We start from the raw sequence: 57,671 nt of genomic DNA on the forward strand, positions 1-57,671 counted from the left end.
GCTCCTGGGTTTGATCGGCGAGTATCGCGTCGCCGACAGGGTTTCCGGTTCCTGTTTCGGTGATCGGCGGTTCGGAGACCTCGGAGTTAGGGTCACCGGACATGAGCTGGCCGAGGTCTGAATCTGCCGGGTCCGCAGGTTCGGTGGTGTAGTCCCGCCCGCCGATGTTCGAAGTGATCGGCTCCTGGGTTTGATCGGCGAGTATCGCGTCGCCGACAGGGTTTCCGGTTCCTGTTTCGGTGATCGGCGGTTCGGAGGCCTCGGAGTTAGGGTCACCGAGCATGAGCTGCTCGAGGCCTGAATCTGCCGGCTCCGGGGGGGTTGGCGGCGAGGACGTTTTGTGCGTCCCTGCGTGCTTGTTCGCCCTCCGGGGTCATCGGGCCGATGAAGTTCGCCTGCGCTTCGAGCGCAGCACGTTCTTCCGGTGTCAGCTCCGGGTCGGCGAGGATCGGGTAGAGCAGGTTCTCGATACCGGCGGTGTCGACGACCTGAACGAGTTGCCCGTCCCGGATCTCGTAATGCGTCGGAACAGGAGTGCCGTTGGCGTCGTACGCCCACGGGGCATCGATTGTCGAGACCGGATTCCCGTCGGCGTCGAAGACGGTGACCGTGCCATCGGGGTTGACACTCATGTGACCGCCGGGCGGCACCGTCACCGGAATCACGGATTCGTGCGACGACGTTTCGTCGTGGATCAGGAAGAAGAACCGGCTTCCGCCGGTGATCGGATCGAACACCCGCAACGAGGACTGCCCGCCAGGTGCGTACGCAGTCAACGGCGACGCGACAGTCCCGACCGCCTGGGAGAGTACTGATTCGGGCGTGCGGGGGCTGAAAGGTCCCGGCCGCCCGCGCACTCCGATACCCGCAGCGGTGAACGCCGCGGCCCCGACGAGGACCAGTTCGAGATACCTGTCACGGCCCGAGTCCTCCCCGGTTGTGGAAACATCTGCTGCCGGATCCGGAACCGTTTGGGCCGGTGCGATATTCGAATCCGAATCCGAATCCGCGGGGATCGGTCCTGGACCGCGATCGGTGGTGGTTCCCTCACCCGGGGTGGGTGTGGGTGAGGGAACCGCTGATGCCGATGCATTGGGGAATGCACCGACACCAGTTTCCGAGGCCGGGGACTCGGAAGTAATGGGCGGAACCTCGATCGTCGGCACAGGGACGATGGGGGTGCCGTTGTAGGTGGGAAAGTTCGTCGGAGCATTGGCCCCGACATTTGGGCCACCGCCTGGAGCCTGCGCACCGGGGAGCCCGACAGTGGTCGTCGGCGCAGCTGTCGACGTCGTGGACGGCGCACTCAGGCACGGGTTGATGATCTCTGGCGGGATGGGCGCACCAGGTGGCAGCGACGCAATGAGATTCAGGTAGATCTGATGATCACGTGCCCGCACCGCCGCGCAGTCTTCTTCCGGCGTCGCGTTCGCCGGAGCGGCGGAGAGTGCGATTCCCGCACCGATCACTCCGGCCGCTCCGGTCAACAGCGCCCCGGCGGCAAGCACTCCCGCGAGAGTCCGGCGAAGTCGTCTACCGGACTTCACCGGTGCGCACCACGATTGTCACTCTTCTTCGTTCGGAGTAGCGCGATGAGTTTGTCTGCGCCCCACCAGAACAACCGTCCGGAGATCGACATCCACAAGAAGAATGCCAGGTAAACCAGGATCGTCCCGTAGTCGTTCGCCCAGCCGGCGAGCTTCCCGATCACCGCGAATGCCGCGATCAGCAACCCCAGTCCGACTGCGGTGGCGATCACAGCCTTGGAAAGTGGACTGAGTTCGCTGTCCGGATCCCAGTCATCAACGTCTGCAACGTCTTTGCTGTCGACGGCAGCGGGTTCCGTTTGCACACTGCGACGTTCGGCGTTGTTGACGGTCATGGCTGGAACTCCAAACAGGAAGGGAGAGCGGGGACAACGAGTCGCCGGTACTGGGCGCGGTATCAGTTCCAGTACTGGTAGGCCAGGGTGACGTACCCGGCGTTGGCCGGGTTGTTCGGATCAGCCAGGTAGACATCGACGTAGCCACCAGCATGTGCAGCGGCTTCGCCGATCACTACGCGGTCGGGGGCGCTGAGCTTGCCATCGGGGCCGACGGTGAGCGCCGAGCCCGGTGCGAGCTCAATCCACCGCTGCGAGCCTGGAACGATGTCGGAGATGGCGTCCGGGATCGGGCTCGCCGCCAACGCCGCGGTTTCCGCATTCGAGAGCGACAGACCGATCCGACCCTGCTCAGGTTCGACGATCGGAGTTGCAGCAGATGCCACGCCGGCGCCGAGAACACCGATCAGGGCGATACCTGCGCTGAGGGTTCCGGCAGTGGCCAAGGTACGAATCTTCATGATTTCTCCTTTGTGAGCGTGATGAGTAACCACCCCGGGACGGGACGGATCAGGAATTACTCGCCAGCAGCGCCGGCGAAGTCTGCGAGGGTCAGAGCCAGGCGGGATCGGAGTACACGAACAACGTGTTGTCGGACGTCGCCGTCGACACCGACAGTTGTGCGTACGAGCGGATCGTCACCGGCCCCATGCACGCATCAACCTTCACGTGCACGTTCTCTGCCGTGATCGACGCCTTCGACGACTCGAGATCCTTCTTCCCCAACGGAATCGTCGTGATCGTGCCCGGCGCAATCGTCGACTGAATACTCGGATTCACCGACGCATTCACACCCACGTTCGCCGACGGGACACCCGAAATACTCACACCGACAGACGGGCCGAGCGAAAAACCAAGCCCCAAGCCAAGTCCGGAGGAAACATCGATCTGGCAGCCGATCTGCAATCCCTGCTCGACATAACCGGTCTTCACTGCCGAATCGCCCTGACCACCGATCGTGCCGGTCACCTTCGCCGACACGAACCCCTCACGGGTGAACGCCGTCGTCGCCAGATTCGGCACCGGGTTCGCCGACAGTTTCGTGGCGGCAAGATCCAACGACCAACCGTCATCGGTGACAGTGCTCGCGAATTTGTCCGCCAACGCCGTCGGCGTTGCCGATGCACTCCCTGCGAAGACCACACCAGACGACAGCGCGGCAACCGCACACGTCGCGAGCCCCACTGCGACCCTCGATCGACGATGGGATAGGCCGTTTTGCGATTCGAGCGACATGAACTGCTCCTCCACGTGACACAGCAACCAGAGCGGTAGCCGACAACTAACTGAATTGGTTACCGGACGGTACCAATCGTCCTGTTTGCCCGCCAGCGCGCCGACTCCGCCATCTTGGATTTAGGGTGAACTTTCGGTAACAGATATATATCGACAGGCTTATCATCAGCAAAAAGGACCTAGGTCCCACTATGAGCAAGGTCACGGTTTGAAGGTAAGAAGAACCCTCAGAAACGGTGTGGCAAACCGAACTGAACCCACGTTTCGTGGGCCTCAGGGCATTTGAAGGCCGAAAGTGCGGACATCCAGCCAGTGCACGTACTTGAATGTGCAACCAACAGGCACTACTTGGCAATCGATCGCAATCAAGACACCTGAGCGGGGCCTAGGAGCGCAACTCTGCATGGTTCACGCGGAGATGTTCACTTCGTGGTCGGCGCGAACTCGCAAGACCCACTTGCGTCGCACCGTTAGCTTGTCAATCACTGATACGTGCAGACGACGCGCAGAAGTAGTACGCATGTACGAGAAAGGGCTCTGACCAAGACCGCAGTCCTTGATCAGAGCCCTACCAACTCGGAGTCGAAAGTTATGCCGGTTCTCTCATGATGCCGAGATGCCGTGCAGTCCCGGACACCCCAGGAACCTCTTGCACAGGCGACCAGGTGTTCAGCCCGTCCGTGCTGTCGGAGTAGAGATACTTTCCTTCGGTATAGGCGTCGAGATAGATCCGCCAGTCGCCGCTCGGCAACTGAACCACGGCCGGACCTTCGACAAGCGAACCCCAATTCCCGGGCGGGACAAACGAATAAGGTCCCGTCACCGAAGGAGCGACCGCATGCTCGACGACCTTCCTCGTCTCGTTCTTGGTGAACGCATGATAGGTCGATCCGACTTTGACCACGGTGGTGTCGATGTGGTCCGCACCGATCCCGGCGAGCGGAACAGGCGGGCTCCACAACCGGAGCGACGGTTCCAACGCCGTCATCAGATACGGCACAAATCCTCCACCGGTCGACATCGACAGGATGACGTTGACGCGATCGCCGTCCACAAACCATTCAGGCGCCCAGGCCTTGGTGACGAATGGTGACAGCGACGGTCCGTCGCTGAAACCAGCCGAACCCGAGAAGCCCGGGGGGCTCGCAGAACCGGTGCCGTCTCCCGTGCCAGGCATCAAGGCGCAGCAAAACGGAACCGGATAGTTCCCCAGCGGCGTCCAGTTGATGCGGTCGCTGCTGCGTGCGAACCCGATATTCGCCCCACCACCCGTCGTGTAGGTGAGGTAGTACAACCCGTCCGTGTTCCGGAAGATGCTCGGATCACGCACGAGCCCAGATGGCGGCCTGTACGCCGACTGCTGGACGAGCTGAAAGCCGGTGCCGTCGGCCGACTCGTAGACATCCATGTCACGGTCGCTGGCATTGCTGAACGCCACCATTGTGTATTTCCAGTCAGGCGGCGGCGCGGCGCTGCTGGCAGGGGCTGCGACCAGCAACCCCGCGACGACGAGGATCACCAGCGATACAACAGAAAGGCCGGTCCGTTTTGTCGGAATCACCGATGAAGTATGTATGACAGCAGGCCCACCATGGGTAACTTCGGTCGGAGGCAGAGCAGGATCGTTACCTAAGGCGATTCGTCTTGTAGTGACGGCGGGACGCCGGCAAGGTCGGCCGTTAGCATCACGCCATGGAACTTGGGGTGCATTTCGCGCTGTCAGACAGCGTGGCAGCGGAACTTCTGGACGCGCGCGGCGACGACGACAAACTCGGCGCTGTGGTCGAGGATATCGAGGAGACGGGCCGATCCGAGTTCTCGTGCGACACGGACAAGGCGTGGGATCCGATCCTGTGCGCCCTCTCCAGCACGGGGTACGAGCGCGTGTCCGAGAACTGGCCGGCCTACGGCGTGATCTTGGGGGACGAAGACCTCAACACCGACACCGACGACCAACTCGTCACCTACCTGGCACCCGATCGGGTCGCCGAAGTTTCCTCGTACCTGGCGGAAATCACCGAATCCGAGTTCGGCGTGCGCTACGACGCGATGCCGCTCGACGACCGCAACCCGGAGTACGGTCCCGACGAGCGCCGGTACGCCTGGGGCTGGTTGCAGGAAGTGGCGGACTTTTTCCAGCGCGCGGCCCGAGAGAATCACCACGTGGTGTTCGCGGTGCGGTTCTGACGCCCACTACCCGAGCAGTGTGACTCCGAAAACAGTAAAGGCTCTGACCTGGACCGAAGTCCGAGGTCAGAGCCTTTGCTTTGGCGGAAGCGGAGGGATTTGAACCCCCGGTGGGTTTAACGCCACGCTCGCTTTCAAGGCGAGTGCATTCGGCCGCTCTGCCACGCTTCCGTGGGCGATCCTATCGGGTGTTCCCGCGGACCGCGAAAACGGCTCCGACGTCAGCGCTCGCCGATGGCTTTGTCGACCTTCTCGAAGACGTCTGCCAGCACGTCCAGTTCCTGGGGAGTCAGCAGATCGACCAGATTGTTCCGCACTCCGGCCACGTGAGTAGGTGCCGCCTCGGCGAGGCGACGCCTACCCTCTTCCGTGATCCGCGCAAGTACGCCGCGACCATCTTCGACGCAAGTGTCGCGCACGACGATGCCCTGAGATTCCATCCGCCGGATCTGGTGCGTGAGGCGGCTACGCGAAGACAACACGCCGTCTGCCAGGTCACTCATCCGCAACGACCCGTCAGCTGACTCCGAGAGCATGACCAGAATGCGGTAATCGGCCAACGACAGGTCGTGTGAATCCTGCAGTTCGCGGTTGAGAACCTCCATGAGGCGCTGATTACCGTCCATGTAGCCGCGCCATGCACGCATCTCGCATGGCGTCAGCCACGGTGTCTCACCGTGCGCCGCCTGCGAGGTCTCCTCGGTTGTCGCTTCAGCTGTCACAGGTTCCAAGTTTAGACCTGTGTCCGCCCGTCACAGTAAGACTCACCCTAAAGTCACGAATTGGACATCAGGATCGAACGGTCAATTTCGGCGACCGATGCCAGCCCCGCCAGCCCCATGGTGAGATCCAGGTCGGCCAGGAGACTGCGCAATGCATGACGCACTCCGTCCGCTCCGGCCAATCCCAACCCGTACACCCACGGCCGCCCGTACAGCACTGCGTCGGCACCCAAGGCCAGAGCCTTGATTACGTCTGCGCCACAACGAATTCCGGAGTCCATCAGAATGTCCACCTCATGCCCCACCGCATCAGCGACAGGACCGAGAGCATCGAGTGCCGAAATCGACCCGTCGACCTGACGCCCACCATGGTTGCTCACGACAATGCCGTTGGCGCCGGCCGCGACGGCCTCACGTGCGTCGTCGGGATGGACAATTCCCTTCACCGCGATCGGAAGTGTCGTCCACTGGCGAAGTTTCGCGATATCCGCGATCCGCACCGCGTGATTGCCGAACAACGACACCCACGTCAGAACCGCGATCTGCAGGGCTTCTGCACTCTCCTCGGGAGGCGTGGCCAGTTTTGCGCGGAACACCGGATCCGACAGATAGTTGGCAATACCCTTCGCCTGCAGGAACGGGAGGTGACCGAGTTCGAGATCCCTTGGACGCCAACCCATACCGGGAGTGTCGGCAGTCAGGACGATTGCCTTCGCGCCCGCCGTCTCCGCCCGACGGACAAACGACTCCGCAAGTTCGTCGTCGGCCGGCCAGTACAGCTGGTACCACCAGTTCTCGCCGGAGGCCGCCGCTACGTCTTCGATGGTTGAGGATGCCGCCGTCGAGAGAATCGATCCGATCCCCAACTCGGCAGTGACCGAACCGACCGCAACCTCGGCGTCGTCGTGGACCAAGCCGAGCACGCCCACCGGAGCCGTCAGGATCGGTGCAGCCAACCGCGTCCCCAACACCTCGACGCTCAGATCGCGCGCGTCGGGCGCCGCAGTCCCCCGCAACATCCGCGGCACGATCGCATGCTTGTCGAACGCCCGCAGATTCGACACCGCGGTCCGTTCGGTCGACGCGCTACCGGCGATGTACCCGAAAGCCTCTGGTGAGAGTTGCTCGCGCGCGGCATCTTCCAAGCCCGCCGCAGTCATCGGCAAAGCCGGCTTCGCGCCGCTCAGTCCCGTCAGATAGATCTCGTTCTGCATGTTCCCGAAGTAAGTCACGTCCGCGACGGTAGCGGCAAAACACCCGTCAGCGGGGAGATTCGCTAGCGTCGTATCCATGTACGCCATAACGATCGATCAGCCCGGCGGTCCCGAGGTCATGAAATGGGCGCAGCAGCCCGATCCTGAACTACCTCGCGGGCACGTACTCGTCGAGGTCGCCGCGACCGCAGTCAACCGCGCCGACCTGCTCCAACGTCAAGGCTTCTACCCGCCGCCGCCCGGCGCGAGTGACATTCTCGGCCTCGAATGCTCGGGTGTGATCACCGAACTCGGCGAAGACGTCACCGGTTGGTCCGTCGGCGACGAAGTCTGCGCATTGCTGGCCGGCGGTGGCTATGCCGAGAAGGTTGCGGTCCCGGCAACACAACTTCTCCCGGTTCCCGCTGGCGTCGATCTCCGTGTCGCAGCGTCTCTGCCGGAAGTTGCGTGCACGGTGTGGTCCAACGTCGTGATGCGCGGCGGCCTACGACGCGGACAGGTCCTCCTCGTCCATGGCGGTGGCGGCGGAATCGGCACCCACGCCATTCAGGTCGGCAAAGCCCTCGGTGCCCGCGTCGCAGTTACCGCGGGTTCGGAGGACAAATTGAACCGCTGCCGCGAATTGGGCGCGGATATTCTCATCAACTATCGCGACAGCGACTTCGTAGCATCACTCGCCGAAGCCACCGACAACCACGGCGCCGACGTGGTTCTGGACAACATGGGAGCGTCGTACCTCGGGCGCAACGTCGACGCACTCGCCATGGACGGCCACGTCGTGATCATCGGAATGCAGGGTGGTCGCAAGGGCGAGGTCGACATCGCCAAGCTGATGGGAAAGCGCGGAAACATCACGTCGACGGGCCTGCGCGGGCGTCCGCTCACCGGCCCAGGCGGTAAAGCGGACATCGTCGCCGACGTCCGTGCGAAGTTGTGGCCGTTGATCGCCGATGGATCGGTTCAACCGATCGTGTCGACCGAACTTCCGATCACCGAGGCGCCATTAGCCCATCAGTTGCTGGATTCGCCGGAAACCGTAGGCAAGGTCATCCTCACCGTGAAGTGAGCCGAGCGGGATCGATCAGCCCAGGGCGCCGAGTTCGGCGACCAGCTGATTGATCTCGTACCGCGTCGTGTACGGCGCAAGGCCGACGGTGACCGCGCCGCCTTCGTCGTTGACGCCGAGTGCGTCGAGCAGCCTGGAACCACCATGCGTACCGCTGACCGTTGCGATGCGCTTGTCGGCCAGGTGCGCGGCGACCTTGTCTGCCGCCATCCCCTCGAGCGTGAAGCTGAGCGTAGGCACCCGCGTGGGTGCGCCGCCGATCACCATCACGTTGGGCAGGGCTGCGAGAGAACGCATGAGGTGATCGAACAGACCGTCCTGATAGTCCTGCAGCGAGCTGATCGAGGTTTCGAGGCGCTCACGCCTGGTTCCCGTTGCCGATTCGTCCAAGCCCGCCAGGAAATCGATCGACGACGTGAGACCGGACAGCAGCGCGAACTGATGACCGCCCACCTCGAGTCGCTCGGCGCCACGCGCGTACGGGTTGAGCGACACGGCCGGAATTCGGTCGAGCAGTCCGGGATCGCGGAAGACGAGTGCGCCCACCTGTGGACCGCCCCACGACGGCGCGCTGACGGCAACGATGTCCGCCCCGAGATCAGCCATGTCCACATGCGCATATGGCGCTGCACCGACGGCGTCGACCACCATCAGTCCGCCGAATTCGTGCAGACGATCAGCTGCGGCACGGACGTTCGGAGCCGAACCGACGACCGGTGATGCGGCCGTCAAGGCCACCAAGCGAGTGGTCGAGGTGATGAGATCGTTGAACTGCCAACTCGGGAGCTCACACGTTTCAATTTCGACCTCGGCCCATCGAACCTGGGCGCCGTAGCGACTGGCCACACGAAGCCAGGGCGCGACGTTGGCCTCTTCGTCGAGGCGCGAGAGCACGAGACCGGTTCCGAGGCCCAACCGCGAACTCAGCGACTCGGCGAGCCAAGCCAACAACACCGCTCGGTCTGATCCGAGAACGACTCCCGCAGGATCTCCGCCGACCAGATCGGCGACCGCGGTGCGCGCACTCTCGAGAATGGCAGCACTACGACGGTTCGAGACGTGGCGACCGGAGGAAGAAGACGCAGAGGCACGGAACGCGGTGGAGACCGTCCGCGAGACGGCGTCCGGGATCTGCATTCCGGCCTGCGGATCGAGGTGGATCCAGCCGTCACCGAGTGAGGGAATCAACCCCCGTACGCGGGCAACGTCGTAAGCCATGCTCGACACTCTAGGTGCAGACGCCCGCTTAGTCGAAGGCAGTCACCCAATTACCCGTCAGTACAGTTATTCGATAGCTAACTTTTTGGGGGTTACGCGGCGTTTGTCGCCCACACACGACAAGATGGAAGCATGACGAACCCCGACAAAGAGCAGGTACTCGTTATCGGACCCGACGGTCGACCCGTCGCGATGCCGGCGGCCGAGGCAGAGGCCTCCACCTCCGGCACCACCGAAGGCGCGGAATCCGAAGCCGAGTCCGTCGCCGAGATGGTCGAGCAGCCGGCCAAGGTCATGCGAATCGGCACGATGATCAAACAACTCTTGGAGGAAGTGCGCGCCGCGCCGCTCGACGACGCCAGCCGCAAGCGCCTCAAGGACATCCACACCTCGTCCATCCGAGAACTGGAACAGGGCCTGGCACCCGAACTCCGTGAAGAACTCGAGCGACTGAGCCTCCCGTTCACCGACGACTCCATTCCCTCCGACGCCGAACTGCGAATCGCGCAGGCCCAACTCGTCGGCTGGCTCGAAGGACTGTTCCACGGAATTCAAACCGCACTGTTCGCCCAGCAGATGGCAGCGCGCGCTCAGCTCGAACAAATGCGTCAGGGCGCACTGCCTCCCGGCATGAGCATCGGGGCTCCGCATTCGCCTGCGCATCCGGACCAACAGAGCCCAGGAACCGGCCAGTATCTGTAAGGAGCAGCGCTGCGTCCCCAGCTGAAGTCTTCACGGTGTTGCGCCCCGGTAGGCTCGGTGCTCGTGCCCGACTCCGCGAACTGAGCGGATTCAATCCCGGCGACGCCGAACCGGGGAGCCCGCCCAACCAGGCGCTCCACCGGATGCAAGGAGCAGAATGACCGAGAACGTCAGCATCGAAACACGCGGAGCGTGTGTCGACTTCCCGATCTTCGACGCGAAATCGCGTTCGCTGAAAAAGGCGTTCCTCGGTCGTGCAGGCGGCGCAATCGGACGAAACGATTCCGACGTCGTTGTCGTCGAAGCTTTGCGGGACGTGACGTTGTCCTTGAAGGAAGGCGACCGAATCGGACTCGTCGGCCACAACGGTGCAGGCAAATCCACTTTGCTCCGACTGTTGTCCGGGATCTACGAGCCGACTCGCGGATCAGCCGCAATTCGTGGACGCGTAGCCCCTGTCTTCGATCTTGGGGTGGGTATGGATCCCGAGATCTCGGGATACGAGAACATCATCATCCGCGGAATGTTCCTCGGAATGACCCGTAAACAGATGCTCGCGAAAATGGATGAGATCGCAGACTTCACCGAGTTGGGCGACTACCTCTCGATGCCGCTTCGCACCTACTCGACCGGAATGCGGGTCCGAGTGGCACTCGGTGTGGTGACCAGCATCGATCCGGAGATCCTGCTCCTCGACGAAGGCATCGGTGCCGTCGACGCAGAATTCATGAAGAAGGCGCGAACCCGTCTCCAAGACCTCGTCAAACGATCTGGAATCTTGGTTTTCGCGAGCCACTCGAACGAATTTCTGGCGCAACTGTGCGACCGCGCGATGTGGATCGATCACGGAACGGTCAGACAGTCCGGTGGAATCGAAGAAATCGTCCGAGCGTACGAGGGCAACGATGCCGGCGACCACGTCGCTCATGTGATTCGCGAAATGGAACGCGAAGACGCCGCGGCGTCGGCGATTGCCGAAACGAGCTCGGACGATGCCTGAGCGGATAATCGGCGTCGTCGTCACCCATCGGCGTCGTGAACTTCTCGCTTCATCCTTGAAAGTACTCACAACCCAGACGCGCCCACTCGACCACCTCGTCGTCGTCGACAACGCGGACGAATCCGATGTCCGCACGCTCGTGGACGACTGCTCGATCCCCACGACGTACATCGGATCGGCACACAATCTCGGCGGCGCCGGGGGTTTCGCCCTCGGAATGTTGCTGGCATTGTCACTCGGTGCAGACCGAATCTGGCTGGCCGACGACGACGGCCGCCCCGAGGGGCCCGAGGTACTCTCGACGCTTCTCGATTGCGCAATTCGTCACAACCTGGCGGAAGTATCTCCCGTCGTGTGCGACATCTCCGAACCCGACAAGCTGGCCTTCCCGCTACGCCGTGGGGTCGAATGGCGTCGACGACGTAGCGAGCTGGGTGAAGGTGATCTTCTCCCAGGAATCGCGTCCCTCTTCAACGGTGCGCTGTTCACCGCGGAAGCGATCGAGACCGTTGGCGTTCCCGATTTGCGGCTCTTCGTCCGTGGCGACGAGGTCGAGGTCCATCGCCGACTGATCCGTTCCGGACTTCGGTTCGGCACCTGCTTACAGACTGCTTACCTGCACCCTGACGGCGCCGACGAATTCAAACCCATTCTCGGCGGCCGCATGCACACGCAGTACCCGGACAACGAGACCAAGCGTTTCTACACCTATCGCAACCGTGGCTATTTACTCTCGCAACCCGGGATGCGACGGCTCCTTCCACAGGAATGGGTGCGATTCGGTTGGTACTTCCTCATCACCAGGCGTGACGTCTCCGGACTACGCGAGTGGATGAGGTTACGCAAGCTGGGTAGATCCGAACGCTTCTCTCGCATCTGATCGGGCCCGATCGGCGACCGAGTAGGCTTGGCGGCTGTGTCTGCCCCAACCCTTGCCGACAAGGCCCCCATAGCGCCGGCGTCCCGCACGTTCGCCCGAGCAATCCAGGATCTGCGCGAGGGTCTCGGCCATCGAGAACTGTGGTTCCATCTCGGGTGGCAGGACATCAAGCAGCGCTACCGACGATCTATCCTCGGACCGTTCTGGATCACTATCGCCACTGGCACCACTGCAGTCGCGATGGGCATCCTCTACTCGTCATTGTTCAATCTGGACGTCGCAGAGTTCCTCCCGTACGTCACTCTTGGCTTCATCGTGTGGAACATGATCTCCGGTGCCATCCTCGAGGGCGCCGAAGTCTTTATTTCCAACGAGGGACTGATCAAACAGCTACCCACGCCGTTGAGCGTTCACGTGTATCGGCTGGTCTGGCGCCAGTTGATTCTCTTCGCCCACAACTTCGTGATCTACATCGTCATTTTGATCGTGTTCCCGAAACAGCTGTCCTGGACGGATCTTTCGTTCATCCCCGCTTTGGCGTTGATCGCGATCAACGCCGTGTGGGTTTCCCTGGTTTTCGGCATCCTCTCCACTCGGTACCGTGACATCGGCCCGTTGCTCGCGAGCGTCGTTCAACTCTTGTTCTTCATGACTCCCATCATCTGGACCGAGAAGTCACTGCAAGGAACAGCCAACGCTGAACGAGCACGAATCGCGGAGCTCAATCCCCTGTATCACTTCCTCGACATCGTGCGAACGCCACTCCTGGGCGGGGACCAGCAGCTATACCACTGGGTCATCGTGCTCGCCGTCACCGTCGTCGGGTGGGGCCTGGCACTTCTGGCCATGCGCAACTACCGTTCACGCGTCGCGTACTGGGTGTAGTCACCTGCGTGTGGAAGGAACCATCCGCACGATCTGTAGGTGGTGCAGCGGTGTCGCTGTTTCGACAACGAACCCTCGCGCTGAAAGTTGCGTGAACAGTTCCGTGTCGATGAAATGGAATGGCTCGAAATTCCACACGACATTGGCCGTATGAAGCAGTGCCTCATAGCTCTGACGCTCACCGTCGGTGACGACCCACACGGTCTGGCAGCTCTGTGCCCGTTCGGCCGTCTCGTCCACTGAATATTCGGAATCCCACAGCTCGTCGATCGAGTTCGCATCATGCTCGAGGCCGACATCTCGCAAACCTTCGATCGAGTCAGGCCGCACCTCGGCGACAGCATGCAACGAACTCGGCGCCCAGGACACCACCGGCTGGAACGCGACGCAATCGCCCGCATTCGCATTGGCTTTCAGAAAGTCCGCAGCCGTGCTGTAGTCCATCCCACCCGATTTTCCCCACGGCTCTCGCTGGCCGACGTACGCAGGCAGAGACGCCGCAGCAAGAAGTATCACCGCCGCCGAGGCCAGGACCCAGCTCGACGCCAGGCGGCTGATCATGACACCCAGCAGCAAGGCCACACCCGGCGCAGTGAATATGACGTACCGATCGATGTAGATGTTTCCCAGGACGAACGAATAGACGAGAAACAGCGCCATCGGGACCAAAATCCACACCAGTGCGACAGTCGACGCACCGCGATCCCCGACAGTCCACCGACTGGGTGCGAAGAAATAGCCCGCAGTCCCTGAGAGCACGATGATCCCCGCTGCGACAGCAAACAACGGACTCGAAAGGAACCATTGGTCAACGGCGATCGTCGTGAAAATGTGCCGATCCAAAGGTGGTATCCAACTGACTTGCCTCGATTGTCCGAGTGACAGGGCGATCAGCGGGGACACAAGCAGGACCGCAGACGCGGAAGCACCGACAAAACACAACCCGTTGAGGCGACTCCGCTTCGAATCGGCGTCCGGAATCACCTTGGCCCCGAACACCACGATGACAGCGTGCACCAGTAGCAGCGCGGCGCTGTAGAGAAACAGCGCTACAGAGACAGCAGCCAACACGCCGTACAGGATCCACCACGCTCGCTTCGACGTTCGTAGCGAACACACGAGCACCAGCATTGTGACCGTGGACAATGCCAACACCATTGCATACGAGCGTGCCTCGGTGGCTGCCCAGGTAACTCGGGGAAACACCATGAAAGTGACGCCGACGATAACGCCGAGTCTGGTACCCCCGAACATCCGCGCCAGCGCTACCAACGCTGCCGTCGCGATTCCGACTGCCAGCGCACTCGGTGCTCGCGCAGAGAATTCCGATAACCCGAAAACCTGAAACCACCCGTGGATCAGCACGTAATAGAGCCCATGGACCGCATCCACGTGTCCGAGGGTTGCCAGCGTCGAACGCAGCGATCGGTCTGCCATCGAGACCGTCGCCGCTTCGTCCCACCAGAACGACGGACGACCGGACCACGCGCCACCCACGACGGTGGCCGTGAGCCCCAGTAGAGCCGGCAAGCGCCACTGGGCCAACCTCTGCCCCAGCGGGAGGGCCACAAGCTATCCGATCTTGTTTCCGTACAAGCGCGTCCAGTTCTCGGCGCTCGTGAGGCGCGGCATGGCGTCCGAGTACGCCTTCTTCATCTCAGGTGCTCGCTTGCGCAGCTCCCAACAGACTTTGGCCGCTCGCTTGGCCAACTCGGTGGCCTGCTTCTTGTTGCGCCGACGGACGCGGACGCCGTTCTGCGACGCGTCCGTGACAGCTGCATTTTCGAACAATGACACATGCCACCAGTCGCCGAAGATCGCAGGAACCGTTACCGGTCGACGGTCGACACGCCCAGTCCACTGTTGAACTACACGCTTGAGAAGCACCAGACCCTCGCGGTTCTCGTCGGGCTCGAACTCCCACACCGTCATCTGCGTATGTGGATCGGCCTCCGCACCGACTGCCGAGGCCGGCTGCATTTTCGTCTCAGGGTATTCATTACGTAGAGCGCGAACGTCGACAAGAGCAGACTGCCCGCCGTCGTTGAGGAAGTCAGGCCCCTGCAGGAAATCCTCAGCCGCCTTGACGAATGTTGCCGCCAACCCGTACTGCATTCCCACGATGAGCTGAGTGATCTTGCGTAACAAGAACTTCGAGATCACCTTACCGTCGAACGGGCCGTAGATCGAAGAAACGATCAACCCATTTCGAATGCTGAAGTACCGGGACCAGTCGTCGTAATCCTTCAGATGGAAATCCGCGTGCCAGACACCGGCATTGGGCAGAGTAATCGTCGGGTGGCCGGCGAAGCGCGCTCGGATTCCGTACTCGATGTCATCCCACTGGAAGAAAAGGGGTATCGGCAAGCCCAGCTCGGAGATGATCTCGGCCGGCAGCAGGCAAGTCCACCAACCATTCCAGCCCGCGTCGAAGCGCATCTCCTGCTTCTTCTTCAACAGGTCGACGCCCATCATCGCGCCAGGAGTCAGGACCCCGGCCTTGAGCTCGTCGAGAACCTCTCGCTCCGCACTGACATGCAACATGGTCGGATTGTTCAGTGACAACATCTGAGCCCCGACGATTGCCGGCTCGACCGTCATGTTTGCGAATGCATTCATCCTGAGCACCGATTCGGGCTCGCAGAGAATGTCGTCGTCCATGAGGATGACGTTGGCGTGCTCAGAACCTGACGAGGAAGTGATTTCGAGCATTCCACGCGAGAAACCGCCCGCGCCACCAAGATTCGGCTGTGTCAGATAGATCAACTTCTTGCCGAGATCATGCGCGACAGTCTTGAAACGATCCCTGGATTGAACCTGATCCGTGCCCTGATCGACCACACAGACGGCGTCGATACCGGTCATCGCACCCGCATCGGACGCCATGGTTGCAACGGTTTCGACACAGTCGTCGGCGCGATTGAAAGTGCAGATGACAACAGCCGCCGGGCGTATGAACTCTGGGGCCGAGACAGTCCATGACACGCCGGAAACGACAGCTGAACCTTTGGTCGCGACGAATTCCAACCACATCGCCCCGCCGTCGACGAAATGAGCGAGCGGCGCGTCGATCGCGAGTTCACCAGATCCGGCGACCGAGTGAAGTGAAATCGTCCTCTTGCGTCCGCGCACATCCGATGCATGCAGGCTGACGTCGAGCCCACCGTCGCCGACGTAGCTCAGCTGAATCCGCACCGAACTCACACGCGTCCACCGCTGCCAGAAACTGGCAGCAAATCGTCCGAAATACGTGTTGGTGCTCGCGGTCGCCGCTTCGCCCAATGTCAGAGAATGCCGATCGACGATCGCATCTCCCTTGGTAACGACATACATTGCCTCTGGCACCTTGGGGGACATCGATCGGAAGATGCCACGCTGGACCAGAAATCGATCCCCGTGTGGATGCTCGACCATTACCTCGTCAAGCACAGCCGTGTCATTTGCGACCGGCGTATCCGCGGAGGCCTCGTTCATCTACTGATCCCTACCGTTGTTGATGTAGCTACATCTGAGCACGTATCGGGCTCGAGGGTATCAACCGCGGCAGCCGGAGGTTCAGCGGACGACGGATTCTCCGGCTGAATACGTTGCCTCGACGCCGGCCTTCTGCGGACGCCACCACTGCTCGTTGTCGCGATACCACTCGACGGTGGCTTCCAGTCCGCTTCGGAAATCGCGGTACTGCGGCTTCCACCCAAGCTCCTGCTGCAGTCGCGTCGAGTCGATCGCATACCGCAGATCGTGACCAGGGCGGTCGGTGACGAAGTCGAAATCGTCCGGCTTGCGTCCGAAAATTTCGAGCAGAGCCGCAATCACCGTCCGGTTGTCGGTTTCACCGTCGGCGCCGATCAGATAAGTCTCGCCGGACTTTCCGCGGTCCAGGATGTCCCAGACGGCGCGGTTGTGGTCTTCGACGTGAATCCAGTCGCGGACGTTGCGACCTTCCCCGTACAACCGCGGACGCACCCCGTCGAGCAGATTGGTGATCTGGCGTGGGATGAACTTCTCCACATGCTGGTACGGGCCGTAATTGTTGGAGCAGTTGGAGATGGTCGCCGCGATCCCGAACGAGCGCACCCAGGCACGCACGAACAGATCACTCGACGCCTTGGACGCCGAGTACGGACTCGACGGGTTGTACGGTGTCGTCTCCGTGAACTTCGCCGGATCATCCAGTTCGAGGTCGCCGTACACCTCGTCGGTGGAAATGTGGTGATAACGGACCCCGTGTGAACGCACTGCCTGCAGGAGCGAGAAAGTGCCCATGACGTTGGTGCGCAGAAACGGTTCGGGGTCGGCGAGGGAATTGTCGTTGTGGCTTTCGGCGGCGAAGTGCACGACTGCGTCGGAGCGCGAGACAAGATCGTCGACCAGCGGCTCGTCGGCCACGTTGCCGTGAACAAACGTGATCCGGTCCTCGACGGACGCCAGGGACTCGCGATTTCCGGCGTAGGTCAGAGCGTCGAGAATCGTGACTTCCACGTCGGGACGCGTCGACACCGTCTGATGAACGAAATTGGCACCGATGAAGCCGGCACCCCCGGTGACCAGTAGTCGCACTTCATCTCCTCAGGTTCATCGAACGAACTCCCACTTTAGCGGCAGAATTCGCCATGTCCCGTTTGCATCGGCAGGCAGGAGTGCAGGACACTGCACGCATGCGCGGAATCATTCTGGCCGGTGGCACCGGGTCGCGGTTGCACCCGATCACCCTCGGAGTGAGCAAGCAACTCTTGCCTGTCTACGACAAGCCGATGATCTATTACCCGCTCTCCACTCTCATGCTCGCGGACATTCGCGACATCTTGATCATCACGACTCCACACGACGCCGAGCAATTCCGTCGAGTTCTCGGCGACGGCTCACAATTCGGTGTGAATCTCACGTACGCGATCCAGCACGAACCCAACGGCCTCGCAACGGCATTCACCCTCGGCGCGGATCACATCGGATCGGAATCCGTGGCGCTCGTCCTCGGCGACAACATCTTCTACGGCCCCGGTCTCGGAACTCAACTCAGGCGTTTCTCCGATATCGACGGTGGCGCCGTGTTCGCTTACTGGGTATCGAATCCGACCGCCTACGGCGTCGTCGAATTCGACGACTCGGGTCGAGCAGTGTCCATCGAGGAAAAACCGACGTCACCGAAATCCAATTACGCGGTCCCTGGCCTCTACTTCTACGACAGCGACGTCGTCGACATCGCACGCACGCTGAAGCCCTCTGCGCGTGGCGAATACGAAATCAGCGACATCAATCAGCGCTATCTCGAAGCAGGCAAACTCTCTGTCGACGTGCTCCCCCGCGGAACGGCGTGGCTCGACACCGGAACACCCGATTCCCTGCTCGAGGCTGCAAACTACGTGAGGACCATCGAACACCGCCAGGGTCTCAAGATCGGTTCACCCGAAGAGGTCGCGTGGCGTCAGGGATTCATCGACTCCGACCAATTGCGCACTCAGGCAGAAGCATTGGGCAAATCCGGGTACGGCCACTACCTACTCGAACTGATCGAGCACGGCAAGGAATGGTGACGTGGAAATTCGTCCACTGAAGATCGCTGGAGCGTGGGAGATTACGCCGAAGCAGTTCGGCGACCACCGCGGCGTCTTTCTCGAATGGTTCAAAAGCTCTACCTTCACCGCCGCGACCGGCCGCACACTCGACCTGGCCCAGGCCAACTGCTCCGTTTCCGAAGCCGGCAGCCTCCGCGGGATCCACTTCACGGACAATCCGCCCGGACAGGCGAAATACATCACCTGCGTGAAAGGTGCCTTCCTCGACGTTGTCGTAGACCTACGGGTCGGATCACCGACCTTCGGCGAGTGGGATGCGGTGGTGATCGACGACGTCGATCGACGAGCGGTGTTCCTGGCGGAAGGCCTCGGCCACGCGATCCTTTCACTCGAGGACGGATCGACAGTGATGTACCTGTGCAGCATCGAATACTCTCCCAACCTGGACCGCGACCTCGATCCCTTCGATCCTGAACTCGCGATCGAATGGCCGAAGACGGACCGTAATGGCGACCCCCTGACCTACGAGCTCTCCGCAAAGGACGCCGCCGCACCGTCCCTGGCGACGCTCCGCGCGGACGGTCTGTTGCCCGGTTTTGTGGCCGAAGATTCGCCGAATCGGTAATCTTCACCTTTCACACTCGATGGGATGACGACCGGCGGGACGGACGGCTGGATGACCAAACGTGCGGGCAGACGCGGTCTGTGGACGGCCGCCGTTCTCGCAGCCGGACTCGGCGCCCTCGCACTGGTCGCACCGCCTCTGACGCCTGGCACGATCGAGTCCGCACCGGTCACGGTTATCACCACCACCCCACCGGCGCCGGTTGTTCCGCTCACCCCGGAGGAGCTCTCGGCCCTGGTGGTCCCCACCATCGTCACCATCACCGCGCCGGCCGGATTCACCACCACCGCCGGAACCGGGATCGTGCTCTCCCCTGACGGAGTTGTGCTCACGAATCACCACGTCATCAGCGGGGCCTCGGACGTCACTGCCGTCAGCATGTCCAACGGACTGATCTACGACGCCGAGATCCTCGGGTACGACAGCGTCAGCGACCTTGCCGTCCTTCGACTCGCGGGCGCCACGGATCTGCCGGTGGCTGTGGTCGGCAAATCAGCAGAAGCCACTCGTAGGGATGCCGTCACCGCAATCGGAAATGCGGAAGGCGGCGGAGTACCCGTCCCAGCTCCCGGCGTCATCACCAACCTCGGTGTCACCGTCAACACCCGCAACGTGTCCGACGGATCGCGAAACCAGTTGAAGGGCCTCATCGAGGTAGACGCGGACATCCGGCCGGGCGATTCCGGTGGCCCCCTGGTCAATGCCGTTGGCGAGCTGATCGGCGTCAGCAGTGCGGGCAACGCCGTCACCGACCGCACCGAAACCTCGCCGGCGCCTCAGTCCTACGCGATACCGATCGACACCGCGCTACCGATCGTCGAGCAGGTACTCGGTGGCCGCTCCTCCGAAACCGTGCGTGTGGGACCGACGCCCGTGCTCGGTGTCGCAGTCAAGGATCACGCGGAGATGCCGGCCGGCGCGGAAGTTGTTGCCGTGAGCTTCGATTCGCCGGCCGAGCGGGTGGGGCTGACCAAAGGTGCGGTCATCACCGAGTTCGGTGGCAGCCGGATCGCGTCGTCCGCTGATCTCAACGCGGCGATGAGCTCACGCCGCCCCGGCGACACCGTCGCAGTGACGTGGGTGGACGCAACGGGGCAACCCGGGACCGGTTCCCTGGTCCTCGACGAGGGGCCACCTCGCTAGTCGGACAAGGCGCCAGCCGTGAAAGCATCGTGGCATGACCACGGTTCTCCTGCTCACCTGTGACGGCGCCGCCCGCGAGGCGGATGTCGAAAGCAAACTCGTCGTGGAAGCTCTCACCTCCTACGGCATCGCGTCGACGATGGCGCCGTGGTCGAGCCGGTCCCTCCTCGATATCGACGCCGACCTGGTTCTGATCCGGTCGACCTGGGACTACACCCAGCGCCTCGACGAATTTCTTGCCGTTCTCGATCAGCTGACCGCCCCGATCGCCAACCCGCTCCCGATCGTCGAGTGGAACGCCCACAAGGGATACCTCACCGAACTTGCCGCGGCCGGCGTACCTATCGTTCCAACCGCTGTGATCGCTGCCGGAAAGCGCGAAACACTCACCCTCCCTTCGTTCGAGGGTGCCGAGGTCATCGTCAAGCCTGCAGTGTCCGCCGGCGCTGTCGGAGTGGGAAAGTTTGCCGCCGGGTCCGCGAAGGCCCACGCTCACCTCAGCTCAATCCTCGAGAGTGGCAACGACGCGTTGGTCCAGCCCTTCATCTCGGACGTCGTCGACGGCGAGCGCTCGATCATCCACCTCGGCGGACGCTACTCCCATGCCGTCCGGAAAATCCCGGCCACCAACGACTTCCGCGTGCAGGAATTCCACGGCGGAACCAACCACCTCCACGAGCCGTCCGCCGCCGAACTCGCGGTGGCCGACGCGGCACTGGCCGCGACCCCATGCGGCCCCGGCGAATTGCTTTACGCGCGTGTGGACGTCGTGGGTCCGGTGGATCAACCACTGCTCATGGAAGTGGAACTGATCGAGCCCGAACTCTTTCTGCCATTCGCCCCTGGATCTGCCGACGCCCTCGCACGGGCAGTTGTCGCGTCACTGCGCACGTGACTCCTGGGGCGGGACCGCATCGAGCCTGGTGCGAATGAACCTGGCGACGTCGCGTAACGCAGCCCGGCTCTCCGGCAAGCCAGGCCACACGGCGGGAAACGCGTGAACCTGGCCGTTCCAGATCTGCAGCGAGCACGGCACCCCCGCGGCGGCGAGCCGTTGCGCCATCACCTCCGAATCGACTCTGAGCACCTCGGATTCGGCGGCAATCAGCAACGACGGCGGCAAAGCGGCAAGATCGCCGTCGACGGGCGAGTTCGTCTGTCCGCCAAGCTTTCCGATCGCCATCAATGCCGACACCGGGGCGATCACGTCGCGTCGAGCGTTGGCATGGACCGATTTGGTGGTGCAATCGAGATCGAGGAGCGGCGAGAGGCCGACAAGACCGGCCGGAACCTCGAGCCCCGCGGAAACTGCTGCAAGCGCCGTCGCGAAGACCAGGAAACCTCCGGCCGAATCACCAACGAAGACAACCTTTTCCGGCAAGGCTCCCTGTTCGAGGAGCCACCGGTACGCATCCAGGCAGTCGTCGACGGACCCGCTGATGCTCGTGCTCGGCAACTGCCGATATGCGATGTGCAGGACCGGAAGGCCGGTTCGCTTGGCGATGCCGGCAACGACCGGCCGATGCGTGTTGAGCCCGCAGCACATGAACCCGCCGCCGTGCAGGTAGAGAACTACACCCTCGCGCAGATCAGCCGTCGAGCCTGCCGTGCGCACGAGTTCGCCGTCGAAACCTGGAAAACGAATCGCTTCCCGATCGATCCCGGAGGGAATGCGTACACCCGCGGCCGAGTCCAGAACTGCGGCGCGGCGCATTGCGCCAGGCGTCAGCGGCGCGATCCCAACTACGGGCCGAAGCATCCATCGACACGCGTTGTAGAGGACCTGCGATTCGATACTCGGCCTGCCGTATCGAGTTCCGGTCCTACGACTGACTGTCGGCAACAGAGACATCTGTCCAGATTAGAAGCGATCAGGCACCGAAGAGGTCGACTTCGTCGAGATCGTCGACGATCGTGACCTTTCGTTTCCGCCCGCCGATGACCTTGCCCAGGCCGCGCAGTCCACCGGACTGAGCTTTCGGGGCGGGTTCGATGCGCTGCGGCGCAACTCTCGTCCGCGCTGCGCGCTGTACGGGCTTGGGTGCGGGAGCTGATGCCGGTGCCTCCGGAGCGATGGGCGCCGCCGGAACCTCGGGTTCGGGAATCTCTGTTGGAACGACCGCTTCCGGCTCCACGAAGCCCTGAGCAACCGGGGCCTCGGGCGCGACCTCAGCGACCTCAGTCACCTGCTCCACCTGCACCGGTCCGTCGATCACCGGGATGTCCGACGCCCAGCGGACCCGATACTCGAGGCCGCGCGACGCCAGTTCACGTGCGAGATCCGCGTGCCAGACCCCGTCTTCGCCGTCGCCGTATGCCCGCGCGTCGGAACTGACCCAGATGACGTCGACCTCCGGGTTGCGGTCGGCGAGATCGAGCACGGTCAGCCAGTTCAGCGTCGCCGGGTAGCCGTCTCGCTTCTTCTTGTCGGTATAGGGCCGACGCAGCGAGATCGCCCTCTCGGCCACCTCGAGATGCGACACGTCGACTGGATCGACCACTTCGACGCCGATCGCCACGAGGTCTTCGATCACGTCGTCGACGTAGCCGTCGGCCTTGTCGTGAGCAGCGTCGACGAACCTCGTGAGGTCGCGCCGCAACCCCAGTCGGTCGTACATGCGCGCCTGGACGCTCAGGGCCGCGATCATCTCCGCCGATTCCTCGCGGTAGCGGCTCGCAACTTCGAGTACGACCAATCGCGGCACGACGACGCGGTGTCCGAGTGCGCGAGCGTCGGCGATGGCGGCGTCGAACCGTGCGCCCCTGGTCAGGGCCGAAGAATCGAGAACGATGATCATGGGCTCGATTCTCTCTCGAGAAACCGGACGAATGCGCTAATCCACCCCGAACCGTTACTTGATCTTGAAGATCACTGCCCGCTGAACGATGAAGTTGATGACCGTCGCGGTGCCCTGCGCGATGACGAAGGCCAGCGGTGTCCGCCACCAATGCTCGTCGAAGACATGGACCATCAGTTCGTTGAGTCCGACCTGAACCGCAAAAGTGACCGCGTACAGCGCAACTACAGCGATGAAGCGGGCGCGAGAAGGCTCGGCCTTGAACGTCCACCGACGATTGATGAGGTACGCCGTCGTGGTGCCCGCAACGAAGCTCAGCGATTTTGCGGCGACGCGCGGCAACCCCAACGCGAGGAGCAGCACATACAGCCCGTAGTCCACGACCGCCGACAGCCCACCCGTCGCGACGAACCGGACGATCTGCGTTTTCAGGTCCAGCGCGTCGTCGGCGATGTCCGTCGTGACAGGAATCTCGACGGGCAGCGGGACATGGGGTTCGTGCTGGTGACTTGCAGGTGTTTCGGGCACGACGACGAGAGTAACCACTCGAGTCGGAGCCGTCGGCACTACTCCCAGGTAACCTCTACCTTGATGTCCACGACAGCAGAAGAGACGCCGCAGCCGGCTCTCCACACCCAAGCCCGCACCCTCACCGGTTGGGGACGCACCGCCGCCACCACCGCACAGGTGCTGTCCACCCCCGACGTGGAAGTGATCGCCAACGCGGTCGCCCAGGTTGCGGAACAGAACGATTCCAAGCCATCGCATCTGCGACGCGGCGTCATCGCGCGTGGCCTCGGCCGCTCGTACGGCGACCCGGCGCAGAACGCCGGCGGGCTGGTCATCGACATGAATGCACTCAGCCGCATTCATCGCATCGATCGCGACACCGCCCTGGTGGACGTCGACGCCGGTGTGAATCTGGATCAGCTGATGAAGGCTGCTCTGCCGTTCGGCCTGTGGGTTCCGGTCCTGCCGGGTACTCGCCAGGTCACGATCGGCGGCGCCATCGGCTCGGACATCCACGGCAAGAACCACCACAGCGCAGGTAGCTTCGGCAACCACGTCGTGTCGTTGGATCTACTGACGGCCGACGGCAAGGTTCGCACGCTCACCCCCAAGGGCGGGCGCAACGACCCGAAGGCCGCACTGTTCTGGGCCACGATCGGCGGCATGGGCCTGACGGGCATCATCTTGCGGGCAACCATCAAGATGACACCGACCGAGACGGCGTACTTCATCGCCGACGGCGACGTCACCAACAGCCTCGACGAGACCATCGCGCTGCACAGCGACGGCAGCGAGGCCAACTACGAGTACTCGAGCGCCTGGTTCGACGCGATTTCCGCGCCCCCGAAGCTCGGCCGTGCGGCAGTCTCGCGCGGATCTCTGGCGAAGCTCGACCAGCTTCCGGCCAAGCTGCAGAAGAACCCGCTCGCCTTCGATGCGCCGCAGTTGCTGACGTTCCCCGACGTCTTCCCCAACGGGCTGGCCAACAAGTTCAACTTCACCGCGATCGGTGAGGTCTGGTTCCGCAAGTCCGGCAAGTACCGCGGCAAGGTCCAGAATCTGACGCAGTTCTACCACCCGCTCGACATGTTCGGTGAGTGGAACCGGGCGTACGGATCCAACGGATTCCTGCAGTACCAGTTCGTGGTTCCGCCGGAGGCCGTCGACGAATTCAAGAAGATCATCGTCGACATCCAGCGCAGCGGGCACTACTCGTTCCTCAACGTGTTCAAGCTCTTCGGCGAGGGCAATCAGGCGCCGCTGAGCTTCCCGATCCCGGGCTGGAACATCTGCGTCGACTTCCGCATCAAGCCGGGCCTGAACGAGTTCGTCACCGAACTCGACAAGCGTGTCCTCGAATTCGGTGGGCGCCTGTACACGGCCAAGGATTCGCGGACGTCCGCGGAGACTTTCCACGCCATGTACCCGCGCATCGACGAGTGGATCGCGACGCGCCGCAAGTACGACCCCACAGGCGTTTTCGCCTCCGATATGTCCAGAAGGCTGGAACTGTGATCAACGCTGTAGGTAACCCGCAAACCGTTTTGCTTCTCGGTGGAACCTCCGAGATCGGCCTCGCCATCTGTGAGGAATACCTGAAGAAGGCGCCGCTCCGCGTCATTCTTGCGGCACTTCCCGGCGATCCGGGACGCGAAGCTGCGGTCAAGCAGCTCGAAGCGAAGGGTGCCACCTCGGTGGAGCTCATCGACTTCGACGCCGTTGATTTCGAATCGCACCCGAAGGTGATCGACCAGGCGTTCTCGAACGGGGACGTCGACGTCGCGATCGTCGCCTTCGCATTGGACGGTGACTCCGAAGAGCTGTGGCAGAACCAGCGCAAGGCGGTTCTGGTCGCAAACGTGAACTACACCGCATCCGTCTCGGTCGGTGTACTTCTCGGCGAGAAGATGAAGGCTCAGGGCTTCGGCAAGATCATCGCGATGTCGTCGGTTGCCGGCGAGCGCGTCAAGCGTGCCAACTTCGTCTACGGCTCCACCAAGGCGGGCCTCGACGGTTTCTACCTCGGACTCGGCGAGGCTCTCGCGGAATTCGGACCGCAGGTCACCGTCGTCCGTCCCGGCATGGTGCGCACGCAGTTCAGTGCCCACGTCAAGGAAGCTCCGCTGACGGTCAACAAGGACATCGTCGCGAAGCTCGCTGTTGCCGCCTCGGACAAGGGCAAGGAAATCGTCTGGACTCCCGGCCCGTGGCGTTTCGTCATGATGGGTCTTCGCCACGTGCCGCGCCCGATCTTCCGGAAGTTGCCGGTTTAAGCTCCTCCCGTGCCAGAAACAACAACTGCTCCGAGTACAGAACTTTCGACCCCGTCGCCGTGGCGTAATGCCGCGGCGACGGTGGTGGAAATGGCCCTCGGAGCGCTGGTCGCCGCTGTTGTAGCCGCTGTCGGGCTCTTTGCTTTCGGCCGAGTGCAGTGGCCGGCGTTCACGTCTTCCAACGTCACGCAGGCCGTCACGACGGTGCTGCAGGTGCTCTGCATCGCAGTGGTCGGTGTTGCGGTTCTGATGTTCCGCGCCCGCAAGGCCGAGCGGGTCGCAAAACTCCTCTCGTGGGCCGGGCTCTCCGGTTTCGTCACCACGACGCTCGGACTTCCCCTGGCCGCGACGAGTCTGTATCTGCACGGCGTCTCGGTCGATCAGCAGTTCCGGACCGAGTACCTGACCCGGCTGACGGATTCGGCTGCGCTGCAGGACATGACGTACGTGGATCTGCCGCCGTTCTACCCGGCCGGCTGGTTCTGGATCGGTGGACGCGTCGCGAACCTGCTGGGCATGGACGGTTGGGAAGCCTTCAAGCCCTACGCGATCGGCTCGCTGGCTGTCGTCGCCGTCGTTGCACTCGTGTTGTGGACCAAGCTGATTCGACGCGATTGGGCCGTAGTCGCAGCGTTGGCCGTCACTGCCGTCGTGTTGGCGTACAACTCCCCCGAGGCGTACGGCGCCGTCATCAACCTCCTGATCCCGCCGGTGCTGATCCTGGCGTGGGGGGCTCTCGATCGCCCGGGTGCCTCTCGATTTGCCGGAGCCGGCGCAATTCTCGGGACCGGCCTGTTCCTCGGTTTTGCCGCAACCGTCTACACGCTGTACCTCGGATTCGCCGCATTCGCCGTGACTCTGATGGCAGTCGTTGCCGCAGTACTTGCCGCCCGCGCTCAGAACACGTGGAAAGCCGCACTGGGTCCCCTTGTCAGGCTCGCTGTCATCGCCGTGATCTCCGGACTGGTCGCTCTGACGGTCTGGGCGCCCTACCTGTTGAAGGCACTCTCGGGTGCCACTGCAGAATCCGGCACGGCAATGCACTACCTCCCCGATTCCGGTGCGGTACTGCCCTTCCCGATGCTGAGCTTCACCCTCGTCGGCGGACTGTGCCTACTCGGCACGGTCTGGCTGATTTCTCGTTTCCTCTTCTCCCGCCGCGCCCGGGCACTCGGTATCGGTGTCATTGCCGTGTATCTGTGGGCACTGCTGTCGATGACGTTCACCGTTGCCGGCAGTACGCTCCTCGGTTTCCGACTGGAGCCGGTTCTGATCGGACTCCTTGCGGCCGCCGGCGTGTTCGGATTCTTCGAGTTCGCCGGTTGGATCGTCCTGGCCACCAGCGAAAATCCCCGCGTCAAAGCGGTACTGGTTGCACTCGGTGTCATCGGAGCCATCGCCTTCGCGCAGAACATCCCGCAGGTGCTGGCGCCGGATATCGCTGTGGCATACAGCGATACCGACGGCAACGGCGAGCGCGGGGACAAGCGACCTCCCGGGGCCGAAGCCAATTACGCGGACATCGACCGGATCATCCGCGAACAGTTGGGACGTGAACCCCATGACACGGTGGTACTCACCGCCGACATCGGCTTCCTGAGCTTCTACCCGTACTTCGGTTTCCAAGGTCTGACGTCGCACTACGCAAACCCCCTCGCCGATTTCCGTGCCCGCGCCGCACTGATCGAGCAGTGGTCGGAACTGAAGACCCCTGACGAACTGATAGCTGCGCTGGACGCGTCGCCGTGGCGCAGTCCCGACGCCTTCGTCTTCCGCCAGGGCGCCGACGGGTACACACTGCGGTTGGCCGAGGATGTCTACCCCAACGACCCGAACGTCCGCCGCTACACGGTCACGTTCCCCAAGGAACTGTTCGACGATCCTCGTTTCACAGTCACCGAGCAGGGCCCGTTTGTGGTCGTTACCCGCTCTGACGCGATCTAACCAGGAGATACGTCACAAAAGGCTTACCGTCGGGGTCGTTGACGCGACCCCGACGCACCCCTAACTTCATACCGTGACCCGAACCGATGCCCGAGCGGCAATGATCGATGCAGCCGAGCGTCTGGTTGCCGAACGAGGTCTGGCCGCTCTGACGCTTCGTGATGTTCAGACCGAAGCCGGACAGGCCAACAAATCGGCTGCGCAGTATCACTTCGGTTCACGTGAAGGTTTGCTGGCGGCCGTCGTCGAGTCCAGAATGCGACCTGCCGGTGAGCGTCGACGCGAGTTGCTCGACACGATCGATCTCGACGCGAATCCACCGACGATGCGTGCCCTCGTCGAGGCTCTCGTCCTGCCGTTGGCGGAACAGACCATCTACCGCGAGGGCACGTTGTACGCACGGTTCCTGGTGCAGTCGATCTTCGACCCGGCCATGTCGTCGACCATCCGTGATCACATGCAGGCCGAGAGTTTCCGCGAAGTTCAGCGGCGGATAGTCACTGCGTCCTCGTTGCCGGCAGAGATCGCCGAACTTCGGGCGGCAACTCTGACCGTGCTCGCCGTCGTCACTTTTGCCACGTGGGAGGGTCGCGTCGACAGCCGAGAACGTGCTCACGTGATTGTTGCCGACCTGATCGAAAGTTGCCTCGGAGCACTCTCGGCCCCGGCTGCGCAAATCTGACACGCTGTCCGGCGAGTTTGTTTCCGAAACTGCCGGGGTACTCAGCCCCTCCAAGCGCAGTCGAGCAAACGGCCGCATCAACCACCGGCGGGGTAGGTGATGACAGTGAGCGAACTCGTTACGCAAAGCCGCGAGCTTGTACCGCATCGTGCAGTTCTCGATTCCGCAGAACATGTTCTGGTCATTGCGCGCGGCAAACCGTTCGGGCGCGAGCAGGCCTTCCACGAAGTGTTGAGCGTCGCGATTCGCAATCGCATCGAAGTACTCACTCTGGCAAGGGCTCTCATCGACGTTTCCGAGTCCCGCGACTACCGCGCGATCCCGACCGACACCGCACACACCGTTGCGGTGCTCGAATGGGGTGAGCTACTCGAGATCCCGACCGAACACCACGAGAAGTCCAGAGCCGAATCGGCTGGAGACGCCGATGAAACGAACGACTTCGACGATCCGATCGAGCCGGAGTATCTGGTCGAGACCGACGTGGGAGGACGCGTCGTCTTCGTCGCCCTCGCGTTCACGATCGGCGGGATAGTCGGATTCTTCGCGCACGACTGGGCGCTTCTGCTTCAGATCACCGCCGTGTACCTCGTGTGGATCGCGGCACGGCTGGTCGCGAAACTCGTCAGTGTTTCCCGCAGTGCCCATTGGGCGGACGCCGAGCCTATTCGTGGCACCGATTCGACAACTCACAACGCGGAACGCTCCCACCACCACGCTGTTGCAGCGTGAGGGCGGGAGCGCCGGCACTGCACTACAACCGTTGCGGCACACCGTAAGTGACGACGGTATCGCCATTCGACGTGACAGCCTTCGCGTAGGGCCTGATGGTTACCGGCCCGATTGCTCCCTGTACGTATCCGTGAACTCCGGAGAGCCGGACGGCTGCTTCAGGTCCGTCGAATTCCTGGTCTTCGAGTAGCGCGACGTCGGTGATACCGCCCGGCGCCAGATCGACGTCCAGTTCCTGTGAAGGAATGATGTCGCCGCCGATGGCGAACCCGTTCGAAATGTCCAGGCCCAGTTCGAAGTCCGGAACCAGACCGATCCCGAGGTTGGTTCCACTCTCGACAGCCCAGTCGAGACCGGGACTGTTGAGAACGACCGTCGCGCCGGTCAACGCGATCGGGTAGCCGATTTGATAACCGATCGTCAGCTTCGTGCCGGTGAAACTTGCTGCGTCCGGCCCGTCGATCTTCACGCCGGCAACCCCGTCGTGGAAGAACTCGACGCTCAGCGGTGAGCTGTCGAGAGGCGGAAAGACGTGGATAGCGGTATCAGCCTGATAGACCTCTATCCGATTTCCTTTGACGTCGGTGATCGAACTGGTGTTGTCGACGCCTGCCGACGCCGTCCCACCCCCCAGGACAACGGCCAGTAAGGCCACTGCTCCCACTGCGCTACTGCGAACTGCTGTCTTCGACATGCACAAGCACCATCCCATCCGGTATAGGCCCCGGACGTAGGTTCCAACTCTTCGTCGAGGATGGGATTCGTCGGGGCTGCCTGAACAAACGCGAGCAAGATCCTTGTTGCGATACCCCGGTCACGAACCCGTCAAACGATGCACGAAAACATTACTTTCCGGACAAGTCGGGTGGCCCGGTTTGTCCCGTCGACTGCGCCCGCTCGCGGACGCGAACCGTTTTGTTCGTTACTCTGACGGAGGAAGTTATCGAATCGAGACCTAAATAGGCCACCCCGAACTTCTGAGAACTGCCACTTCAGGGATGGGCGCCAGAACCGAAAGGCACCGACTGCATGACCGAGACCTTGCCCGACGTCCAACTGCTCGAAGAAGCACGTCCAGGGCGAGTCCGTTCAGCAGTGCGGCGCTCGGTCGTCCAGCGCGGGCGTCTTGTCGACCTCGCGATCATGGCGACGTTCACCGTTGCGGCGATCTACGTGATGTCGAACCTGTGGAGCGATCTGCAGTCCGGCTATCTGTTCAACGCGGGCCGCGACCAGGCCATGTGGGAATGGTTCTTCGCCGATACCGCTCACGCCCTCGCCCAGTTCCGCAGCCCGCTGTTCAGTGACCTGCAGAATTACCCGCTCGGCGTGAACCTGATGGCCAATACCGCGATGTTCGGCATCAGCATCCCGTTGGCCCCGATCACGCTGATCTTCGGACCGACAGCCACGTATGCGATCGGGCTGACCGCCGGCCTCGGCGGCACCGCCATCGCTTGGTACTGGGCATTCTCGCGGCACGTACTGACCGGTGTCTCCGTCCGCTCCAAGATCGCCGCCGCCGTCGGAGCGGGGTTCTGCGGATTCGCGCCCGCCATGATCTCGCACGCCAACGGTCATCCGAACTTCGTGGCTTTCTTCGTACTCCCCTTCATCTTCTTGCAGGTAGTACGCATCTCGAACGGCAAGCGTCCGGTTCGCGACGGAATCGTTCTCGGCCTACTCGTCGCGTGGCAGATCTTCCTCGGCGAAGAGCCGCTCCTCATCTTCACGATGTCAGCCATGGTGTTCGGCGCCGCCTATGCACTACCTGACCTGGCCAAGTCGCGCCAGGCGATCAAGCGCGCGATGCCCGGTCTCGTGATCGGCGGCGCGGTCACACTCCTGATCACCGCGGTGCCGCTGTGGTCGCAGTTCTTCGGCCCTGCGAGCTACGACGGCGTCTCACACGGTCAGGCAGGCAACGACACCGCTGCACTCACCACGTTCCCGACCGAATCGGTTGCGGGTGATCCCGAGGGCGCGGAGTTCCGAATGAACCCGACCGAGGAGAATGCGTACTTCGGATGGCCGTTGGTGCTCCTGCTTCTCGGTGCAACGGTGTGGCTGTGGCGCATCCGTCTGACCCGCGCTGCCGCCGCCGTGATCGTGGTGATGGGTGTGCTCTCGCTCGGTTCCGAACTGACCATCGACGGTGACAAGACCGGCATCACCCTGCCGTGGAAACTCCTCGCCGACTTGCCGTTGTTCGAATCGGTGCTCGAATCCCGATTCGCGATGGGCGCGATTCCGGCGATCGGGCTGCTGCTCACCCTCGGCACCTACCGCGCTTTTGTCGAACTTCGTGGACCGCGCCGCACGGCAGCCGGTGTCTGGCTGGTGGCGCTCGCCGTCGCGATGATTCCCCTCATCCCGACCCCCATCGACGCCGATCAGCGATCTGCGACGCCCGAATTCATCACCAGCGGCTCGTGGGAGAACTACGTCAGCGACGGCACCCTGGTGACGGTCCCTGTCGCGAGCGCCGAAGACGCCCGCGCACTGAGCTGGCAGGTCGACGCCGACTTCGGCTTCCCCATCGCCGGCGGGTACTTCGTCGGCCCGGATTCGAAGACCCGCGCCGGGATCTACGGCGCCGAGTCACGGCCCACCTCGACCCTGCTGGTCAATGCCAAACAAACGGGCAAGGTCCCGTTGATCGACGTGGGCACCAGAGCGAACGCACTGACCGACCTGCGGTACTGGCACGCCGACGTACTGGTGCTTCCCCGATTCTCCGGCGACGACGCCCTGCGCCACACGGTCGACGAACTGGTCGGCTTCGACGCCAAGCGCGTCGACGACGTGTGGGTGTGGGACGTACGAGACCTCGTGAGCGGCAAGACCTCCAACCAGAGCTGAGCGGGTTGATCAGCGGGTCATGATCACCGGACCGTCTTCGGTGATCGCGACAGTGTGCTCGCTGTGCGCAGCCCTGGCGCCCGAAACGGTGCGAAGGGTCCACCCGTCGGCGTCGTGCCGGTAGTCGTCGGTTCCGTCGGCGATGAGCATCGGTTCGATGGCGATGACCAGGCCGGGCCGTAGCCGGAAGCCTTTGCCTGCTCGGCCTTCGTTGGGCACGTCCGGGCCTTCGTGCATCTCGCGGCCGATGCCGTGCCCACCGTGATCGGCGAGCATTCCGTATCCGAGGCCGCGCGCGTACTGTCCGATCGCGGCACCGATGTCGCCCAATCGGTTTCCGGGCTGGGCGGCGGCAATGCCACGGGCTAGTGCCTCATCGGTCGCGTCGATCAGTGCCTGATCCTCACTACTTCCCTGTCCGACGGTGAAGCTGATGGCAGAATCGCCGCACCAGCCGTCGAGTCTCGCACCGCAGTCGATACTGACCAGGTCACCGTCACGGAGTCGGTACCCATTCGGGATACCGTGCACCACAGCATCGTTCACACTGATGCAGGCGACGCCGGGAAAGGGTATCGGCGCCGTCGCCGGCCGATAATTCAAGAACAGCGCCGAGGCGCCGGCAGCCGAAATGACCTCCGCGGCAACGGCGTCCAATTCGAGCAACGTCACTCCGACGCTTGCCGCCTCACGCGCCGCAGCCAGCGCCTGCGCGGTGATTCTCCCCGCCGCCGCCATCGCGTCGATTTCCCCTGCGGTCTTGATTTCGACCATCTCGAACACCTTCCTTGTCGAATAACTATACCGGTATTACTATAAGCACATGGTGCGCGTGCCGCTGACGGCGGAAGAACTCGAACGAGGACTAAGACTGGGTGAACTCCTGCGATCGGCGCGGGGGGACCGAAGCATGGTTCAGGTAGCGCTCGACGCCGGTATCTCCGTCGAAACGCTGCGCAAGATCGAAACCGGACGCATCGCGACACCCGCCTTCTTCACCATCAGCGCGGTCGCGGAAGTGTTGGGTATTTCACTCGACACCATCGCCCGAACACTTGAAACACCACAATCCGAACAGGAAGTTGCATCCTGAGTAGTTCTCTCAGGATGTGTGGGCCCGCACTCGCCTAACATCGTTCCTTGTGCCGTCTGAAGTAGTAGTGCCCCCGAAACCCGTGCCCACTGGCCCCGAAGCTCCCCGAGAATCGGATTCCCAGAGAGTCCGGACGGCACGACTCATCGCGATAGTCACCGGCCTTCTTGGCCTGCTTCTTGCACTCGCGACGCCGTTCCTGCCCGTCAAGCAGGAAGCCGCGAGCATCGACTGGCCGCAGGGTGGGACCGTCAACAGCGTCTCGTCGCCGCTGATCTCCTACTCGCCCACATCGCTGGACATCAGCATTCCCTGTTCCACCCTCGGCCAGTTGGGCGGCAGCGGCGGCACACTGCTCTCGACCATGCCGAACGGTGCGCCGGACCGAAACGCCCGCGGCCTCACCGTCCGCACCACTGCCGACCGCCTGGAAGCACTCACTCGCGATTCGGTGCTGATCTCGGCTCCGCTCGATCAACTGAGCGGGTGCACGGCGATCACCATCACGACCAACTCCGAGCAGACCGTCGCGGCGGTCACCGGAATCGACGGCGTCGGCACCACCCTGACCGGTGACTACCGCCCACAGGTTGTCGGCATCTTCACCGACCTGCAGGGCGCAGCGCCCGCCGGACTGTCCGCCCACATGGACGTCGACTCGCGGTTCTCGTCCAGCCCCACACTTCTCAAACTGTTCGCGATGATCGTCGCCGCACTCTCGACCGTCGTCTCGCTGTACGCACTGCACCGGATCGACGGCGTCGACGGCCGTCGTGCCCGGCGGTTCCTTCCGGCACGGTGGTGGAAGTTCACCGGCATCGACGCCCTGGTGATCGGCACGCTGGCGCTCTGGCATGTGTTCGGCGCCAACACTTCCGACGACGGTTATCTGCTCGGCATGGCCAGAGTCTCGGAGCACTCCGGGTACATGGCGAACTACTTCCGTTGGTTCGGCGTCCCCGAAGCGCCGTTCGGTTGGTACTACGACGTGCTGGCGCTGTTCGCGAAGGTCAGCACCGCGAGCATGTGGATGCGCCTGCCCGCGTTGATCGCCGGCATTCTGTGCTGGATGGTCATCAGCCGCGAGGTGATACCGCGACTCGGTGTTGCGGTGCGCCGCAACAAGGTTGCCATCTGGACGGGCGGGCTCGTGTTCCTGGCCTTCTGGTTGCCGTACAACAACGGCCTGCGTCCCGAACCCATCATTGCCCTCGGCGCCCTGCTCACGTGGTGCTCCATCGAACGCGCCATCGCCACCGGACGTCTGTTGCCCGCCGCGATGGCCGTGCTGATCGCCGCATTCTCGTTGGCCGCCGGACCTTCGGGGCTGATCGCCATCGGCGCGTTGATCGCCGGAGCCAGGCCGATCCTGCAGATCCTGATCGCCCGCGGCAAACGCGTCGGCTTCCTGTCCCAGGTCATGCCGATCCTCGCAGCCGGAACCGTGGTTCTTGTCGCAGTCTTCGCAGATCAAACCCTCGCGACAGTTCTCGAATCGACCCGGGTGCGAACCGCCGTCGGGCCGAACGTTCCGTGGTTCGAGGAGCGGTTGCGGTGGGACGCACTGATGACCATCTCCCCCGACGGCTCACTGGCCCGCCGCTTCGGCATGTTCGTCATGATCGTCGGACTCGTCTTCTGCGTCATGATGATCCTGCGCAAGGGCCGGATCCCCGGCACCGCGATCGGGCCCTCGCGCCGAATCCTCGGCATCGTGTTCGCGTCGCTGCTCCTGATGCAGTTCACCCCCACCAAGTGGACTCACCACTTCGGTGTGTACGCCGGTCTGGCCGCTACGGTTGCCGTGCTCGCCGCCGTCGGCGTGAGTGCGTCGAGCATGCGTTCCAAACGAAACCGCGCGCTGTTCGCCGCGGGCATCCTGTTCATCCTCGCTGTGGCGTTCACCAGCTCCAACGGCTGGTGGTATGTCTCGAGTTACGGCGTGCCGTGGTGGGACAAGCCGCCGTCAATCGCCGGCAAGGGATTCTCGACGGGTTTCCTCGGCCTCACGATCCTCGCCCTGCTGCTGGCAGCCTGGTACCACGTCATGGAGCCGCGCGAGCGAAACGGCACAGAAGACAGCGTCAAGAAGACAAGGCGACTTCGCCTTCTCGCCCCGTCACCGTTGACCATCGCGGCCGGAGCCGTCGTGCTCTTCGAGGTGCTGTCCCTACTCAAGGGAGCGGTCGCTCAGTACCCCGCGTACTCGATCGGCAAGTCCAACATCGAATCCGTCTTCGGCGGAAGCTGCGGTCTCGCGGGTGAGGTACTCGTGGAGTCCGATCCCAACACCGGCGTCCTGCAATTGGTGGACAGGCCCACCGACCTCGCCGGCGCCGGAGCTTTCGGTGCAAGCGAATCGACCGGATTCTCGCCGGACGGAGTCGCCGGCGACCTCACCGCAGACGCCGAGGACTCGACGGCGGGCAGTGCAAACAGCCTCGACACCACGACCTCTCAGTCCGGCACCACCAGCACGCCCGGAACCGGATCCGGAACCGCTGGCGGCTCGCAGTCGACCTCGGGCGTCAACGGCAGCAACGTCGCGCTCCCGTTCGGGCTCGACCCCGCAAAAACGCCGGTGCTCGGTAGTTACGGAGCGCCCCAGAACGCGTCGCTGACCACAGGTTGGTACTCACTGCCCGAGCGCAACGACGCCGCACCGCTCCTCACGGTCGCCGCGGCCGGACGAATCCGCTACGTCAACTCCGACGGCATCGTCACCCCCGGCGCGGTCTTGCAGGTCGAGTACGGCAAGAAGCAGGCCGACGGAAGCGTCGACGCGCTGGGACGAGTCGATCCGATCGACATCGGCCCGTCGCCGTCGTGGCGCAACCTGCGCGTTCCGATGGATCAACTGCCCGCCGACGCCGACACCGTGCGTCTGGTGGCCAGTGACACCGACATCAGTGCCGACCAATGGCTGGCGGTGACACCGCCGCGAGTGCCGACCATGCGCACGCTGCAGGACGTCGTCGGATCCACCGATCCGGTGCTGATGGACTGGGCCGTCGGTCTCGCCTTCCCGTGTCAACGCCCGGTCGATCATCTGTACGGCGTCGCCGAGATCCCCGAGTGGCGCATTCTGCCCGACCGCATCGGCGCGGAGTCCACCAACGCCTGGCAGGACCACTACGGCGGCGGACCGCTCGGTTGGACCAGCGAACTGCTCTCGGCCAGGGCATTGCCCACCTATCTGGACAACGACTGGGATCGTGACTGGGGTTCGCTCGAGCAGTACACACCGCTCGATCCGGACGCAGTTCCCGCGCAAATGAACGTCACCACCGAGACCCGGTCGGGCACCTGGACACCGGGCCCGATTCGTTACCAGTCGTAACTGTTACGCGTGGACCTACCAACCACCCGGTCACGGTAGGTCCACGCTCAGCCCTGACATACCATCGGTAGCCGTGCCCGACGCCGTGACAGCTTCACCCCAGACTTCGAGTTCGCCGCCTCCTGCTGGTCAGGATGCCCGCGAGCGTTTCCATCGCACTCGATGGGTTGCGATCATCGCCGGCTTGCTCGGCTTCGTACTCGCACTGGCAACTCCTCTGCTTCCTGTCGTGCAGACGACGGCGACGGTCAACTGGCCACAGAGCGGCGTGATCGGCGACGTCGAGGCACCGCTGATGGCGCAGGTTCCCATCGACGTCAACGCGTCGATCCCCTGCACCGCGGTCAGCTCACTCCCCGAGGGCGGCGGCATCCTGATGTCGACGGCACCTGCTCAGGGCGACGGTGCCGCGCTCTCGTCGATGTTCGTCCGCGTGTCCGCTACCAGCGTCGACGTGCTCGATCGCAACGTCGTCGTCGCTTCGGCAGCGCGCGAGGACGTCGAGTCGAGTCGCTGCGGCGCCATCGCGTTCAGCTCTGACGTCAACCGGACCTCGGCAGAGTTCGTCGGCCTGACCTATCCCGACGGCAACCCGATTCGTGGCCAGCTCGACGGCGACTTCCGCCCGCAGGTGGTCGGCGTCTTCAGCGACCTGCCCGACGGCGCTGCCCCCGAGGGCCTCGGCTTCTCGATGACGATCGACTCACGTTTCTCGTCGAGCCCCAGCGTCCTGAAGCTGGTCGCGATGATCGTGGCAGTGCTCTCGACCATCGTCGCGCTGGTCGCCCTGGCTCGCCTCGACGGCACCGACGGCCGCAAGCACCGACGTTTCCTGCCCGAACGCTGGTGGAAGTTCTCCGGTATCGACGGAGTTGTGGTCGGCACGCTGGTCGTCTGGCACTTCATCGGCGCGAACACCGCCGACGACGGTTATCTCCTGACCATGGCCCGAGTCTCGCCGGACGCGGGATACATGGCCAACTACTTCCGTTGGTTCGGCGTTCCCGAGGCCCCGTTCGGCTGGTACTACGAAGTCCTGGCCGTGATGGCGAAGATCTCGACGGCGAGCCCGTTCATGCGTCTGCCCGCTCTGCTCGCCGGAATCCTCTGCTGGATGGTGATCAGCCGCGAGGTCGTCCCGCGTCTCGGCCGGGCGGTTCGCCGGAGCAACGTCGCCCTGTGGACCGGCGGTCTGGTATTCCTGTCCTTCTGGTTGGCGTACAACAACGGTCTTCGCCCCGAGCCCATCGTGGCTCTCGGCGCACTGCTCACCTGGTGCTCCATCGAGCGCGCCATCGCCACCGGACGTCTGCTGCCGGCGGCCACGGCAATCTTGATCGGCGCCTTCACTCTTGCCGCCGCACCCACCGGATTGATGTGTATCGCAGCCCTTCTCGCCGGTGTGCGCCCGTTGGTGCGCATCGTCGTCAAGCGTCACCGACTGGTCGGCACACTGCCGCTTCTCGCTCCGATCGCCGCTGCCGGAACCATCGTGCTGGTGGTCATCTTCGCCGACCAGACCTTTGCCGGCGTCATGGAAGCCACGCGCGTCCGAACGATCATCGGCCCCAATCTCGAGTGGTACCAAGACTTCCTGCGCTACTACTACCTCTTCGTCCAGACGGTCGACGGCTCGGTTGCCCGACGCTTCGCGTTCTTGACGATGATCCTGTGCCTCTTCACGACGCTCTTCGTGTTGTTGCGCCGCGGCCGCGTCCCCGGCGCGGCAACCGGTCCGTCGTGGCGCCTGGTCGGCGTCGTCTTCGGCACGATGTTCCTGATGATGTTCAACCCCACCAAGTGGACTCACCACTTCGGTGCGTACGCGGGCATCGCCGGTTCTCTCGCCGCGCTGACCGCCGTGGCAGTGTCCGCGTCTGCCCTGCGCTCGCGTCGCAACCGATCGGTGTTCGTGGCCGGGCTGCTCCTGATGCTCGCGTTGACGTTCGCCGGCATCAACGGCTACTGGTACGTCTCGAGTTACGGCGTTCCGTGGTTCGACAAGACCATCTCCTACGACGGCCGTGAATCCAACACACTGTTCCTCGCGCTCTTTGCTCTCGCCTTGGCCTTTGCCGCCTGGCAGTACCTGCGTGAGGGATTTGCAGCCCCGCCCGAGAAGCCGAACACGGCCAAGGGCAGACGAATTCGCAAGTTCGCGGCTGCTCCGCTCACCGTGATCGCCGGTCTGATGGTCCTGTTCGAGGTGCTCTCACTACTCAAGGGCGCTGTGTCGCAGTACCCGGCGTACTCGCTGGGCCGAAGCAACATCGAGGCACTCGCGGGCAAGACCTGCGGCATGGCCGAGGACGTTCTGGTCGAGACCGACGTCAATTCCGGAAATCTGCGGCCTCTGCCCGCTCCCGGATTCAACGCCGAGGATCCGTTGTCCGGAGTCGATTCGAAGGGCTTCTCCCCCAATGGGGTTCCCAGCGATCTGACTGCGGATTACATCGAAGTCAAGCAGGGCATGGGCAATACCGACAGCCAGAGTGTCGGCCCCACCTTCGCCACCGGTTCCGGCGCCGGAACCAGCGGCGGCACCGGTAACCTCGGCGTCAACGGCAGCACGGCCAAGCTCCCCTTCGGCCTCGATCCGTCGAAGACGCCGGTCATGGGCAGCTACCAGCCCGGCGTGCAGGAGCCTGCTTCCCTCATCTCGAGTTGGTACGGATTGCCCACTCGCAGTGAAGAATCACCGCTGGTGGTCATGTCCGTAGCGGGCCGCGTGTGGTCCGTCGACAACACCGGTGCGATCACGTACGGCCAGTCGCTTCTGGTCGAGTACGGCAAGACTCAGCCCGACGGGACCGTGCAGGTTCAGGGTTCGTACATGCCGCGAGACATCGGCCCGGCGCCGTCGTGGCGCAACGTCCGTATCCCGATCGACGAACTCGCGCCAGATGCCGATGCCGTTCGGGTGGTCGCGTTCGATCCCAACCTCACGGGCGATCAGTGGATGGCATTCACGCCGCCGCGCGTGCCCAAGCTCGAGTCCCTGGACTCGTACATCGGCAGCGAGCAGCCGGTCCTCCTGGACTGGGCTGTCGGCCTTCAGTTCCCGTGCCAACGTCCGTTCACACATCAGAACGGTGTGGCCGAGATGCCGAACTTCCGCATCCTCCCGGACCGTCCTCTGGCCGTCAGCTCCACCGATACCTGGCAGTCCGCGGACAACGGTGGACCGCTCGGATTCACCGAGGTCCTCGCCGGTGCTACGACGGTTCCGACGTACCTGAAGGACGACTGGGCACGGGACTGGGGATCACTCGAGCGCTACGACCGGTACTTCCCGAATGCTGTTCCGGCAGAGGTGGAGACGGGCACCGCAACCCGCTCGGGCATGTGGATGCCCGGCGAGATGCGAGTGCACTAGCCTGCGCTACCTACTCGGGTGACTGCTCGGGTGCGACGTACGGAGACGGCCGAGACCGCTCCGACAACGACGACGCACCCGAGTAGTTGCCCAACGCCTGGCCGTTCGCCGAGCAGCACAACCGCCAGCAGCACGGCGAGGACCGGTTGCATGAGCAGGAGCGTCGCGCCCACCTCGGCGGGAAGCCGAGGGAGCGAGTGCCCCATCAGCATCCAGCCGAACACCTGGCCGACCAGCGCCAGTGCCGCGAGCCACCCGAACGCTTCCCAACCCGGGACGAAATCGATCCGGCCCCACAGTGATCCGATGACGGAGCCGGCGATGCCCGCGGACGTCGTCGAGATCAACACCTGGCTCGCGGCTCGATCCGCCTCGCCCGTACGGCCGACCACGAAGATGTAACCGCCGTACGCGATTCCGGAGACGAGCGAGAGCGCCGTTCCCCACAGCAGTTCGTCGCCGGTTCCCCCGCCCCCGAACACGCCGCCCGCCAAGGCGATTCCCGTGAACATGAACGGTAGGGCGAAGACGAAGCGCATCGGCACCCGATTGCCGAACACCAACCAGGACAGTGCGGGCACCACGATCACCTGCACGTTCACGACGACGCTCGCCATACCCGCGCCGATCATCAGAATCGACTGCGACCACAACGCAAAATCCAGTCCGAGCAACAGACCGCCGAGCACCTGCAGAACGACTGCCCGCCGGCTCGGCTTGCCCACCCGGCGGAACTCTCGCCACGCCAACCACAACAGCGGCGGCAAGGCCAGGAAGCAACGGAAGAAGACGGCCGTCGAGGGCCCGACATCAGCCAGCTTGATGAGGAGCGAACTGATCGAGATCGCGGCTGCGCCTCCGACGACCAGCAATCGAGGGTCGATGCGCCCCCGAGGAGTTCGGGTGGGTGTCGGTGTCTGCGCGGTCGCGGAGGTCAGAGTGGTCACTCGACAATGTTCCTGCCGCTAACTATTCAGCACAAGCAAATGTTCAGACCGTATATTCGGTAGCATTGCTACTGTGTTGAATCTCGAAAGACTCCGCGCCCTGCACGCCGTCGCCGAGAACGGATCAGTGGCGGCTGCCGCCCGCACCTTGCATGTCACACCGTCCGGGATTTCGCAGCAGTTGAACAAACTCGAGCGCGAGGTCGGTGTTCCGCTCCTCGAACCGCAGGGCCGCGGTGTACGACTCACCGAAGCGGGCCGGATCCTCGCGCGCCGAACCGCAGAGGTTCTCTCGACGCTCGCCCAGGCCGAGGCGGAAATCGCGTCGCTGCAGAGCGAGGTGACGGGCCGCGTACGCATCGGGGCCCTGGTCTCCCCCAGCAGGACGGTGCTGCCGCGAGCCATCGCCGAGATCAGGCACGCGCACCCCCAGCTCGAAATCACCTTCAACGAAGGCGAATCCGAAGAACTGCTCCCCGCACTGATTCGCCGCGACCTCGACGTCGTGGTGGTCGACAGTTGGAGCACTCTGCCCGTCGAACTTCCCGACGGACTCTCCTTCACACCCGTGTACGACGACGTGGCGCTGCTCGCTCTCCCCGCGTCACATCCGCTGGCGGAGAACAAGGTCGTCGCACTGAGCGAGCTGTCCGAGCATGCCTGGGCGACGTGGACCCGGGGAACGGATTTTCACACCTTCACCGTCAGGACCCTGCGCGCGCAGGGGTTCGACCCACGAATCGAGTACGAGGTCGCCGAGTTTCCCACCCAGGTCGAATTCGTCGCTCAGGGCCTCGCCGTCGCATTGATTCCACGCCTGGCGAGAGTTGCACCGCCGGAAGGTGTTCGAATGCTCGACACGATTCCGCCGCTCGGCCGGGACATCTACCTCGCCTGGCGGACCGACAGCGAAAGACCTGCCGTCCTGGCGGCGATAGAAGCGCTACGCCGCCAGTTCGACGCCCTCGGTGACAAGAAGAATTAGAGCGGCATCAAGTTGTGCTTGCGCGGGTTCTTGAAGATCGTCTTGTCCTTGAGCAACTTCAGAGCCTTGCGGATTTCGAGACGCGTCTGCGAAGGCTCGATCACCGCGTCGATGTATCCGCGCTCAGCCGCGATGTACGGCGTCGCGACGAACTCGTTGTAGAAGTTGATCAACTGAGCACGCACCGCGGGTGCGTTCTCGCCGGCCTCGGCGAGCTGACGACGTCCCATGATGTTGACGGCACCCTCGGCGCCCATCACGGCGATACGAGCGGTCGGCCACGCGAGGTTGATGTCGGCACCGAGCTGCTTGCAACCCATGACGGCATAACCGCCGCCGTACGCCTTACGAACCACCACCGTCACCTTCGGCACAGTGGCTTCGATGTACGCGAACAGGAAACGCCCGCCACGCTTGATGACACCGACCTTTTCCTGATCGACGCCGGGAAGAAAGCCTGGTGTGTCGACGACAAAAACGAGCGGGATGCTGAAAGCGTCGCACAGGCGCACAAAATGGGCAGCCTTGTCGGAGCTGTCCGCATCGAGGGCGCCACTGAGGTACGTGGGCTGGTTGGCCACGACACCGACGGGCAGGCCGTCGACGCGGGAGAACCCGGTGATCACGTTGTGCGCGACCTGGGCTCCGATTTCGTGGAAGGTTCCGTCGTCGAAGATCCGCAGAATGATGTCGTGCATGTCGTAGCCGGCATTGTCGGCATCCGGCATGAAGGCGTTGAGTTCGAGATCCGACTCGGTGATCTCGGGTTCGAGACCCGGGTTGATCAACGGCGCCTTCTCCGTGCACGAGGACGGCATGAAGCTCAGGTACTCACGCACCCAGTCGAATGCAGCCTTCTCGTCGGGAGCGACGTGATGGATGTTTCCGTACTCCGCCTGCTTGCGCGCCCCGCCCAGATCCTCGAGGCTGACCTCTTCGCCGGTGACCGACTTGATGACGTCGGGTCCGGTGACGAACATGTACGACTCTTCGGTCGCGACCACGACGTCGGTGTTGATCGGTGCGTACACGGCACCGCCGGCGCACTTACCGAGGATGACCGAGATCTGCGGGCAGACGCCGGACAAGGGCTCCTGACGTGAACCCATGTTGGCGTACCAGGCCAATGAGGAAACGGCATCCTGGATTCGAGCTCCACCGGAATCGTTGATACCGACGACCGGGCAGCCCACCTTCAGTGCAAAATCGTTGACGGCGGCGACCTTACGGCCGAACATCTCTCCGGCGGCACCGCCGAACACAGTCTGATCGTGCGCGAACACGGCAACCGGACGCCCGTCGACAGTTCCGTGACCGGTCATGACGCCGTCGCTGTACGGGTTGTCCTCGCCCGCCATCTTCACCAGGGCGCCGACCTCGACGAAGCTACCGGGATCGAGCAACATGTCGATGCGCTGGCGCGGCGTACTGTGCCCTGCTGCATCGCGCTTCGCAATGGCCCGAGCCGAGCCGGGTTCCTTTGCCTTCTCCAACTTTTCGCGGAGTTCAGCGAGCTTCTCCGCGGTGGTTGTCGTCACTTCTGAACTCCGGTTTCCGCTGCTTTGGTCTGAGCTGTCTCGATCTGGGCCAGCTTGGTGGTGAGGTCTGCCGCAACCTTCGCGATGTACGGCTCGTCGACGATCTGCAGGTGGTCCCCGCCGATGTAGACGACCTCGAGGTTCTTCACGTAGTCACCCCAACCACCATCTGCCTTGCGGGTCTTGAATGCGGGCTCGAGCGTCATCAACTCGTCGTGGTACTTGTCGGCCATGTAGAGCACGACGTCGCCGTCGTAGCTGCTGAACTCGGCCGTCTGGATGGCGCGGTTGTCCAACCACGACGTCCGCTGATGCTCGATGATGCCGCCGGGAATCTTGGCGCCGCTCATCTTGATCATGTCCATCAAGATCTGGATCTGATCCTCGTCCGCTTCGGTGGAGGCCAGAACGTCAAGCGGCAGCGGAACATCCAGGTTGTAGGTGCGCTTGGCGAACTTGCCGTAGCGCTCCCAACGCTTGCGTCGTTCCGCCTCGGTGTCCGGCACGACCTCGCCGGCCATGACGGTGTCGAGCAGTCCGACCACACGCACGTCGGCGCCCTGCTCACGCAGCAACTTCGCGACCGCATACGACATCACGCCGCCGAACGACCAGCCACACAGCACGTACGGTCCGTCGCCCTGGATCTCACGCAGCAGCGGAACGTAAGCAGCAGCACGGGTTTCGATCGAGCCCTCGACCCGCTCGAACCCGTACATCGGCGTGCCGGCGGGCAGGCGCTTGAGCAAAGGCTCGTACGTCACCGTCGAACCACCGGCAGCATGGAAGACGAATACCGGTACGGCAGTGGAACCTTCGGGACGGGCACGCAGAGTGCGTACGAGTCCGTCGATCTTGCCGTCGTCCTCGAGGTACTGGCGCACGACGTCCGCAAGCTCTTCGATGGTGGTGGAATCGAGAACGTCGTCGAGAGTGATCTCGCCGCCCGCACGCTCGGACAGCCGAGCAGCAAGCTTCTCGGCGACCTCGTCACCGACGATCGGCAGATCGTTGAAAATACCCTTGGCGGACTTCCCGGTGACGACGGCCCACGTCGCAAACGTCAAGCGCTCGGCCGCATCTCGCGGCGGAACGTCGGAGCCGGCATCGTCGGCAGTTCCGGCTCGAGAAGGATCGGAAGGCGCAGCAGCAACCGGAGCAGTCGCCGGCAGTTCCACCGACTCCTCAGCGGGAGCAGCGTCCTCGTCAGCCGCATCGGCTGCCAACTTCTCGGCAGCCTGCTTGTCGGCCATCGCCTGAACCTCTTCGCGATTGTCGATCGCGTAGCGCAGGTACTTGTTGACCTCGTTGAGGCTCGCGTCCTTGACTGCCTGGAGCTGGAGCTGCGGAATGTCGAACTCGTACTCGACGCGGTTCTTGATACGCATCGCCATGAGCGAATCGAGACCCAGTTCGATGAGCGGAACCTCAGCCGGAAGATCTTCCGGCGAGTACCCCATCGACTCGGCCACAACGATCTTGAGGCGATCGTCGAGGCTCTGCGAACCGTTCGGATCCCACTTGTCTCCGGCGTCTTCGACGACCTCGGCCAGGGTTTCCATCGGCGCACTGGTCTTGACCGGCGCGCTAATGACCAGCTCGGGCAGCGGCTCACCGGACGTGACGACGGCATCGAACAGCAAACGGAACGTAGCGCCCTCACGAGCATGCACCTGCACCGACGCTCCACCCGGATGCGGGTTGAGGGTTGTCGTCAGGGTCGCAGCGCCGGCCAGCTCACCGTGCGGAACGGCAGCGGTGAGAGCGACATCCGAGAGCACCTGTCCGGCAGCAGCGCTCACGAGCACAGCCAGATCAGTGACGGCGGATGCGTCGACCTCCCACACGTGGCGGCCGTCGGGCAGAGCGACGTGCGAACCGGGTACGCGAGCCGAACCGCCGGCACTGACGCGAATGTCGAGCCAGTACGGCTTACGCAGGAATGCAGTACGCGGAACCAAGGCGAAATCGCCTGCAGGAAGCAAGGACTCGAGGTTCACAGCATGGCCGTGCACGTACAGCTGCGCGAGAGCGGCAAGCACACCCGCGGACTCGTCTTCCTTACGCTTGAGCGTCTGGATGAGTTCCATGTCGTGCAGGCCCGAATCGAAAGCGGTAGCCGCCACCGACATCAGCGTCACCGGGTTGGGTGCAAGCTCGACAAAAGTGGTGTGGCCGTGGGCAACTGCACCGCGTACCGCATTGGTGAAGTACACGCTGTGGCGAAGACCCTTGACCCAGTACGCCTCTTGATGGATCGGCTCGTGACCGGGACGGTAGAAAGTGTCCTTGTCGACGGACGAGTAGACGCCGAGCTTCAACGTGGTCGGCTCGATACCGGCCAACTCCGCGGCAAGCTCGCCGAGCAACGGATCGACCTGTGAGGTGTGGCTGGCACCCTTGGTCTGCAGGACACGCGCCATCTTGCCGTCCGCCTCGGCGGCCGCGACGATCGCCTCGATGTCCGGCTGCGGTCCACCGATCACCGTGTGCGTCGGAGCTGCGTAAACGCAGACCTCGAGCTTGGGATACGTGGGCAGCAGCGCCTCGATCTCGGATGCGCTGTACTCGAGCAGTGCCATCAGACGGATGTCGTCACCGACGAGTGCGCCCTCGGCCTCACCCATCAGCCGTGAACGTGAACAGATCACGCGCACAGCGTCTTCCAGGTTCAGACCACCGGACACGTATGCGGCAGCGGCCTCACCCATCGAGTGCGGAACCACGGCTTCGGCCTCAGCGCCGTGGTGACGCAGCAATGCGGCCAGACCGACCTGGATGGTGAAGATTCCCACCTGTGCGGTCTCGACGTTGTACTCGATCGAATCGTCGAGGAACATCTCGACCATCGAGTAGCCGGCCTCGTCCTGGATCAGCGCATCGACCTCGTCGACGGCTGCCTTGAAAGCCGCGTTCTCCGTGTAGAGCTGCTTGGCCATCTTGCGGTGCTGCGAGCCGAAGCCCGAGAACACCCACACCGCGCCCTTGGGCGACGGCGAGTCGGCCGAGAAGACTCCTTGAGCCGGCTTGCCTGCGGCGACGGCGCGCAGCGAGCTGATGGCCTCGGACCGCGTCTTCGCCAGAACAGCGGCGCGCGAGCGTCCGTGGTTGCGACGCGCGAGTGTGCGGGCAACGTCGGCGAGGGGCGTCTTGCTTCCCTCTTCGGTTTCGAGCCAGTCGGCCAGATCTGCAGCTGCGCGGCGACGACGCGAAGGCAGCGCACCGGACACAGCCAGCACAACGGTGCTCTCGTCCTCTGCTGCCGGTTCGTCAACTACCGGGGCATCCACGACTGGTTCATCGACTGCCACGTCGGCGGGCACGTATTCCTTGACCACGACGTGCGCGTTGGTTCCGCCGAAACCGAAACCGGAAACGCCGGCGACGGCCTTGCCGGTGTAACGCGGCCAGTCGGTGGCCTCGGGCGTCACCTGCAGGTGCGCCTTCTCGAAGTCGATGTGCGAGTTCGGGCCCAGGTAGTTGATCGTCGCGGGAATCTTGTTTTCCTGCATCGCCAGAACGACCTTGATCAGGCCGGCGGCGCCCGCAGCTGCTTCCAGGTGCCCGAAGTTGGTCTTCGCACTACCGAGCAGAGCCGGCTTGTCGTCGTCACGGCCACGACCGACGACACGGCTGAGCGCGTCGGCCTCGATGGGATCACCGAGATCGGTACCCGTTCCGTGCGCCTCGATGTAGTCGACTGTGGTCGGCAAGATTCCGGCGTCGCGGTACGCGAAACGCAACACGTCGGCCTGGGCGTCCGGGTTGGGCGCGAGCAGACCGTTGGAACGGCCGTCCTGGTTGACCGCGGATCCGGCGATCACCGCGAGGATGGAATCGCCGTCACGCTCGGCGTCTTCGAGACGCTTGAGCACGACGAGTCCGCCACCCTCACTGCGAACGATGCCCTGAGCGTGTGCGGAAAATGCACGCAGTTTTCCGTCGGGAGCGAGCATCCCGGTCTGATCGAAACCGAGGGTTCCGGGAGGGGCCAGCAGCATGTTGACGCCACCGGCCAGCGCGATGTTGGAATCACCACTGCGCAGCGAACGCACAGCCTCGTGAACGGCAACCAGCGAAGACGAGCACGCGGTGTCCAGAGCGATGGACGGTCCACGGAAGTCGAAGAAGTACGAAACCCGGTTCGCGACGATGGCCGTCGACGTTCCGGTCAGTGCGTACGGGTGCGCCGTCGTCGGATCACTGACCGCGAGCAACTGGTAATCGTTGGCGGAACTGCCGATGAAAACACCGACCTGCTTGCCCTTGAGCCCGCTGGCCGGAATGCGCGCGTGCTCGAGCGCTTCCCACGCGAGTTCCAGGGCGAGGCGCTGCTGCGGATCGACGTTGACGACCTCGAGCGGAGACATCGCGAAGAACTCGGCGTCGAAGCCCTTGACGTCGTCGAGGTACCCGCCCTTGGTGTTGGCGTTCTCGACCGCGGCCTTGATGGCGGGATCCGACATGAACTCGGCCCAGCGGTCCTCGGGGAGGTCGCTGATGCCGTCGCGTCCGGCCGCCAGCATTTCCCACATGTCCGAAGGCGTGTGCCCGGCACCGGGGAATCGTGTGGACAGTCCGACGATGGCGATGTCGTGGGCGTCCGTCGTGGCGCCTGAGACGTAGTACGACGCGTCGACGGTCTCCTCCGGCGCCTCGGGCTCACCTTCGATGATCCGAGTAGCCAGCGAGGCGATGGTGGGGTGTTGGTAGACGATCGTGGCGGTCAGCGTGACACCGAGCAGATCCTCGATGTCTCCGCTCAGAGCAACTGCGTCCCGCGAGGCGAGTCCGAACTCGTCCAGCGGCCGGTCGTCCACAATCGTCGACACCGGCTGACCGGTCGCGTCGGCGATCCAGTTGCGAAGCCACTCACGCAACTGCGCGACACTCATCTCGCTCACAACGTCTTTGCTCTGCACACCATCTTGTTCAACCATCAACTCACCAAGCCACCGATCATGAAGGGACTGCTCCTCAAACGCTATCGGGGAATGCGGTCTGCTGATAGCCGCCTCGCAACGTTCCCTCGATATAACTCGCCTTACACGCGCGGCGAGCGATCTTGCCGCTTGACGTACGCGGAATCGAACCCGCGGGGACGAGCAGGATGTCTCGGGCCGTAACACCGTGACGGGAAGAAATCGCCGCACGCACGGTGTCCGCGATCGGCTGCGGATCGGCCTTGCCTGCGCCGGGAGCACGCTCGGCCACGATGACCAACTGCTCCGAGGAATCGTCGTCGTCGAACTTCAGACCCGAGTGCGTGTTGGAGAACACGACAGAAGGCAGCTGGTTGGCCGGGACGGCAAACGCAGCGATGAAGCCGGGGCGCAGGGCGGGGCTGGCTTCCTGAGCCGAAGCCTCGAGGTCCTGCGGGTAATGATTGCGACCGTCGACGATCACGAGGTCCTTGACGCGGCCGGTGATGTACAGCTCGCCGTCGACGTAGACGCCGAAGTCGCCGGTACGCATCCAGTTGGCATCCGCCGGCGTGCCCTCGGTGTGGCTGTCTTCACTCAACCGATTGTCCAGCTTGTTGTGGAAGGTCTCCGCCGTCTCGTCGGGGCGACCCCAGTAGCCGATGCCGATGTTCTCGCCGTGCAACCAGATCTCGCCGACGTGATTGTCGGGGACCTCGGTCAGAGTTTCGGGATCGACGATCGCCGCCCACTGACTGCGCGAGACGTACCCACAGGAGACCTGTGCGATGGCGTTCTCGGAGTACTGGTCGACGATGACCATGCGGCCCTTGTTGAGTTCCGTGCGGTCGACGTAGATGACCTTGGCCTCGTCGGAATGCTTGGTCGAGGAGACGAAGAGCGTCGCTTCGGCCATGCCGTACGACGGCTTGATCGCAGTCTTGGGCAGACCGTACTGAGCAAAAGCGTCGTTGAACTTGCGCATCGACGACGTCGTGACCGGCTCACTGCCGTTGATCAGGCCGATGACGTTGCTCAGGTCCAGGGTCTCGCCGTCCTTCGGCAGGCCGCGCGCGGCAGCGTGCTCGAAAGCGAAGTTGGGAGCGGCGGCAAAGGTGCCTGCGCCGTCGGAAACCGCAGCCAGTTCCTTGATCCACCGGTACGGCCGCTGCACGAAAGCGCGCGGGCTCATGATGGTGATGTACTTGCCGCCCAGAGCAGGCAGGATGACCGTCAGCAGGCCCATGTCGTGGAACAGCGGCAGCCACGTGACGCCGCGTGAGTCCTCGTTGAGTTCGATGGAGTCGACCATCTGGAGCGCGTTCGTTCCGACAGCGCGGTGGGTGATCTCCACGCCGGCGGGAACTCGGGTCGAACCGGAGGTGTACTGCAGGTACGCGATGTCGTCGAGCTCGATGTCGGGACGAACCCACGTTTCACCGACGGTGTCGGGAATCGCGTCGACGGCGATGATGCGCGGACGCTCGGCAGCGGGAAGCGAGCGGAACAACTGACGAACACCGGCAGCCGACGAAGCGGCAGTCAGAATCGCAGTCGGCTTGCAGTCACCGAGAACAGCGTGAAGACGGTCGGTATGACCAGGCTCGTCCGGATCGAAGAGCGGCACCGCGATGGAACCTGCCTGAATGGCGGCAAAGAACGAAATGACGTAGTCGAGCCCCTGCGGCGCAAGAATCGCGACACGGTCGCCACGCTTGGTGACCTGCTGCAAACGGGCTGCAACAGCGCGCAGACGCACACCGAACTGCTCCCAGGTCAGCTCCAGGGCTTCACCGTCACGCTCGCGTGAGTAATCGATGTACCGATACGCGAGCTCGTCCGCGTTGACACGCGAGTGTTGCTCGACGTAGTCGACCAGCGTGAAGCCTGGTTGCAGGCGGATCTGGCCCTTCTCGTCGAGAAAGCCATCGAACAGCGCGTTCATTCCATCTCCTCCGAAGCGATCACACAAGCACTGTCTTTCATGCCTGCGCCCCAGACTTCCTTCGCTCTCTCGGGTCCATCTTCGATCAATCGAATCGCACTTTGTGCGCAACTCACCTGAATCACTTCATCGATCCCAAACCATCGATATGTTACAGATTCGCATCGTCCGTATTCTCCGGCCTACTCGCCCGCCAGTAACGGGATGATCGGGGCGAACGCTTCCATCTGCGTCGGGAAGACCCCGACGTACGACATCGACGTCTTCTCGCGGACCAGTCGAATCTGGTCTGCGATTTCCTCGAAAGTGCCCACAGCCAGGTATGGAGAGTTCAGCAACTCCTCCACGCTCAGCTTACGATCCACTTCGATGTTCGGCGGAAAACCTTGGTCCAGAGCGGCGATTGCCATCTCGGCAGCCTGCTCTCGATCGTCGGTGATCATGATCATGGTGATGGTCCAGTTGAGTTCGATCTCATCGAAACGCTCGCCGGCAGCTTCGCGGATCCGCTCGACACGTTCGATGGTCTTTTCCATCGTGATTCCGGAGAGCAGAAGCCGCCCGTCACGGTTGGTCGGTGTGGCGACCGAGATGATGTCCGCGTACTTCGCGGCGAGAGCGAGCATCTTCGGTCCGCCGCCACCGACGATGATCGGCGGCCGCGGGCCCTGCCGCGGTCGCGGGCTGCCCTTGAGGCCACGCACCTGATAGTGCTTGCCTTCGAAAGTGCATTCCTGCCCGCGCAGCAGTGTGTCGAGAATCTGCAGAGACTCCTCGAGTTTCTCGATGCGAACGCCGGGGCTTTCGTATGCGATGCCGCCCTTGTCGAACTCTTCCTTCATCCAGCCTGCGCCGATACCGAGTTCGAGTCGGCCACCGGACAGCACGTCGATAGTCGCCGCGTCCTTCGCGAGCACAGCAGGATGACGGAAGCCGTTGGCCAACACGGCAGTGCCCAGACGGATCTTGTCCGTGGCCACTGCGAGCGCTCCCAGAGCGGCGATCGGTCCGACCTGATTACCCAGGTGGTCCGGAATCATGAACGAGTCGTAGCCGAGTTCCTCGGCCTTCTGCGCAAGCTTGACGAAACGTCGCGCACCACCCTCTTCGGCGTTGCCCTCGCCACCGGCCGCAAACCGGAATTTGCGTAGGGCATCGCTGCCGTGGGTGGAACTCATATAGCGATTCTCCTGTGATGGACACGTACGTCGTACTCGGACTTCGAAACCGGACAAATCGAACCTACTCGCCAGTCACTTACGTGACAGCACTGTAGAGGACGCCCCCGGACCGTGCAGCACTCTACCGGGACCAAACGAGCAGATTACCCGCGAGCGAACTCCCGAGACGCCCGATTGTGACGAATCAACAGTGCGGCGGTGACTCAACTGTGGGGCGGTGTCGGTGCGGCGTCGATCTTCTCCGCAGCCCACTGTGCCATCCATTGGGTGGCCGTCGTGCCGTTCGGATCGACTTGGAAGGAGTTGTACATCGCGTGCACAGGGTTGTTGTAGTACTCGAGAAGCCGCGGCGCCGAACTCAACCAGTTGGTCGGATTGAGGGCGGCGGCCGGAGCGTCGCAGATACCGTCGCTCGGCGCGCAGATCTGATAAGTCCGGTCGTTGAGGTCGCCGAATCCGCCTGGCCTCGGGCCGGTCATCGTGAGACCGGGAAGCTTCAGCCCGTTCAGCGACAGCTCGGCACCGACACCGGCAACGCTCGGGCCAACCGTGTTCCCGAACGCCGGATCGCGCCGACCGTCGGCAATCAAGCCCACGCCCAGAACCAGATCGGCAGGCACCGCGCCGGTACCGTCGCCGATACTCGCGGCGACGTCACCCGCGATCACCGCGCCCTGGGAAAATCCGGTCAGGACGTAGCTCGTGAGCGGGCACTCGGCGTGCCGCTTCATCAGAAAGTCGTTAGTGGCAGCAGTTCCCGCAGCCCGGCTGTTGTTGTAGGACTGCTGTCCGTCCGGCGGGATCGCAACCGGATTCGAAAACTGTGCGACGTAAGGAACGGTGTAGACGTCGGCCCTCGAACTATCGAACTTCTCCTGAAGAGGGCGGGTCACGTTCAGCATCAACGACGCCGGATTGGCCGTCGGGTTGTACGGGTCGTCGGTAGCGCTCGACTCCCACGTACCCGGTATGGCTACTACCTGGACATCGGGGCAACTGGCCGGCTGAGAGACCGGTGGCTCCGGGCTCGGCGGGATCGGAGTCGGCGAAGGCACCCGCCCGGCCAGGATGTACCAACCGCCGATCACGACCGCTGCGACCACAAGAATGATCAGCAGCGGGATCAGGCACCCACGACGCTTTCCAGACCTCGCCATGACCCGCGCCTACTTGCAGTAGGTGGTGTTGGCGACGTCGATATAGATCTGAGCGTTCGCACCTGCCTGCTCGGGAGTGATCTGCTTGCCTTCCGCCGACGCTTCCTGGCCGACGAAGGCAGTCACGAAGGTCAGGACCTCGTCGTCGGTCTGAGGACCGGCAGCGCAGATGTAATTGGCCGTGTTGACGGCGATGCTTCCGTCACCGGCTGGGGTGATGCCCTTCGCCTTCAGTCCGTCGAGGAACTTCTGTGCCTCTGGACTGACCTCGACGACTGTGGGGCCCGGGAAGCCTTCGATGCTCTGCGGCTGCTCCGGCGGCGCGGTGGCTGCTGCTCCTGGACTGGTGGGTGCAGCCGACGCCGTCGTGGTCGCAGAGGCGGACGCAGACGCCGAACCACTCGAGGACGAAGCCGCAGCGGACGTCGTGGTGACCGGATTGGAGGTTGCAGTGGAGTCGTCACTACCGCACGCGACAAGCGCGCCACCAGTGGCGAGCGCCAAGGCGCCGACCGCGATCGCGCGTGCACAAGTGTTTCGGTTACCCGAGAAAAGCGACATCAATGTCCGTCCTTGCCTTCAGTCGAAAGTCCATCAACAGGTTACGCAACGCACGCGGGCGGGCACCGATCCGTGATCGGGCCCGCCCGTCGTGCACCACTGTGAGTTAGTGAACTTCTGTCTTGTCACCGATCACCGTGATGTAGCCGAACTGGAAGTTCTGCTGGACACCACCGGGAATGTCGAATTTGTCACTGATCGGGAATCCGAGGCGGCCGCCCTCGTATCCGACGCTCTTCCAGCCGTCGAAGAGCGGGCCGTTCTCGACGGACCATGCACCGGTGCCGGGGCTCCAGTAGATGTTGCCGCCCTCGAACTCGGTGAAGCGTCCGTTGTCCTTGATCGGAACCTCGTTCGACTTCGGGAATCCGAGCCAGCCGTTTTCCCAACCGAGTTCGCCGTACTTGCCCATGATCATTCCGAGAACCGCGTGAGTTCCGTTGGCGCTGCTGTACATCGCGCCGATCTCGAATCCCTGAACCTTGCCCGGCTTGCCGGGGGTCGCGATCTCGTCGGCGGTCGGGTAGCCGAGCGGGCCACCTTCCCATCCCTGTGCGGACCACTCGGCGAGGATGTCGCCGCTGACGGGGTGAGCGCCGGTCTGCGGGGTCCAGTAGATGGAGCCGTTCTGGAAGTGGTTGAAGCGTCCGCGTCCGTCGGGGGTACCGAGTTCGGGAGTACGCGGGAAGCCGAGCGGGCCGGCCGCTGCTCCGGTGTTCATGTACGCGCCGGCGATACGACCGGCTACAGGCTGGGCGCCCGTTCCACTGGTGAAGTAGATGCGACCGTTGCGGAAGTCCTGTGCCAGGCCACCCGCGACGCTGTACTCGGGGGTGATGCAGTCGCCGATCCAACCGTTGGCTGCAGCCGTCGCACCGATCTCACCCGACGTGCCGCAAGCCGGCTTCTCGACCTCGACGCCGATGGCGTTGGCCAACTGCGGCCACAGCTGATGAAGCTCGAACTGCCAGTACGGCCACGAGTGGGTTCCGGACGGGCGGTAATTGACCTGCGCGGGGATGCCGAGCTGGTTGAGCTTGGTCGCGAAGGTCTGCGAGGTCAGGCGAGCGAGGATCTCGAGGCCCATACCTGCGTAGTTGGTGCTGACGCCGGGAATTCCCGACGGCTGGTCGTACGGGCCGGTCGTACCGCTACCACTCGAGACGTACAGACTGACGCCCTTGAGCTTCTCGGCGAGCGCATACGGATCGTGTGCAGCCCACTGTGCGTTGGACGGCGGTCCCCACATCGCGGCGGAGTTGTATCCACCGGCGTCGGTCATCGCGAACTGGATTGCCTGAGGCATGCCGAGCGAGGTGGTGGTGAGGATGCCGGACAGCGAAGCCGCGAACTTGAAGAAGCCGGGGTTACGCGCCGTGAGGAACATAGCGGACGTTCCGCCCATCGACAGTCCGACTACTCCGCGCGTCTGCGTGGTCCGCCAGTCCTTTTCGAGGATCGGGGGCAGTTCCTTGGTCAGGAACGTCTCCCACTGGTAGTTCTTGCCGTTGTCGGGCTCGAGCCAGTCGGAGTAGAAGCTGGACTGACCGCCGACGGGAAGAATGACGTTGACGTTCTTGTCCGCGTAGAAGGACTCGGCGTCGGTTTCGTAGGTCCAGGCGTTCTCGTTGTCGGTCGCGCGAAGACCGTCGAGCATCCAGACCGAGGGGAAGCTGGCCGACGGATTGACGTTCCAATCGCGAGCCAAGAGGATCTGCACCTGAATCGGGGTGCCCATCGCGGGAGAGTTCACCCACAGCGCGACGCGACGCTCACTGAGCCAGTCGACCTTCGTGACCGCTGCGCCGGTGGGGTTCTGGGTCACGGCCGGTGCGGCCTGAGCAGGTGCCGGCGCGGCTGCCGCGGTTCCGGCCGTCGTCAAGCCCGCGGCGATCGGCAGTACCAGCATCGCTGCCAGTGCGCCGACGACCTTTGTCCGGAAGGTTGCCCGGGACCGGCGACGGTCCTCCGTGGCAAGGCCTACTCGCATGAGCTCACTCTCTTTCCTTACGTTCGGTCCGCGCGTCGATCGTGTAGCCGCCTGAGCAGCCAGACCCCCGTTGAAACTATTTCTACACGCAAACGATCCCCGCTTGGGGTAGCCGCGCTGTTACTGGTGGTGCAATTGTTACTGACCTCAGGCGATCGTGCAGCACCTGAATACACAAGTGCCGTCCCGGTTTCCCTTGGAGGGAGTCCGGAACGGCACTGGTGAAGTGACTAGGTCACGGGATGGCGCACGATCACCAAGCGTTCATGGTGTCGAGGATCTGGCCGCGAGCCTTCCACAGCTCTGCCGACCAGTACGGCCACGAGTGCGTGCCGTTGGACGGGAAGCTGTAGGTGGCCGGGATACCCAGCGAGTTCATGCGGATCTGGAATGCACGGGTGTTGACCAGGGCGAGAGCTTCGAGGCCCATGCCGTTAGCCGTGTTGTAGTAATCGATCGGTGCGCGCGGGTGGTCGTATTCACCGGGCAGGCCGCTTGCCGACGAGATGTACATCGACAGGCCCTGCAGACGCGGTGCGAAGACGAACGGGTCGTTGCGCAGCCAGGACGGGCTCCACGGCGGTCCCCACATGGAGTCGACGTTGAAGCGACCGGCATCGAGCATTGCGACGCGGATTGCCTCGCGCATGCCGGGAGCCGAGATGTTCAGGTAGCCCGACAGCGAGCCGGCGAACTTGAACTGGTCGCGGTGGTAAGCAGCCAGCGTCAGAGCAGCGCTGCCACCCATCGAGAGACCGAGAACCGCGTTGTTGTTCGGCGAGACGCCGTAGTTCGCGAGGAAGTTGGGGAGTTCCTGCGTGAGGAACGTTTCCCACTTGTACGTGATCTGCTGACCGTTGAAGTTCGACGGTGCATACCAGTCGCTGTAGAAGCTGGACTCGCCGCCGACGGGCATCACGAGGGTGATGTTGTCGTTGCGGTACTGGTCCATCGCGTTGGTCTCGAAGCTCCACGCGTTGGCGTCGTTGCGCGCACGCAGGCCGTCGAGGAGGTAGAGGGCAGCGTTTCCGCCGCGTGCGGCCCACTGGACCTGGACCTTGATGTTGCCCATCGAGGAGGGCACCCACAGCTCGTCGTATCCGCCCGAGGGGGCGGTGTGGCTGGGAGCAGTGTGCGCGGGCGCAGCAGAGGCGACAGCACTACCGGCAACTCCTGCAGCAAGGGGTAGCACAAGTGCTGCGGCACCGATGGCCAACGCTCGGTGCTTGAGGCGCTGGGTCAGCCTCTTTCTGGCAAAACGCATGGATACTGCTCTCTCTCTTCGTCTGCGGCACTCACTCGGTGGAGTGGCTCCGGCGGATTCCGTCGGGGAACAGGCTTTTCTGCCAGCCCGAACAAGTTCGGGTCGGCAGCGGACCTCTTCCAAGTCACACTGCGCTCGCTGGACTTTATGTCACAGGTTCAGCTGTGACAAATAGACAGACCGTTACGTCTCAGTCCGCGGGCGACGCCGTCATCACCCGCAGGGAGTGATTCAGGTTAGGTGAATCGTCTTCGAGTACATCGTGGCCAATCGATTCGGTGTTACTGAATCGAAATATTCAAACCTTCAACCGTCGGTGATGCTGATCACATCACTTCGGCGGCTCCGGCGGAACGAGCCCGCAGCGTTCCAATTCGTAGGCCGGAACCCGGTCGAATCGGTACTTCGCGAAGTCGAAAGCCTGCTGGAAGTTCTGTTTGAATCTGGCCCAGGTCAGCTCGGAGCGGTACGACGTGAGCAACTCCTGCGTTTCCGGGCACGTGATCGCCAGCTTCGCGTCGGCAACCCAGTCCTCGTCGAGGAAGAACGGCAGCCACGGGCGAACGTCGATCATTCCGGTATCCGCGACCACCCAGTCCGGGTAAAGGTTCTTGTCGTGCCCGATCCGGCCGTCTTCGAGGCGCTCGGTGTGTGCTGCCAGGGGGTACGCCAGCCCCATCTGATCGAGCACCCGAACGTCGAGGCCCACGTTCATGCTCGTCATTCCGAGGTTGAGGAAGAAGACGACGTGCTCGGCAGGCTCCTCGAGCGGCCCTGGCGGTGGGACGACGAACCAGGAGTCGTAACTCGCCGACGGCAACAGCAGCCCACCCTCCGGAGTCCGCGCGATGGTCTCCACCATGGCACGCATTCGCGGATAGTCGAGGTAGTCCTCGGCAAGAATCGGGTGCTTGTGACCGGTGTTGAGTGCATAGAACGCACGCTCGTCGACGATTCCCGAGCGACCCACCACGGAGCCTTCCGGCATGCCCGTCGTGTTGGCGGCGAAGAAGGCCCAGATGATCGTCCCGATCCACAGCACCGCCGAGACTCCGAAGATCGCGGTGTCGCGGTTACTGCCGAACGCTGCCCGCGCCGGAACCCGCAGCGGAATGACGGCGACCGGGATGAGCAGGCAGAACAACACCGGCAACAGGACGCGGCCGTGCATGAAGTCGCCGCCGACGCGTAGCGAATAGATCCCGAGGATCAGCCCACTGCCGAGGATGAACGTGACGACGGCCCGCGGCGTGCGCAGAAACTGCTGAAAGCGCTGCCACAGCGAGCGTGCGGGT

47 protein-coding genes and 1 tRNA gene (1 of these 48 only partly in view) are annotated in these 57,671 nt (G+C 63.3%); 20 read left to right on the top strand and 28 right to left on the bottom strand.

All coding sequences use genetic code 11. From position 1 onward, the window contains the following. The 6 genes from R4P70_RS25345 to R4P70_RS25370 form a co-directional block, all read right to left on the bottom strand. Window positions 1-283: hypothetical protein (locus R4P70_RS25345; protein ID WP_317832371.1), on the bottom strand; the 283-nt coding region annotated here is incomplete at its 3' end. Further along, the gene (locus tag R4P70_RS25350) at window positions 273-1,547 is read right to left on the bottom strand and encodes a hypothetical protein (RefSeq protein ID WP_317832373.1); all 1,275 of its coding nucleotides are present in this window, start codon (window positions 1,545-1,547) and stop codon (window positions 273-275) included. The genes R4P70_RS25350 and R4P70_RS25345, both read right to left, overlap by 11 nt. Next, complete coding sequence (locus tag R4P70_RS25355) at window positions 1,544-1,882, bottom strand: hypothetical protein (protein ID WP_019746453.1); 339 nt, start codon at window positions 1,880-1,882, stop codon at window positions 1,544-1,546. The genes R4P70_RS25350 and R4P70_RS25355 overlap by 4 nt, the downstream gene beginning before the upstream one ends. 62 nt (window positions 1,883-1,944) lie before the next feature. Then, entirely contained in the window at window positions 1,945-2,343 is a 399-nt protein-coding gene (locus R4P70_RS25360; protein ID WP_019746452.1) for a hypothetical protein, read from the bottom strand. Between the two features lie 91 nt (window positions 2,344-2,434). Next, window positions 2,435-3,118: an MspA family porin gene (locus R4P70_RS25365; RefSeq protein ID WP_029537404.1), complete on the bottom strand. Its 684-nt coding sequence runs from the start codon at window positions 3,116-3,118 to the stop codon at window positions 2,435-2,437. A gap of 589 nt (window positions 3,119-3,707) precedes the next feature. After that, window positions 3,708-4,559, bottom strand: coding sequence for a glycoside hydrolase family 43 protein (locus R4P70_RS25370; protein ID WP_003943973.1), 852 nt, complete (start codon window positions 4,557-4,559; stop codon window positions 3,708-3,710). 251 nt (window positions 4,560-4,810) lie between these two features. Here R4P70_RS25370 and R4P70_RS25375 point away from each other — a divergent pair, with 251 nt between their 5' ends. Beyond that, window positions 4,811-5,305 carry a DUF1877 family protein gene (locus R4P70_RS25375; RefSeq protein ID WP_070796542.1) on the top strand — a complete coding sequence of 165 codons (495 nt, stop codon included), beginning with the start codon at window positions 4,811-4,813 and terminating at the stop codon, window positions 5,303-5,305. A gap of 81 nt (window positions 5,306-5,386) precedes the next feature. Here the strand turns inward: R4P70_RS25375 and R4P70_RS25380 are convergent. The 3 genes from R4P70_RS25380 to R4P70_RS25390 all read right to left on the bottom strand — a co-directional run bounded on the left by R4P70_RS25380 (window position 5,387) and on the right by R4P70_RS25390 (window position 7,319). Further along, window positions 5,387-5,476: transfer RNA gene (locus R4P70_RS25380), tRNA-Ser, on the bottom strand. Window positions 5,477-5,526: 50 nt separating this feature from the next. Next, window positions 5,527-5,952, bottom strand: coding sequence for a MarR family winged helix-turn-helix transcriptional regulator (locus R4P70_RS25385; protein ID WP_020968140.1), 426 nt, complete (start codon window positions 5,950-5,952; stop codon window positions 5,527-5,529). 128 nt (window positions 5,953-6,080) lie between these two features. Next, window positions 6,081-7,319, bottom strand: coding sequence for a lactate 2-monooxygenase (locus R4P70_RS25390; protein WP_044480920.1), 1,239 nt, complete (start codon window positions 7,317-7,319; stop codon window positions 6,081-6,083). Between R4P70_RS25390 and R4P70_RS25395 the strand changes: the two genes are divergently transcribed. Then, window positions 7,318-8,307 (top strand): NAD(P)H-quinone oxidoreductase, encoded by a 990-nt coding sequence (locus R4P70_RS25395; RefSeq protein ID WP_007731765.1) that lies wholly within the window; start codon window positions 7,318-7,320, stop codon window positions 8,305-8,307. The genes R4P70_RS25390 and R4P70_RS25395 overlap by 2 nt on opposite strands. A 15-nt stretch (window positions 8,308-8,322) precedes the next feature. Here the strand turns inward: R4P70_RS25395 and R4P70_RS25400 are convergent, their stop codons facing one another. Next, entirely contained in the window at window positions 8,323-9,525 is a 1,203-nt protein-coding gene (locus tag R4P70_RS25400) for a cysteine desulfurase-like protein (protein WP_007731767.1), read from the bottom strand. 132 nt (window positions 9,526-9,657) lie between these two features. On the opposite strand from R4P70_RS25400, the gene R4P70_RS25405 reads away from it, so the two are divergent. The 4 genes from R4P70_RS25405 (at window position 9,658) to R4P70_RS25420 (ending at window position 12,992) form a co-directional block, all read left to right on the top strand. Then, window positions 9,658-10,227 carry a bacterial proteasome activator family protein gene (locus R4P70_RS25405; protein WP_003943894.1) on the top strand — a complete coding sequence of 190 codons (570 nt, stop codon included), beginning with the start codon at window positions 9,658-9,660 and terminating at the stop codon, window positions 10,225-10,227. Window positions 10,228-10,384: 157 nt separating this feature from the next. Further along, entirely contained in the window at window positions 10,385-11,227 is an 843-nt protein-coding gene (locus R4P70_RS25410) for an ABC transporter ATP-binding protein (protein ID WP_269577455.1), read from the top strand. Then, entirely contained in the window at window positions 11,220-12,107 is an 888-nt protein-coding gene (locus R4P70_RS25415) for a glycosyltransferase family 2 protein (RefSeq protein WP_166501647.1), read from the top strand. The genes R4P70_RS25410 and R4P70_RS25415 overlap by 8 nt, the downstream gene beginning before the upstream one ends. 36 nt (window positions 12,108-12,143) lie before the next feature. Continuing rightward, the gene (locus tag R4P70_RS25420; protein WP_003943943.1) at window positions 12,144-12,992 is read left to right on the top strand and encodes an ABC transporter permease; all 849 of its coding nucleotides are present in this window, start codon (window positions 12,144-12,146) and stop codon (window positions 12,990-12,992) included. Here the strand turns inward: R4P70_RS25420 and R4P70_RS25425 are convergent, their stop codons facing one another. The 3 genes from R4P70_RS25425 to rfbB form a co-directional block, all read right to left on the bottom strand. Next, window positions 12,993-14,561 carry a glycosyltransferase family 39 protein gene (locus R4P70_RS25425; protein WP_317832384.1) on the bottom strand — a complete coding sequence of 523 codons (1,569 nt, stop codon included), beginning with the start codon at window positions 14,559-14,561 and terminating at the stop codon, window positions 12,993-12,995. Window positions 14,562-14,564: 3 nt separating this feature from the next. Further along, window positions 14,565-16,466 carry a glycosyltransferase gene (locus R4P70_RS25430; protein WP_166501646.1) on the bottom strand — a complete coding sequence of 634 codons (1,902 nt, stop codon included), beginning with the start codon at window positions 16,464-16,466 and terminating at the stop codon, window positions 14,565-14,567. Between the two features lie 81 nt (window positions 16,467-16,547). Next, on the bottom strand, window positions 16,548-17,552 hold the full coding sequence (rfbB, locus tag R4P70_RS25435; RefSeq protein ID WP_317832388.1) for a dTDP-glucose 4,6-dehydratase: 1,005 nt from the start codon (window positions 17,550-17,552) through the stop codon (window positions 16,548-16,550). Window positions 17,553-17,650: 98 nt separating this feature from the next. Between rfbB and rfbA the strand changes: the two genes are divergently transcribed. From rfbA to R4P70_RS25455, 4 genes are read left to right on the top strand one after another with little or no spacing between them, the layout of a single operon-like run. Further along, complete coding sequence (rfbA, locus tag R4P70_RS25440) at window positions 17,651-18,526, top strand: glucose-1-phosphate thymidylyltransferase RfbA (protein WP_029254225.1); 876 nt, start codon at window positions 17,651-17,653, stop codon at window positions 18,524-18,526. A gap of 1 nt (window position 18,527) precedes the next feature. Further along, a complete protein-coding gene (locus tag R4P70_RS25445) occupies window positions 18,528-19,133 on the top strand; it encodes a dTDP-4-dehydrorhamnose 3,5-epimerase family protein (protein WP_020968128.1) in 606 nt (201 codons plus the stop codon). Between the two features lie 51 nt (window positions 19,134-19,184). Further along, the gene (locus R4P70_RS25450) at window positions 19,185-20,276 is read left to right on the top strand and encodes a S1C family serine protease (RefSeq protein WP_317832646.1); all 1,092 of its coding nucleotides are present in this window, start codon (window positions 19,185-19,187) and stop codon (window positions 20,274-20,276) included. A gap of 34 nt (window positions 20,277-20,310) precedes the next feature. Then, entirely contained in the window at window positions 20,311-21,171 is an 861-nt protein-coding gene (locus R4P70_RS25455; RefSeq protein ID WP_195791640.1) for a RimK family alpha-L-glutamate ligase, read from the top strand. Here R4P70_RS25455 and R4P70_RS25460 read toward each other — a convergent pair. From R4P70_RS25460 to R4P70_RS25470, 3 genes are read right to left on the bottom strand one after another with little or no spacing between them, the layout of a single operon-like run. Continuing rightward, window positions 21,157-22,128, bottom strand: a complete 972-nt coding sequence (locus tag R4P70_RS25460; protein WP_113683455.1) for an alpha/beta hydrolase — start codon at window positions 22,126-22,128, stop codon at window positions 21,157-21,159. The genes R4P70_RS25455 and R4P70_RS25460 overlap by 15 nt on opposite strands. Before the next feature lie 19 nt (window positions 22,129-22,147). Next, window positions 22,148-23,074 (bottom strand): PIN domain-containing protein, encoded by a 927-nt coding sequence (locus R4P70_RS25465; protein WP_195791642.1) that lies wholly within the window; start codon window positions 23,072-23,074, stop codon window positions 22,148-22,150. Between the two features lie 54 nt (window positions 23,075-23,128). Then, window positions 23,129-23,602 carry a GtrA family protein gene (locus R4P70_RS25470; RefSeq protein ID WP_074447111.1) on the bottom strand — a complete coding sequence of 158 codons (474 nt, stop codon included), beginning with the start codon at window positions 23,600-23,602 and terminating at the stop codon, window positions 23,129-23,131. 63 nt (window positions 23,603-23,665) lie between these two features. On the opposite strand from R4P70_RS25470, the gene R4P70_RS25475 reads away from it, so the two are divergent. The 5 genes from R4P70_RS25475 to R4P70_RS25495 all read left to right on the top strand — a co-directional run bounded on the left by R4P70_RS25475 (window position 23,666) and on the right by R4P70_RS25495 (window position 29,215). Beyond that, complete coding sequence (locus R4P70_RS25475; RefSeq protein WP_003943934.1) at window positions 23,666-25,099, top strand: FAD-binding oxidoreductase; 1,434 nt, start codon at window positions 23,666-23,668, stop codon at window positions 25,097-25,099. After that, the gene (locus R4P70_RS25480) at window positions 25,096-25,857 is read left to right on the top strand and encodes a decaprenylphospho-beta-D-erythro-pentofuranosid-2-ulose 2-reductase (protein ID WP_019746424.1); all 762 of its coding nucleotides are present in this window, start codon (window positions 25,096-25,098) and stop codon (window positions 25,855-25,857) included. Before R4P70_RS25475 ends, R4P70_RS25480 begins: the two co-directional genes overlap by 4 nt. A gap of 90 nt (window positions 25,858-25,947) precedes the next feature. Next, complete coding sequence (locus R4P70_RS25485) at window positions 25,948-27,801, top strand: galactan 5-O-arabinofuranosyltransferase (RefSeq protein WP_084325026.1); 1,854 nt, start codon at window positions 25,948-25,950, stop codon at window positions 27,799-27,801. Window positions 27,802-27,874: 73 nt separating this feature from the next. Further along, complete coding sequence (locus tag R4P70_RS25490; RefSeq protein WP_024487671.1) at window positions 27,875-28,483, top strand: TetR/AcrR family transcriptional regulator; 609 nt, start codon at window positions 27,875-27,877, stop codon at window positions 28,481-28,483. A gap of 99 nt (window positions 28,484-28,582) precedes the next feature. Then, window positions 28,583-29,215 (top strand): hypothetical protein, encoded by a 633-nt coding sequence (locus tag R4P70_RS25495; protein ID WP_317832395.1) that lies wholly within the window; start codon window positions 28,583-28,585, stop codon window positions 29,213-29,215. Window positions 29,216-29,237: 22 nt separating this feature from the next. On the opposite strand, the gene R4P70_RS25500 is transcribed toward R4P70_RS25495, so the two are convergent. Beyond that, window positions 29,238-29,909, bottom strand: coding sequence for an MspA family porin (locus R4P70_RS25500; protein WP_020968119.1), 672 nt, complete (start codon window positions 29,907-29,909; stop codon window positions 29,238-29,240). Between the two features lie 335 nt (window positions 29,910-30,244). Here R4P70_RS25500 and R4P70_RS25505 point away from each other — a divergent pair, with 335 nt between their 5' ends. Continuing rightward, window positions 30,245-32,077 carry a glycosyl transferase gene (locus R4P70_RS25505; RefSeq protein WP_019746419.1) on the top strand — a complete coding sequence of 611 codons (1,833 nt, stop codon included), beginning with the start codon at window positions 30,245-30,247 and terminating at the stop codon, window positions 32,075-32,077. 9 nt (window positions 32,078-32,086) lie between these two features. On the opposite strand, the gene map is transcribed toward R4P70_RS25505, so the two are convergent. Continuing rightward, complete coding sequence (gene map, locus R4P70_RS25510; RefSeq protein ID WP_020905776.1) at window positions 32,087-32,851, bottom strand: type I methionyl aminopeptidase; 765 nt, start codon at window positions 32,849-32,851, stop codon at window positions 32,087-32,089. A gap of 49 nt (window positions 32,852-32,900) precedes the next feature. Here map and R4P70_RS25515 point away from each other — a divergent pair, with 49 nt between their 5' ends. The 3 genes from R4P70_RS25515 to R4P70_RS25525 all read left to right on the top strand — a co-directional run bounded on the left by R4P70_RS25515 (window position 32,901) and on the right by R4P70_RS25525 (window position 39,886). Next, a complete protein-coding gene (locus R4P70_RS25515) occupies window positions 32,901-33,170 on the top strand; it encodes a helix-turn-helix domain-containing protein (protein ID WP_003943854.1) in 270 nt (89 codons plus the stop codon). 82 nt (window positions 33,171-33,252) lie between these two features. Continuing rightward, complete coding sequence (locus R4P70_RS25520; protein WP_256064849.1) at window positions 33,253-36,510, top strand: arabinosyltransferase domain-containing protein; 3,258 nt, start codon at window positions 33,253-33,255, stop codon at window positions 36,508-36,510. 73 nt (window positions 36,511-36,583) lie between these two features. Beyond that, window positions 36,584-39,886, top strand: a complete 3,303-nt coding sequence (locus tag R4P70_RS25525; protein ID WP_317832398.1) for an arabinosyltransferase domain-containing protein — start codon at window positions 36,584-36,586, stop codon at window positions 39,884-39,886. Here the strand turns inward: R4P70_RS25525 and R4P70_RS25530 are convergent. After that, entirely contained in the window at window positions 39,883-40,833 is a 951-nt protein-coding gene (locus R4P70_RS25530; protein ID WP_046377742.1) for a DMT family transporter, read from the bottom strand. The two genes, R4P70_RS25525 and R4P70_RS25530, sit on opposite strands and share 4 nt — an antisense overlap. 73 nt (window positions 40,834-40,906) lie before the next feature. On the opposite strand from R4P70_RS25530, the gene R4P70_RS25535 reads away from it, so the two are divergent. Then, window positions 40,907-41,818: a LysR family transcriptional regulator gene (locus R4P70_RS25535; RefSeq protein WP_317832402.1), complete on the top strand. Its 912-nt coding sequence runs from the start codon at window positions 40,907-40,909 to the stop codon at window positions 41,816-41,818. Here R4P70_RS25535 and R4P70_RS25540 read toward each other — a convergent pair. The 9 genes from R4P70_RS25540 to zomB form a co-directional block, all read right to left on the bottom strand. Beyond that, window positions 41,815-43,356, bottom strand: a complete 1,542-nt coding sequence (locus R4P70_RS25540) for an acyl-CoA carboxylase subunit beta (RefSeq protein ID WP_019746413.1) — start codon at window positions 43,354-43,356, stop codon at window positions 41,815-41,817. The genes R4P70_RS25535 and R4P70_RS25540 overlap by 4 nt on opposite strands. After that, on the bottom strand, window positions 43,353-48,296 hold the full coding sequence (pks13, locus tag R4P70_RS25545; RefSeq protein ID WP_317832405.1) for a polyketide synthase Pks13: 4,944 nt from the start codon (window positions 48,294-48,296) through the stop codon (window positions 43,353-43,355). The genes R4P70_RS25540 and pks13 overlap by 4 nt, the downstream gene beginning before the upstream one ends. Window positions 48,297-48,333: 37 nt before the next feature. After that, complete coding sequence (fadD32, locus tag R4P70_RS25550) at window positions 48,334-50,223, bottom strand: long-chain-fatty-acid--AMP ligase FadD32 (protein WP_003943899.1); 1,890 nt, start codon at window positions 50,221-50,223, stop codon at window positions 48,334-48,336. Between the two features lie 182 nt (window positions 50,224-50,405). Continuing rightward, window positions 50,406-51,401 carry an LLM class F420-dependent oxidoreductase gene (locus tag R4P70_RS25555; protein WP_019746410.1) on the bottom strand — a complete coding sequence of 332 codons (996 nt, stop codon included), beginning with the start codon at window positions 51,399-51,401 and terminating at the stop codon, window positions 50,406-50,408. A gap of 206 nt (window positions 51,402-51,607) precedes the next feature. After that, entirely contained in the window at window positions 51,608-52,561 is a 954-nt protein-coding gene (locus tag R4P70_RS25560) for a cutinase family protein (protein WP_019746409.1), read from the bottom strand. Between the two features lie 9 nt (window positions 52,562-52,570). Further along, the gene (locus R4P70_RS25565) at window positions 52,571-53,122 is read right to left on the bottom strand and encodes a DUF732 domain-containing protein (protein WP_019746408.1); all 552 of its coding nucleotides are present in this window, start codon (window positions 53,120-53,122) and stop codon (window positions 52,571-52,573) included. A gap of 106 nt (window positions 53,123-53,228) precedes the next feature. Beyond that, window positions 53,229-55,112 carry an alpha/beta hydrolase-fold protein gene (locus R4P70_RS25570; protein WP_020905771.1) on the bottom strand — a complete coding sequence of 628 codons (1,884 nt, stop codon included), beginning with the start codon at window positions 55,110-55,112 and terminating at the stop codon, window positions 53,229-53,231. Between the two features lie 253 nt (window positions 55,113-55,365). Next, window positions 55,366-56,376 carry an alpha/beta hydrolase gene (locus R4P70_RS25575; RefSeq protein ID WP_020905770.1) on the bottom strand — a complete coding sequence of 337 codons (1,011 nt, stop codon included), beginning with the start codon at window positions 56,374-56,376 and terminating at the stop codon, window positions 55,366-55,368. 331 nt (window positions 56,377-56,707) lie between these two features. Beyond that, window positions 56,708-57,671 carry the 3' portion of a flagellar motor control protein ZomB gene (gene zomB / locus R4P70_RS25580; protein ID WP_046377737.1) on the bottom strand. It continues 956 nt past the right edge of the window, so the window shows 964 of its 1,920 coding nt (coding positions 957-1,920); its start codon lies off the right edge, out of view; the stop codon is at window positions 56,708-56,710.

This window comes from Rhodococcus sp. IEGM 1241, assembly GCF_033142365.1.
GTDB classification, from domain to species: domain Bacteria; phylum Actinomycetota; class Actinomycetes; order Mycobacteriales; family Mycobacteriaceae; genus Rhodococcus_F; species Rhodococcus_F erythropolis.

What these genes read in the sequence shown, in the direction of transcription:
- R4P70_RS25455 (WP_195791640.1), top strand. Translation starts at nt 20,311, where the DNA reads ATGACCACGGTTCTCCTGCTCACCTGTGACGGCGCCGCCCGCGAGGCG.
- R4P70_RS25485 (WP_084325026.1), top strand. Translation starts at nt 25,948, where the DNA reads ATGGCCCTCGGAGCGCTGGTCGCCGCTGTTGTAGCCGCTGTCGGGCTC.
- R4P70_RS25570 (WP_020905771.1), bottom strand. Translation starts at nt 55,112, where the DNA reads ATGCGAGTAGGCCTTGCCACGGAGGACCGTCGCCGGTCCCGGGCAACC.
- map (WP_020905776.1), bottom strand. Translation starts at nt 32,851, where the DNA reads ATGGTCGAAATCAAGACCGCAGGGGAAATCGACGCGATGGCGGCGGCG.
- R4P70_RS25460 (WP_113683455.1), bottom strand. Translation starts at nt 22,128, where the DNA reads ATGTCTCTGTTGCCGACAGTCAGTCGTAGGACCGGAACTCGATACGGC.
- R4P70_RS25410 (WP_269577455.1), top strand. Translation starts at nt 10,385, where the DNA reads ATGACCGAGAACGTCAGCATCGAAACACGCGGAGCGTGTGTCGACTTC.
- R4P70_RS25475 (WP_003943934.1), top strand. Translation starts at nt 23,666, where the DNA reads ATGTCCACGACAGCAGAAGAGACGCCGCAGCCGGCTCTCCACACCCAA.
- R4P70_RS25560 (WP_019746409.1), bottom strand. Translation starts at nt 52,561, where the DNA reads ATGGCGAGGTCTGGAAAGCGTCGTGGGTGCCTGATCCCGCTGCTGATC.
- R4P70_RS25405 (WP_003943894.1), top strand. Translation starts at nt 9,658, where the DNA reads ATGACGAACCCCGACAAAGAGCAGGTACTCGTTATCGGACCCGACGGT.
- rfbA (WP_029254225.1), top strand. Translation starts at nt 17,651, where the DNA reads ATGCGCGGAATCATTCTGGCCGGTGGCACCGGGTCGCGGTTGCACCCG.
- R4P70_RS25565 (WP_019746408.1), bottom strand. Translation starts at nt 53,122, where the DNA reads ATGTCGCTTTTCTCGGGTAACCGAAACACTTGTGCACGCGCGATCGCG.
- fadD32 (WP_003943899.1), bottom strand. Translation starts at nt 50,223, where the DNA reads ATGAACGCGCTGTTCGATGGCTTTCTCGACGAGAAGGGCCAGATCCGC.
- R4P70_RS25370 (WP_003943973.1), bottom strand. Translation starts at nt 4,559, where the DNA reads ATGGTGGCGTTCAGCAATGCCAGCGACCGTGACATGGATGTCTACGAG.
- R4P70_RS25385 (WP_020968140.1), bottom strand. Translation starts at nt 5,952, where the DNA reads ATGCGTGCATGGCGCGGCTACATGGACGGTAATCAGCGCCTCATGGAG.
- R4P70_RS25465 (WP_195791642.1), bottom strand. Translation starts at nt 23,074, where the DNA reads ATGATCATCGTTCTCGATTCTTCGGCCCTGACCAGGGGCGCACGGTTC.
- R4P70_RS25400 (WP_007731767.1), bottom strand. Translation starts at nt 9,525, where the DNA reads ATGGCTTACGACGTTGCCCGCGTACGGGGGTTGATTCCCTCACTCGGT.
- R4P70_RS25500 (WP_020968119.1), bottom strand. Translation starts at nt 29,909, where the DNA reads ATGTCGAAGACAGCAGTTCGCAGTAGCGCAGTGGGAGCAGTGGCCTTA.
- R4P70_RS25515 (WP_003943854.1), top strand. Translation starts at nt 32,901, where the DNA reads ATGGTGCGCGTGCCGCTGACGGCGGAAGAACTCGAACGAGGACTAAGA.
- R4P70_RS25430 (WP_166501646.1), bottom strand. Translation starts at nt 16,466, where the DNA reads ATGAACGAGGCCTCCGCGGATACGCCGGTCGCAAATGACACGGCTGTG.
- R4P70_RS25555 (WP_019746410.1), bottom strand. Translation starts at nt 51,401, where the DNA reads ATGAGTTCCACCCACGGCAGCGATGCCCTACGCAAATTCCGGTTTGCG.
- pks13 (WP_317832405.1), bottom strand. Translation starts at nt 48,296, where the DNA reads ATGGTTGAACAAGATGGTGTGCAGAGCAAAGACGTTGTGAGCGAGATG.
- R4P70_RS25355 (WP_019746453.1), bottom strand. Translation starts at nt 1,882, where the DNA reads ATGACCGTCAACAACGCCGAACGTCGCAGTGTGCAAACGGAACCCGCT.
- R4P70_RS25495 (WP_317832395.1), top strand. Translation starts at nt 28,583, where the DNA reads ATGACAGTGAGCGAACTCGTTACGCAAAGCCGCGAGCTTGTACCGCAT.
- R4P70_RS25575 (WP_020905770.1), bottom strand. Translation starts at nt 56,376, where the DNA reads ATGCGTTTTGCCAGAAAGAGGCTGACCCAGCGCCTCAAGCACCGAGCG.
- R4P70_RS25450 (WP_317832646.1), top strand. Translation starts at nt 19,185, where the DNA reads ATGACCAAACGTGCGGGCAGACGCGGTCTGTGGACGGCCGCCGTTCTC.
- R4P70_RS25395 (WP_007731765.1), top strand. Translation starts at nt 7,318, where the DNA reads ATGTACGCCATAACGATCGATCAGCCCGGCGGTCCCGAGGTCATGAAA.
- R4P70_RS25375 (WP_070796542.1), top strand. Translation starts at nt 4,811, where the DNA reads ATGGAACTTGGGGTGCATTTCGCGCTGTCAGACAGCGTGGCAGCGGAA.
- R4P70_RS25365 (WP_029537404.1), bottom strand. Translation starts at nt 3,118, where the DNA reads ATGTCGCTCGAATCGCAAAACGGCCTATCCCATCGTCGATCGAGGGTC.
- R4P70_RS25505 (WP_019746419.1), top strand. Translation starts at nt 30,245, where the DNA reads ATGACCGAGACCTTGCCCGACGTCCAACTGCTCGAAGAAGCACGTCCA.
- R4P70_RS25415 (WP_166501647.1), top strand. Translation starts at nt 11,220, where the DNA reads ATGCCTGAGCGGATAATCGGCGTCGTCGTCACCCATCGGCGTCGTGAA.
- R4P70_RS25360 (WP_019746452.1), bottom strand. Translation starts at nt 2,343, where the DNA reads ATGAAGATTCGTACCTTGGCCACTGCCGGAACCCTCAGCGCAGGTATC.
- R4P70_RS25390 (WP_044480920.1), bottom strand. Translation starts at nt 7,319, where the DNA reads ATGGATACGACGCTAGCGAATCTCCCCGCTGACGGGTGTTTTGCCGCT.